The sequence below is a fragment of the Mammaliicoccus sp. J-M41 genome, assembly GCF_022385935.1.
Lineage (GTDB): Bacteria > Bacillota > Bacilli > Staphylococcales > Staphylococcaceae > Mammaliicoccus > Mammaliicoccus sciuri_A.
On the sequence record NZ_JAJNIR010000011.1, the window covers coordinates 1 to 57,671 of the forward strand.

A 57,671-nucleotide genomic window follows, 5' to 3' on the forward strand; every position below is an offset into this window, starting at 1 on the left:
AATATTATTCTAGCATGTAGAGATGCATTTTTTAATACAACGGTGAAACCATACTGTACCATACGCATAGCGTATGGTTTTAATTACACAATCAAAAAAGACTCGAGGCATTAACCTCGAGTCTTTACTATTTATGATGCTTTATCTGAACTGTTTGATGAACTACTGCTTGATGAGCTAGATGATCCGCCTTGCAAGTCTTCTATTTTTTTAGCGTCTTTTGCTTCATCTGGAATCTTAATTTCATCAATTTTGTTTAACTTATTATAAGTGACGTTTGTCTTCATATCAGCAGTTTCGTCATCTTTAGTTAATTTAGCATTTAATTTGTATGAATCAATATGATTATCTTTATTTACTTTCAATACGGCATTACCTTTTACTTTATCAACTTGTGATTCAAATTGTTCTAGTTGATCTTTGTTACCTGAGGCGTTAGCTAACTTAGTGAAATCTTCTTTGTTTTTGATGTCATATGTAAGTTCATATCCATCGTCAACTTTTTTAGATTTCGCATCTTTAAAAGCACTTAAAGTTTTTGCGTATTTTTCATAATTTAATTGGTCTAGAGAACTATCGATATTCATATTTTCTACTTGAGAAGATAAGTCTACCCATTGATCATCTACTTTAGCAATCATTTTATCGCCTTGTACATAAATTGACATTTTCTGACCAGCTTGGTCCATATCTAATTTAGCTGTTTCTTTTTCATCAACATCCATGCCAACTTCTACAGTTTGACTATCTTCGCCTTCAGCAGAAACTTCGATTTTGTTATCAGTATGATAACTTTTAACATCTTTCGCACTACTTTGTAAGTCTTTTACGACTTGGCTAGAACTTTTAGTATCATCTTTCTTTTCTGATTTTGTATCAGAATCTGAACTATCTGAGCCATTCCCGCATGCTGCTAAAACAAGTGTTGATGATAAAAATAAACTTCCAAGTATTCTATATTTCATATTACTTCCTCCTTTGTTTTAACTATACTAACACTATGCAATTCATAATAGCAAAAAATTATATAATTACATAAGTTATGAATGTAAATTATTTGAGTTTTTTCTTAGGTGAAAGTATTAAAATAACAATAGTTGCTACAATTACTTTAAATATAAATTTCATTTAATATCACTCCGAAAGTGTTTGAGGTTGTGGACCTTTTTGCTTTCTCTTTGTTGGGTCTAATTTCTTTTCAATATATCCTAAAAATAAATCACTTAATACTGCTAATAAAGCGGTAGGGATTGCACCGGCTAAGATTAATGATGTACCATCAGTAGCGTTTGTACCTCTAATAATGATATCACCAAGTGTAGATGATCCAATAAATGATCCGATTGCAGTAACACCAATTGCAATAACGAACGCGATTCTTATACCACCAATCATTACAGATAAAGAAAGGGGAAGTTCAACCATCGTTAAGATTTGACGTGATGTCATACCCATACCTTTACCAGCATCTTTAATACTAGAATTTACGTTATTAATTCCGGTATACGTATTTTTGATAATCGGTAATAAAGCGTATAAGAATACTGTCATAACAACAGTGTTTGAACCAAGTCCCATCACAAGCATTAATATAGCAAGTAGGGCAAGTGCTGGAACCGTTTGAATAATATTAGCTAGTGAAATGACAAAGCCAGATAATTTAGAATATCTAGCAATGAAAATGCCTACTGGTATACCTATTATAACCGCAAATAACACACCATAAACAGAAATAAGTAAATGAGTTAGAAAAAGTTGAAATATATATCCACCATTTGTTGCATAATAATCGACTAATTGTGACCATACATTATTATCAACCACTATTACTCACCATCCTTTTCATCGTCAAAATAATTGTGCTTTTTAAGGAATTCTTCAGCTACTACAGCAGGTTCTTTAAGGTTGTTATCTGCTTCGTAGTTTAATTTTTGCATTTGTTCTGTTGAGATTTTTCCTCTTAATTTATTCATTGCACGATCAACATAAGGTTTTTCTTTAATTAAAGATTTTGTAACTAATGGACTTGCATCGTATGGTGGGAAGAAGTTCAAGTCATCTTCAAGCACAACTAAATCATAGCTCGCAATTCTTCCGTCTGTTGTATAACCTAAAACAACGTCCATTTTACCTGTGTTTAACGCATCATATACAAGGCCGATTTGCATTGGACGAGTACGTTTAAAATCGAAACCATATTTTTCTTTAAATGCTGGGTATCCATCGCCAGGACGTTTCATCCAAGATGAATCAACGCCAGCTTCTAATTTATTTGCTACTTTTTTCATATCTGAAACTTTTTTAAGGTTGTATTTCTTCGCTGTCTCTTTCGTAACCATCATGGCATAAGTGTTTTCAAAACCATATGAACCATACCATTTTTGGTCATAATCTTTATCGAATGCATCTCTCACTACTTTTAAAGCTTTTTTAGGATCGGTGATAGGGTCTTTACCTAATGCACCTGTTAAATCAGTTCCCGTATATCTAGCACTTGAAATGTTAACATCTCCACTATTTTGAGCATTAAATGTAACAGTTGATGATCCTAAATTATTGATAAGCTGTATGTTGTTTTCTTTTACGTTATCTTTTTTAGCTTCATGTTCTATCATTAATTTATCTATGTGTCCCATAATTTGTGATTCACTTGTATTTTGCATACCTATTTTTATTGAGTTTTCATCACCTGAAGCGCCAAGAAAAGGTAATGAACATCCAGATAAAATGACAGATAAAGCCATGATAGGCAATAACAGTTTAAAATATCTATTCATGTTTATATTTCCTCCTTATCTTGAAACTTTTAACCCTTTAGGTGTAACCCATAGTTCAACTTTAGAAAGTACAAAGTCCATAATAAGCGCGATTAATGTAACACTTATGGCACCGCCAATAATTAAATCAGGTTGGTATAAGTTCAAACCATTAAAGATAAAGTCACCTAAACCACCAGCACCAATGAAACTTGCTAATGTTGCCCAACTGATTGCATAAACACTTGATAAACGTACGCCACTCATAATAACTGATATAGCAAGTGGTAATTCAATCATGAACATCTCTTGGAATTTTGTCATTCCCATACTAAGTCCTGCTGCTTTAACATTTTTATCAACATTATTGATGCCGATATATGTGTTGTTTAAAATTGGTAATAAGATATAAATAAATAATGCTAAAATGGCAGGTAATTTACCAACACCTAAGAAAGGAATCATAAGTGCTAATACTGCTAATGACGGAACGGTTTGTAGAACACTTGCAATAGATAATACGAGTTTGGCTAACTTTTTAGTTCGTGTTAATAAAATGCCAAGAGGTATCGCTACGATCATTGCTAAAAGTAAAGCTAATAATGAAATATAGAAGTGTTCCAGTGTTTTCTGAAGTAGTTCGTTTCCGTTAACTTGTAAGAATTCGATCACTATTTTTCACTCCTTATTTTATATCACTTTTTTCAGTTACTTCTTCTATTTCTTCTGTTTGTCCCCATATAGAATCGTAAACAATATCTACTAAGCTTGCTCTTGTTATAACACCTTTTATGTAATATTGTTCATCAACCACAGGAATTAATCTCACATTTCGTTTTAAAATTGTACGAACAGAGTCTTGAAGCATCGTACCTGTCTTAACTGTATAAATATCTCGATGCATAATATCGATAATGTCTGATTTTTTTCGATATCCTTCGTTTAAATCTTCAATATCAATATATCCAACAAGTTTACCTTTTACATTTGTAATAAATAGCGTATCTACGCGTCGCTCTCTCATAATTGAAACAGCTTCGTCTATTGTTTTCTCAGAAGTGATGGCAATTGGGTCTTTCATTGCATCATCAACAACACGTATGTTAGGTCTATCTTGTATAAGTCTGTTTTGACCGATAAACTCACGTACGAAATCATTAGCTGGATTTTTTAAAATATTATTTGGTGTATCAAATTGAATGATTTCACCTTGAGACATAATACAAATTCTATCTGCTAATTTAATCGCTTCATCCATATCATGCGTTACAAATATAATGGTTTTACCCAGTTTTTGTTGCAGCGTCTTAACAAGGTCTTGCAATGTATCTCTCGTAATAGGATCTAACGCACCAAATGGTTCATCCATTAAAATGATATCTTGGTCTGCAGCAAGTGCTCTTACAACACCAATACGTTGTTGTTGTCCACCAGATAATTGAGATGGATATAAATCTAAATATGATTCTGGTAAGTCTACTAATTTAATAAGTTCTTTAGCTTTTTTCTCTTTTTCTTCTTTAGTCCATTTAAGTAATTTAGGTACTAATACGATATTTTCACGTATTGTCATATGTGGCATTAAACCAATTTGTTGAATGACATAACCTATATTTCTTCTTAAATTAACTGGATTCATCTTGCTTAAATCTTTACCGTCAAGCGTAATTGTCCCGCTAGTTGGCTCAATCATGCGGTTAATCATTCTTAAAGCAGTTGTCTTCCCGCTACCACTCGTACCGATAAAAGCTATGAATTCACCAGATTCAATTTCCATATTGATGCTATTAACGGCTTTTTTACCGCCACGATAAACTTTAGTTAAGTCTTGGATTGATAACATAACACTTCTCCTTTTTTTGAAATTTATAATAATGACGTTTATTATTATAACACAATAGTTGCATAATTATGAAAATCGCCCAAATCGTGTAATTTATGTTTATTGTTATTTAAAAAAAGGAATAAATACAAAAAGTGTGAATGAGACTAATGTTATATATAAAGACATATTATGTTTTCCACATGTATAATAGATTTATAAAATTGAATGATTTTTGCATAATATGCATTGAGAGATTTGGAGGGGTACAATTTGAAAGTAGCTATAATAGGAATGGGAACGGCTGGTGTTAGTACGTTAAATCAATTAGCAAAGCATAAAAAATTCAAAAAAATAACCGTAGATATATTTGATAGTGTCGAAGATATGGGTATGGGCAAGCCATTTCAAAATGATAGTGATCGTTTACTCATTAACTTACCAGCTAATCAAATGTCTTTAAGTCCAGATGATACGAAAGATTTTAAAAAATGGTATAAGAAAAATGATGATTTTGACTATGGTAAAGCGAAATATTTACCACGATTAGTATTCGGTCATTATATGAAATCTATTTTAAATGACTTGTTAAATAAACACGATAATATATTCGTACATAAGCATAAAGTTGATAGTTGCTATGTCGAAGAAATTAAAGATGAAAGAGGTCAATATAAAATAGATGTCTGTTATATAGAAGATGATGAAGCGGTATGTCAAAAGTATGACTATGTATTTTTGACAATAGGAACTTTACCTTATAAAGATCCATACAATTTATCTGGATTAAAAGGCTATATTGAATCACCATATCCAACAATTAAAGCATTGCGTGATGTAAAAGAAAATGACGATATTGCGATAATTGGAACGGGACTTAGTTCAATAGATGTCATTAGATTTGTGATGGAAAATCATAAACAACTGCCTATAACTGTAGCATCAAGACATGCTCAATTTCCGACAGTTAGAGGTATTAAACATGAAATTAATTTGAAGTATATTACGAAAGATGCAATAGAAAAATTAAAAAAGACGCATAAAGGTATCGCACCATTAAAAGAAATAGAAAACCTCTTTGCAAAAGAATGTGAATATCAAAATATTAACTTGAAGAAAATGCTTTATCGATTTAAAAAAGATAATGTAGCAAATATGAAATATGATTTAAGACATGAAGATGAAGTAGGGCATTTCCAATCATTTGTTGAAGAAGTAAAACATCATATGATTCCTGTTTGGAATGCCATGACACTCGATGATAAGACGACATTTTTAGAAAAGTATGGACATCACTTTAAACGTAATGCGAATCCAATGCCTCAATCATCTGCTAAACAATTAATCGAATGGATTGAAAATGGAGATATTGTCGTTAAAGAAGGTTTAGAAAATGTACGAAAATATTACGGTAAATTTAGAATTAAATATGAAGGTGAACAAGAAGAATCAAGTTATCATTATGTCATAAATGCAACTGGTCCTAAAAAACATTTGTCAGAACTGACAGAAGAAGAGCATTTTATTAAAGGATTAGAGAACAAACAAATTATAGCTGCACATCCATTTGGAGGTATTCTAGTCATGCCATATTCAAATGAAGTTATTAGTCCTAAATTCGGTACAATGCCTAATTTAAAAGTGATTGGACAATTAACAAGTGGTGTTAATTTTGATGTAAATGGCGTTTCACTATTAGTCGATCAATCCGTAAGAGCAGTCAATGACTTATATGTTGAATTAGAAGAAAGAAAAAAAGTTAAAAAGGCAAAATCTAAAAAGAAATAGAATAAAGGAAGTTGAAATGTAAGCTTGAGACAGTGTTTGATGTCTCAAGCTTATTTTTATGTACGGGTGATGGGGCTTTAGAAGCAGTTTTGGCTGAAAGTGCAAATAAGAATACCAGTATTAACACTTCTGAGTAGTTTTGTAATTAAGGCCGTCCATAGTAACAAATCGGACGAGTTTTGTAAATAAGGGGTCTATAGTTACACTTCAGCCGACTTTTGTAACTAAGGCCCCCGTTATAAACAAGTTTGACCAGAAGTGTTTAAAACAACCCCGTTATGAACAAGTTTGGTCAGAAATGTTCACAAAGCCCGCCGTTATCAGCTTTTTAAAACCATCAGACAAACACCTGCTAAATAAATTTAACTTCTTCATTTGTAATTCTTAGTGAAATGGTATAGAATGATGTCATCAGTGATTACTGATATATAATTTAATAATATATTCTTTCGGGGCAGGGTGAAATTCCCAACCGGCGGTATAATAGCCCGCGACCCATAAGTGATTTTTCATTTATGGCTGATTCAGTAACATTCTGAAGCCGACAGTATAGTCTGGATGGGAGAAAGAATAGACGACAGCGTATGCTATACGCTTATTTCGTTATACTTAAAATGTTAAAGTCTTTTTTCATAAAAGGCTTATTTCGTGATGCATTTTTACTCCCAACCACCGAAAAGTGATTTTCGGTGGTTTTTATTTTTAGGAGGTAAAGAAATGAATCAATATTTAGATTTTGCAATTGATTTAGCTGAACGTGTACAAGGGCAGACGGGTACGAATCCTTCTGTTGGTGCAGTAATTGTTAAAGATCATAAAATCATAGGTTTTGGAGCGCATTTAAAAAAGGGTGAAGCACATGCTGAAATACAAGCTTTAAAAATGGCAGGTGAAGATGCTCAAGGTGCAACAATATATGTTTCTTTAGAACCTTGTTCACACTATGGATTAACACCACCTTGTGCGCAAGCGATTATCGACAATGGTATTCAATCAGTTGTATATGCAGTTAAAGATGGTTCTCTTAAAAATAGTGGTCATGAAATGTTGTACGAAGCTGGAATAGATGTAAAACATGAGCCTTCAAAAAGAGCAGAAGACTTATATGAGGCATTTTTTCATCAACAACAAACGAAATTACCTTTTATTACTTTGAAAATTTCTACGAGTCTAGATGGTAAAGTTGCGACAGATTACAAAGAAAGTAAATGGATTACATCTAAAGAAGTTAAACAAGATGTATTAAAATTGCGCTCACAACATGATGCAATTATGACAGGTGGGATGACAGTACGAGAAGATAATCCATTATTAACTTCTCGTAATCCTGAGTTAAGTAATCCAACTAGAATTGTATTAACAGAGCAATCAAGCTTTGAAGGTGATTATGAAATATTCAAAGATGAAGATAATCCTGTAGTTGTTGTAACGAGTTCGGAATCATTTCACACGTATGAGAATCAACATATTAAAGTTAAGAACAGTGATTTATCAAATTTAAAAACGATTATGAAAGATTTATATGAAGAAGGATATGCTCAAGTGATGGTTGAAGCAGGTCCTAAACTTGTAAGTCAGTTTATAGAACAAGACTTAGTAGACCAATTAATTATTTATCAAGCCCCGAAGATGATTGGTGGTCAAGGAAAATATCAATATTATCAAACGCATGATGTCGTTCCTTTATCCAATAGTAAATTATTTGAAATTATATCAACAGAAATCATTGGTGGAGATCTTAAAATAACATTAAGAAAGAAGTGACAAGATGTTCACAGGACTCATTGAAACAGTTGGTGTAATCAAGAATACAAGCACAAACCAAGGCGTTAAAACATTAACAATTGAAGCCACTGAAATAATGGATGATTTATCACTAGGTGATTCCGTTGCTGTTAATGGTGTTTGTCTGACCGTTACTGAGAAAGCAAGTTCTACTTTTAAAGTGGAAGTGATTACTGGAACAATCTCAGTAACTTATTTAGAACATTTGAAAATGAATGACAAAGTCAATCTTGAAAGAGCGATGTTAGCGAATGGGAGATTTGGCGGTCATTTTGTAAGTGGACATGTAGATGGTCAAGGCATTATTAAACATATTTCAAAAAGACAAGATGAATGGATTATTGAAATATCTACAGAAGCGCATTTATTAAATCAAATGATTGATAAAGGATCTATCACAGTTGATGGTGTTAGTTTGACAATTTTTAAATTATATCCTCAAAAATTTGAAATTCATTTAATCCCTGAAACGAGAGATCGTACAATCTTTGTTAATAAAAAACAAGGCGACAGCGTACATATTGAAACGGATTTGTTATTTAAATATGTGCAGAAAGCAACAGGACAAAATCATTCAAATTTATCCGAAGAGAAATTACTTAATCTAGGATTTTAGGAGGCTATAACATGTTTGATAACGTAGAAGATGCCATACAAGAACTTAAAAGTGGTAAACCGATTATTGTAGTAGATGATGAAGATAGAGAAAATGAAGGTGACCTCGTCGCTATATCTGAGTATTTAACAGCTGAAACGATTAATTTTATGGCTTCACATGCGAGAGGTTTAATCTGTGCACCGATTAGTAGTGAAATTGCCCAACAATTTGGCTTGAAATTGATGACTGAAACAGGTGATAAATATAAAACTGCATTTACTGTAAGTATTGATCATGCATCGAGTACGACAGGGATTAGTGCTTTTGAAAGAGCAGATACGATTAAAGCATTAATTAATGAAACGTCACCGTCAGCATTTGTTCAACCAGGTCACGTATTTCCGTTAATAGCTAAAGACAATGGTGTTCTTGAAAGAATAGGTCATACAGAAGCTTGTGTTGATTTAGCGAAACTTTCTGGAGCGAAACCAGCTGGTGCTATTTGTGAAATTATGAATGATGATGGCACGATGGCTCGTAGAGATGATTTATATCAATTTAAACGTAAACATGGTTTGTTAATGATAACGATTGATGAACTTGTAAAGTATAGAAAACGACATGATCAAATTATTCATCTTGAATCTAAAGTTAAATTACCAACTTCATACGGTGAATTCGATATGTACGGCTTTACATCTCAATTAGACGATAAAGAATATATTGTCATTAGTTCAGGAGAAATCAAAAATGGTATGAATGTACGTATTCATTCTGAATGTGTGACAGGTGATATTTTCCATAGTGCTAGATGCGATTGTGGAGAACAGCTTGAATATTCAATGAAATACATTCAAGAACATGGTGGCATGATTTTATACTTACCTCAAGAAGGTAGAGGAATAGGTCTGATCAATAAACTTAAAGCGTATGAACTTATTGAACAAGGTTATGACACGATTACAGCTAATGAAGCTTTAGGCTTTGAAGCGGATTTAAGAGATTATACTGAAGCGAGTCAGATTTTGAAATACTTTAATATAGAAGAAATACAACTCATCAGTAATAATCCAGATAAATTTAATCAATTACAAGATTTAGGTATACATGTTTCTAATAGAGTTCCAGTTGTCATTGAACCGAACGAAACAAACGCATCATATATCAATACTAAAAAGCATGAAATGGGTCATTTAATATAAAATAGAATGGAGTTTTTAAAATGAAATTTGAAGGTAAAATGGATGGATCACAATTAAAAGTAGCATTCGTCGTGAGTAGATTTAACGATTTTATAACAGATCGCTTATTAGATGGAGCTAAAGATACTTTAATCAGACATAACGTGGATGAAGAAAATGTTCATGTCGCATATGTACCTGGAGCGTATGAAATTCCTTTAGTAGCTAAAAAGTTAGCGAAGTCAGGTAAATACGATGCAGTCGTAACATTAGGCTGTGTCATTAGAGGGGCGACTACACATTATGATTATGTATGTAATGAAGTTGCGAAAGGTATTTCTAAAGTAAATGATGAAACGGAAGTACCTGTAATATTTGGAATCGTAACGACAGAAACAATTGAACAAGCGATTGAAAGAGCAGGAACAAAAGCAGGTAATAAAGGTGGAGATGCTGCCTTAGCTGCAATTGAAATGGCAAACTTACTTAAAAATATCGAAACACAAATATAAAACCAATGAAGCCAGGACAAGCGTCCTGGCTTCTTATGTGTTATTTTTTCTTACCCTTAGCAATGCCGCCAATACCCAATAGGGTTAAGCCAGCTAATACACTAGCTCCGATAGCGATTTTTCCTTTATTCTTTTCACTAAAGATATCTAATAACATTAAATTAATATTTTGAGGTCTTTCAGCTAATCTTCTCATAAAGTAACCGAACCAGTCTTCCCCAAATGGTACGTACATACAGAAGTTATAGCCTTCGTTAGCAATTTGATATGCATAGTCAGTTCTAAAACCATATAACATTTGGAATTCAAATGAATCTCTTGAAATGTTATGATCTTTAACAAATTGTTTAACGTGATTAATAACATTATGATCGTGTGTTGCAATAGAAGTGAATGCTTTAGCAGTTAATAATCTTTTTTCAATCAATGCTATATAATTTTTATCAATTTCTTCTTTAGTTTGAAAAGCAATATGTGGTGCTTCTTTATATGCACCTTTTACTAATCGTAAACGTACATCATTGTATTTATCCATAATATTCATAGCATCAAATAAGTATGCTTGAATAACTGTTCCTACATTTTTAAATTCACCTTTAAGTTTATCTACTATTTCTGTAGTTCCTACTAAATCTTCATATTTTTCAGCATCGATGTTTACAAATGTATTTCCGTATTCATGAGCTTTTAACAAAATTTCTCTCGTATTTTGATAAGCAAACTCTCTATCTATATTAAGACCTAATTGTGTAAGTTTAATAGATACATGCGCATCAATATTAGCATTGTAGTTTCTACGCATAATTTCAACAATATTTTGTTGAGCTTCTAAAGCTTCTTGACGTGATGTTACGAATTCCCCTAAATTATCTAACGTACATGAAATTCCCTTCATATTTAATCTTTCAACTGTATCGATTGTTGAATCAATATCAACGCCCGCTACCACCTTGTTTGCACCTAGTGCAGGACCCATTTTCTTAGCTGATTCATTCATGAATTTGTTGTTAGATAATGCAATAAAAAAATCTTTTACGACAGGCATAGCAAGTCCTCCTTAAATATATATGTTCATTTAATTTATTTTATCATGGAAATACAAATTTAGTTAAGCGTTTACATTTTTAATATAATGCAAAATTATACTAATTATGAATTCTGACACGAAAAAGAACGCCCCCGTAAGGCATTCCATAATATTGACAATATTTTGACCGAAATTAGAAATTGTATACACGTATATTAATGTAGTTTAATTAGATTTGTATAATGCCATTGAACAATTAAATCTTAAGCGTATTTAGGACTTTCTCCATATTTGTTTGGTGCTTTATGTCCGTCACCACACGCCATAATTAGTATTGCTAGATTCAAAAAGAAACAGATAATCATTAAAACAGCATATAGCACAATCACAATTGTACTAGTAACGGAAGTATTAAATAAACTATATAAAATATTTAAAATAAAAGTGAATGCATAAGTAATAGTAGGAAATATCATTGTCATATTTAAATCATGGAATCTTCTATTTGTTATTGAAATAGCAGCAACAAATGTTGCGATATTAAATATGCTAGAAACAATAACTGTAATCAGTTCAGGGATGGGTAGTACTGTAATTAATAGATTACCTAGCATAGTGATAATGATTGTAGCAAGTATTGGATACTAAAATTCTTTACGTCTAGATCGACCGTGAATATTAAAAGCATTTAACCAAAATAGTTTGTAGTAATGCACCATAATAAATCCCTCCAATAATACTTTTCTAAGATGTAGTTAATACTATTATATACATAAATGGATAAAAAAGGAATTTATATTGTAATAAAGAAACTGATTGGGAAGATCAGTTTCTTTGTTAATTCATTATTATTTAATTTTTTTAATATTGCTTATTATGGTTTAGGGGGTTGATGATGAAGTGACTTGCTCATAGTTTGGTGAAATGGGTTCTGCTGCTATGCTAATTGCATGTGGTAGAAATGTGAATATAAATAAAGAAATAATTATTTTTTTAAAGAAATGCATTTTATCATGCTCCTTTAAAGGCGTCTTATGTTACATCTTTAAAGTAACACGACAATATGAATTGATTGCTAATTCAATGTAAAGATTTAATGGCTATTAATGTTAATTTTATGTTAAGGAAAGCGATGAATCTTTAAAGTATCTTAATAATTATAGCTCGTTTACCGTGATATAATGAATGTATTAGAAATGACTATAAAGGAGAAATCGGGATGTTTAGGGATATGGCATTTTATATGTTTGGGAAACCTTTAGATAGTTTCGTACAATTGTTTATTTTTGAACCGATTGTGATTGGTATAATAGCAATTTTAGTGGCGATGATTACTAAAAAGTCATGGACAGTTTTTATAACAATTATAGCTTTAAATATTATTGATAATTTCTTACTCGTTAACTACCACTTTAGTGGGGCAGGTATAGGCACAATATTAGTTCAGAATGTTGTCTTCTTCTTTGAGAAGTTCTTCTCAATGTTTTATGAGATAATTATCGCTTATATCGTTGTAAAATTACCGTTTATGCATAGCAAATTTAAAATAGCGTAATGAAAAAGGATTGGGACATCGTGTCTCAATCCTTTTTGTTATTTATTGATCTGCTTTATAAATCTCAGCTTTTTCAATATATGATGCATTGATTCTTTTTAATTCATTATAATCATCTTCTGTTAGTTCTCTAATGACTTTTGCAGGACGACCAAACGCTAACGTATGTGGCGGGATTTTCTTACCTGGTGGAACGAGTGACCCAGCACCGATAAATGCATATTCTCCAATTTCTGCACCATCAAGAATTGTTGAATCCATTCCGATTAACGCGTGCTTGCGAATAATATTAGAATGTAATGTCACTTTATGACCAACTGTTACAAAATCTTCTATTATAAGTGGTTGGTTAGGGCTTTGGTGTAAACAACATAAATCTTGGATATTAACACCTTCACCAATAATTGTAGGGGCAACATCTCCTCTAATAACTGAGTTAAACCATACTGAACTTTTAGGACCTATCGTAATATCACCGATTAAAGTTGCATTGTCAGCAATATAACAGCTTTGATCGATTTGTGGTTTTTGACCTTTAAAAGATTTAATCATTCAAGATTCTCCATTCTTTTGAAAAATTTTGTTATACTAAGTTTAACAAAAAAGTAGCTATTTAGGTAAAAGGAGTAATATATTATGTGGAAATGGGAAACTGAGAAAGAAGCTAAAGGAATTGTAGTAATTGTACATAATATGCTAGAACATACAGGAAGATACGCATACGTAATCACTAAGCTACGAAGAGAAGGTTACCACGTTATTATGGGTGACTTAAAAGGGCAAGGACAAACTTCCCGTGTACATAGAGGACATGTTGATAAATTTGAAGAATACCATGAGCAAGTACTTGAATGGATATCTATTGCAGAAGAATATCACTTACCAGTATTTACATTAGGTGTTGGTCTAGGTGGACTTATTCTTCTTAATTTATTAGAAAAAGTAGATTTAAAAGTAGAAGGCGTACTATTGATTTCACCGTTAGTTGCTTTTCAACAAAATATTTCAACAAGACGTAATTTCTTAGCTTCAAGTTTCGGTACAGTTGCGAAAGATGCTAAATTTGATACAGGTATTAAAGTAGAAAGTTTAACAAGAAATAAAGAAGTAATAGATGATACGAATAAAGATGCTTTAATGCTAAATAAAGTGAGTTACCACTGGTATAAGACCATTTTAGAAACGATGAAAGCAACAATGGAAAATATTCACCACATATCTCCAATTCCTACATTACTGATGCTAGGTACAGAAGATAAAATAGTAGATACAGAATCAATCCGACAAATCGGTAAAACAATCAATACAAACGAATTATATTTCAAAGCTTGGCATGGACTTAATCATGAAGTACATAATGAACCAGAACGCGAAAATGTTATGAAATATATCATTTCATTTATGAATAATCGCATTCACTATGTAGGATTATTAATAGATGATGAAACAGAATAATTTGTAAAATATCATACAAATAAGCTTAAACGTTACTATATCGGGTATATAAAACATATAGAGAACGTTGGAGGCGAGTTTATGACAGAGAACGTAAATAACGTAAGTGACTTAATTCTATTAGATGATATTCAAAAAAATATAAATATTATTTTTTATAAAATCGAAGAAAAGTTTGATATAGAAAAAGAAGAGTTTCTTACATTAATCATGTTATGGAATAATGGATCAATGAGTTTGAAAGAGTTGGATGGTTATATAGATATTAAGCCATACAAACGAACAAGATTATACAATAACCTTGTGAAAAAAGGGTGGATTAAGAAAGTACGCCCAGAGAATGATGAAAGAACAGTAATTGTTGAAGTGAATAAAGACTTCGAAGACAAGAAAGATGCAATAATCGATTTCGCTTGTGAAGAAATCAAGAATAGAAAAGAACATTTTGAAAAACAATTTGAGTCAATCGTTAATACATGTAATATATAAAAACGCAAACCTGATGAGCAGGTTTGCGTTTTGTCATTTTTGAAGAATTTTGGGGAGGTATATAGGTTTTGGCTGCAGGGATTAAGAAAAAAGATTGTTAAAAAATGAGTGAGCAGTTTAAGGGTGGAAAAAATGTGAGTTAAAGGGGTAATAAACCCACGAGATTTGGGAAGATGTGAGTTAAAGAAGGAATAAACACACGAGATTTGGCTTAATGTGTGAATAAAGCCAAGAGATGAGCGAAGTCTGATGTGAACCCAAATATTTGACCTAAACAAATCAAAATATTGGGGTGCATTCTAATGAGGAAAAAATATGAATTTAAATTCAAACTAAAACTTGTAAAAGAATATTTAGAAGGACATCAAAGTTATAGAACAATTGCTTTAAAATATGGTGTTTCAAGTTGGTCTGTACTTCGGATTTGGGTCAATCAATATAAAGAGTTCGGAGAAGAAGGCTTAGAAGTAAAAAGTAGAAATACTGTTTATACTAGCGAATTTAAATTATCTGTTTTAAAATTTAGACAAGAAAATATGTTGTCTTATCAAGATACTGCGAATCACTTTAGGATTATTAATCCTATTATCATTGCCAATTGGCAACGTCAGTTTGATGAAAAATGTCGTCTTGATATAGATAATAAACAAAAGGGACGATCTCACACTATGACTAAAAAACGAGCTAAATCAGATAATAAAAATTTACCTTTAAATGAAAATGAACGTGAAGAACTTGAAAGACTTAGAAATGAAGTCGAGACGTTAAAGGCAGGTATAGCTTATCAAAAAAAGTTACAGGCCTTGACCGACATTTACGGAAGCAAAAATCAGAAATAGTAAAGGTCATTAAGGCATTACATGAAATATATAATATACGATTAAGTATCTTATTTAAAGTCGCTCAAATAGCTAAATCTGTATACTATTATTGGATAAATCAATTTAGTAAAGCTAATAAAGATGAAACATTGATTCAAGTAATAAAAGAAATATGTGAAGAATCAAACCATACCTATGGTTATCGTCGTGTTACACAAGCACTAAGAAATAGAGGTCTTATCGTAAATCATAAAAAAGTACTAAGAATCATGAAAGAATATAATCTAACTTGTACAAAGTTCACACATAGAGGCCGTAAGTATCGTTCCTTTAAAGGTAAAGTTGGTAAAGTAGCTCAAAATATATTAAATCGTAGATTTATAACAAGTCTCCCATTTCAAAAAGTCGTAACAGATATTACAGAGTTCAAATTAATGAATGGTCAGAAATTATATTTATCACCTTTTATGGACTTATATAGTTCAGAGATTATAAGCTTTAAAATCTCAAGTCGTCCTACATTAGATATAGTCATCAATCCATTAAAAGAAATGATAGAGCGTCGTCCAAACCTAGACCACCGTTTAACGATTCATTCAGATCAAGGCTGGCATTATCAACATTCACAATACACTAGATTATTAAAAGACCATAAAATATTTCAAAGTATGTCTAGAAAAGGTAATTGTCTAGATAATTCAGTTATGGAAAACTTTTTTGAGTTACTTATACAAGAAATGTATTATGGCCAAGAATTTAAGGATTTTCAGGACCTTGAACAAGCTATTCATCGATATATCAATTTTTATAATAACGAAAGAATTAAATCAAAATTAAAAGGCTTATCTCCCAAAAATTTCAGGAGACAAACCTTTGAAATAATATACTAATTAAGGTTTAGATTTTTGGGTTCAGTACAGAGATAGTCCAAGTCGTGGCTTAAGTACTGAATAAAGCCAAAAGATGAGCGAAGTCATGGCTTAAGTACTGAATAAAGCCAAGAGATGAACTAAATCTTGGCTTAAGTCTTGAATAAAGCCAAGAGATGACCCCAGCCTTACATCAACCACCAATATATCCATAAAATTCAAAGTGCACATATAACGAAAAACGCAAACCTAACTCAAGGTTTGCGTTTACTCATATTACTCATTTTTATCTTTTTTCTATTGCTAGTATATATGGTGGATTATTTTTTTGGTTTATAAATTGATAGTGAAGTACGTGTGCTGATTGTTGATCTATTGAACTTACGTAATTGATGACTTCGTTAGATTCAATCTGTCCTTCTGGGTGTCCTGGATACACGACTAATACGATGATGCCATTTTTACTTGTCATTTCGAATAGACTTTCAATTGCTTTAATTGTTGTCGGTGCATTCGTTGTAATATGTTTATCGCCTTTTGGTAAATAGCCTAAATTAAATATTGATGCGTCTATTTGCTCATGACGTTCTTTTATTATAGATGCTGCATTTTTATGACTTGTTTGATAATAACGGATATTACTAAATGCTTCTGTTTTGATTTTAGTATTTTTAATGGCTTCTTCTTGTATATCGAACGCATATACTTCTCCATTTGGAACTTGATTAGCAAGGAAAAGTGTATCGTTGCCGTTTCCACATGTTGCATCAACTACGATACTCTTGTCCGTTATATGTGTTGCTATTAAATCTCTTGCGAATGGTAAAATTCCTTGAACAATCATTTTTGAACTTTTTCTGCTTTCTTGAATTTAGAGCCTTGCATTGTGCCACGTTCTTTAAGTTCATTGTCTATAGCGTTAAGGACTTCCCACTTATTTACACTCCACATAGGGCCAACCATTAAATCGATAGGGCCATCACCTGTAATACGATGAATGATCATTTCTTCTGGTAAAATTTCTAATTGGTCACATACGAGTTGCGTATAATTGTCTTGAGTCATGAATTCAAGCATACCTTTTTCGTATTGTTTAACCATTGGTGTACCTTTAAGTAGGTGTAATAAATGAATTTTAATGCCTTGAACATCCATTTGTGCGACTTCTTTCGCTGTTTCCATCATCATATCGTAATCTTCACCAGGTAAACCGTTAATGATATGTGTACATATATTGATATTATGCTTTCTTAATTTAGCGATACCTTCGTAATAGCATTTCATATCATGAGCACGGTTAATTAAATCAGATGTTTCTTGGTGTACAGTTTGTAAACCAAGTTCTACCCATAAATATGTTCTTTCATTTAATTCTGCTAAGTATTCTACAACATCATCTGGTAGGCAGTCTGGTCTTGTCGCAATTGATAGTCCAACTACATTTTCTTCTGATAAAGCAGCTTCGTATTTTTCTCTTAATACTTCAACTGGTGCATGCGTATTTGTAAAAGCTTGAAAATAAGCGATATATTTTCCTTCAGACCATTTCTCATGCATCTTGTCTTTAATTTCTTTAAATTGTACATGGATTGGTTCTGCACGATTACCTGCAAAGTCACCGCTCCCGGCTGCCGAACAAAATGTACAACCCCCATGAGCTACTGTACCGTCACGGTTTGGGCAATCAAATCCACCATCTAATGCTATTTTAAAAATCTTCTCACCAAATTTATTTCTTAAGTGATAATTCCATGTATGATATCTTTTGTTATCAAATGCATAACGGAATTGTTCTGTCATTATATTTCACATCCTGTTCTACAAACTTATCTAAAGCATTTTAACATATAATATTGAACTTTTGCAGAAAAAGGTTTAGACTATTAAAATTGACAAAATTTGAGAGGAGGTCGAAATCCTTGAGAATGCCGAAAATTGTTAAAATGCTCATCATAGGAATGGCGATTAATATTACAGGATCGAGTTTCTTATGGCCACTTAATACAATATATATGAATGAAGAATTAGGTAAGAGTTTAAGTACAGCTGGTATCGTTTTAATGATTAATGCATTCGGGAGTGTAATCGGGAATTTATTAGGCGGAAGTTTATTCGACAAAATTGGTGGGTTTCGTTCTATTATTTTTGCCTCTATTTTAAATATTTTAAGTTTAATCGGGTTAAACTTTTTAAATGATTGGCCATGGTATCCATTTTGGCTTGTGATACTTGGTTTCGGTGGAGGCGTGATTGTGCCAGCTATTTATGCAATGGCTGCTGCGAGTTGGCCAAACGGTGGACGTACAACATTTAATGCGATTTATCTTGCACAGAACTTAGGTGTTTCTATTGGGGCTGCAGCAGGTGGATTTGTAGCGGACTTTAGCTTTAATTATATTTTTATGGCGAACTTACTACTATATGTCGTGTTTATCATAATAGCATTAAAATATTACAACATAGATTTAGATATTCATTTGAAAAATGATGAAGGCATCACGAGTGCTATGCAAGTTAAAGATAAAAGTAAATTCACTGCACTTATACTTCTATGTGTTATGTTTAGTTTATGTTGGATCGGTTATGTTCAGTGGCAAACAACAATTGCAACTTATACACAGTCAGTTGGAATTTCCTTAAAACAATATAGTTTCCTTTGGACAATAAATGGTGTATTGATATTAGCAGGACAACCTTTAATTGCGCCATTTATCAATAGATTTAAAGAGAAATTGAAATTACAAATGTTTATAGGGCTGACGATTTTTATTTTAAGTTATGTGATTACAAGCTTTGCTGAGCAATTTACAATGTTTGTTGTAGGGATGGTTATTTTAACATTTGGAGAAATGTTTGTATGGCCAGCAGTACCTGCAATCGCAAATAAATTAGCACCTAAAGGCAGAATGGGCGCATATCAAGGTATTGTAAACGCATCTTCAACAGTAGGGAAAGCATTCGGTCCAGTTGTAGGTGGCGTAATAGTTGATATGTTTGATATGAAAATGATGTTTTACAGTATGATATTACTTATTTTAATAGGTTATTACTTCTTATACATTTATGATAGAGGTATTCCAAAGCAAGATACATGATATTAATAAATAAGACTTGCAAAATATATTGAAATTGCATAATATTAGGATGTATATAAGTAAAGTAGCTTTAATGCGAATCTTAAGAGAGTCAGTGGTGCTGTGAACTGATGATATCCATTAAGTGAACTTATGAACGAATTATTATTTATTAAAAGCAATCTTAAACCATATAAATGAAGAGCACTTAATTGTGAATTCTGGGTGGTACCGCGGCATATTTATTCAAGTCGTCCCAACTGTTATGATGGTTGGGATGGCTTTTTTTTATTTTATAGGAGGAACGAACAAATGAATTATAATCATCAACAAATTGAAAAGAAATGGCAAGATTTTTGGGCAGCTAACAAAACATTTAAAGCTAACGATAATCTTGGACAAAAGAAATTCTACGCTTTAGATATGTTTCCATATCCATCTGGCGCTGGTTTACACGTAGGACATCCTGAAGGTTATACAGCTACAGATATCGTCTCAAGATATAAAAGAATGCAAGGTTACAATGTACTTCACCCAATGGGTTGGGATGCATTTGGTTTACCAGCTGAGCAATATGCTATCGATACAGGGAATGACCCTAAAGAATTTACAGCTAAAAATATTGCGACTTTTAAAAGACAAATTCAAGAGCTAGGTTTCTCATATGACTGGGATAGAGAAGTGAATACAACTGACCCAGATTACTATAAATGGACGCAATGGATTTTCATTCAATTATATAATAAAGGATTGGCATATGTTGATGAAGTAGCAGTAAACTGGTGCCCAGCATTAGGTACAGTATTATCTAATGAAGAAATTGTTGATGGTGTTTCAGAACGTGGAGGACATCCAGTTGTTCGTAAACCAATGAGACAATGGGTATTAAAAATTACTGAATATGCAGATCGTTTATTAGAAGATTTAGATGAATTAGATTGGCCTGAATCTATTAAAGATATGCAAAGAAACTGGATTGGTAGATCTGAAGGTGCTGAATTAAAATTCAATATTGATAATACAGATTTATCATTTGAAGTATTTACAACTCGTCCAGATACAATTTATGGTGCAACTTTTGCTGTACTTTCTCCAGAACATCCTTTAGTAGATTTAATTACGACTGAAGATGAAAAAGAAGCAGTTGAAGCATATAAATTAGCAGCATCACGTAAATCTGACTTAGAAAGAACAGATTTAGCAAAAGATAAAAGTGGTGTATTCACTGGTGCATTTACAACAAACCCATTCACTGGTAAAAAAATGCCGATTTGGGTTGCTGATTATGTGTTAATTAGTTATGGAACAGGTGCAGTAATGGCAGTTCCAGCACATGATGAAAGAGATGCTGAGTTTGCAGAGAAATTCAATTTAGATATCATCACAGTATATGATGAAGATGGTAAAATGATTGATTCAGATGTATTAAATGGCTTAACAAAAGAAGAAGCGGTACCTAAAGCGATTGAATTACTTGAAGAAAAAGGTATTGGTCATAAAAAAGTAAGCTATAAATTAAGAGATTGGTTATTTAGTAGACAACGTTATTGGGGTGAACCAATTCCAGTTATTCATTGGGAAGATGGTACAATGACAACAGTTCCTGAAGAAGAACTTCCATTAATCCTACCTGAAACAGATCAAGTTAAACCATCAGGTACAGGAGAATCACCTTTAGCTAATATCGATGAATTCATTAATGTTGTAGATCCTAAGACAGGTATGAAAGGTCGTCGTGAAACGAATACGATGCCACAATGGGCAGGAAGCTGTTGGTATTACTTAAGATATATCGATCCACATAACAATGAACAATTAGCTGATCCTGAAAAACTTAAACACTGGTTACCAGTAGATTTATATATCGGTGGTGTAGAACATGCCGTGCTTCATCTATTATATTCAAGATTCTGGCATAAAGTGTTATACGATATCGGTGTAGTACCAACTAAAGAGCCTTTCCAAAAATTATTTAACCAAGGTATGATTCTTGGTGAAGGTAATGAAAAAATGAGTAAATCAAAAGGTAATGTTGTTAACCCTGATGATATTGTACGTTCTCATGGTGCAGACACATTACGTCTATATGAAATGTTCATGGGTCCTTTAGATGCAGCAATTGCATGGAGTGAAAATGGATTAGACGGTTCACGTCGTTTCTTAGATAGAGTATGGCGTTTATTTGTTACAGAAGAAGGGAACATTACGGATAAGGTCGTTGAAAATGAAACTCCAGACCTAGACAAAGTGTATAACCAAACAGTTAAGAAAGTAACTGAAGACTTCGATACACTAAACTTCAATACTGCAATCAGTCAAATGATGGTATTCATTAATGATTGTTATAAACAAGATCAAATCAATAAAGCATATGCTGAAGGTTTTGTTAAAATGTTATCACCAATTGCGCCACATATTTCTGAAGAATTATGGCAAAAACTTGGTCATAACGATACTTTATCTTATGAAGTATGGCCAACATTTGATGAGTCATTACTAGTAGATAACGAAATAGAAATTGTTATCCAAGTTAACGGTAAACTAAAAGACAAAATTAAAATTTCTAAAGATTTATCGAAAGATGAAATGGAAGCAGTAGCGATGGATAATGAAAAAATCAAAGAAGCGATTGAAGGTAAAACAGTCCGTAAAGTGATTGCAGTTCCACAAAAGTTAGTTAATATCGTAGCAAATTAATCAATTAGGAGTGTTCTAGTGATGAAAGAAATTACAGTAACAGAATTAGCAGAAAAAATTACATCTAATAGCCCAATTAATATAGTTGATGTGAGAGAAGATCATGAAGTAGCTCTAGGTGTAATCCCTGGTGCTAAACATATTCCAATGGGAGAAATTCCAAATGAATTAGATCATTTCTCTAAAGACCAAACATATTATATTGTATGTGCAGGTGGCGTTAGAAGTGCTCGAGTAGTTGATTATTTAAATGACCACGACATTGATGCAGTAAACATAGAAGGCGGCATGAATGAGTGGGGCGACGATGGTTTAGAAAACAAAAGAGTTTAATGAAGAAATAAATAAGGCTGAGACATTTTTTAAATGTCTCAGCCTTAAAATATGTGTGAGTATAATATTGTTTAGAGTTAATAACAGTTATAAGAAGTTCTGTAAATAAGGGTGCCATAAATCACACCTGCCACTATATGCATACTATAGAATTTTAATCATTAAATTGTGCGGCGTTATAGCCTGCTACATATCCAGTGACAAGTGCGCTTGTTATATTATAGCCACCTGTATAACCGTGGATATCTAATACTTCTCCTGAGAAGTAAAGTCCTGCACATATTTTGGATGCCATAGTATTGGGTTCGATTTCTTTTATATTAACACCGCCACCTGTTACGAAAGCTTTATCGAGTGGAAGTGTACCATTTACTGTGAATGTAAATGATTTAAGGTTTTCTACGAATGTTCGAATGGCTTGTTGGGACAGATGATGGTATGTCACGTCTAAATCAATACTTGACTGTTGTAAGATAAAATGTAAATATCTTTCTTGGACAAGTCCTTTTAGTGCATTTTTAATTGCTTTATTTGGTTCGTCTTTTAATTTTTTTACAATTTGTTGTTCTAAGTCATGTGCTTTAATTTCTGGAAAGGCATCTATAGACATTTGTATGTCGGTTTTCTTTTGAGTTTTTTGTTCTTTGTAAACAAATTGACTACATCTTAATGCTGCTGGTCCTGAAACGCCAAAATGTGTAAACAACATATCCATTTGATGTGTAATTCTAGGTTTACCATTTTTCTTGAGTACAGATAGTCCAACATCTTGTAAACTTAATCCTTGTAGTGTTTTGTTTTTAATGAATGGTTCACTAGATTTAATTGGTACTTCTGTTGGGAATAGTTCTGTTATGGAATGACCTAAATGCTCAGCAAATTTATACCCGTCTCCTGTCGATCCAGTATGTGGCACACTGCAACCGCCTGATGCGATGATGACAGTCTTTGCAGGGATAAATGTACCATCTTGTAGTGTGACGCCTGTTATTTGTTGATTTTCACTTTCAATAGATGATACTGTAGTTTCTTGGCGTATTTCTACACCATTTTGTTTAATGGAATCAACTAGTGCATCAACAACATCTTGAGCGCGATTTGAAACAGGAAACATTCGTCCGTGATCTTCTTCTTTTAAGTGTACAGATTTAGATTCAAAAAATTGTATAATAGATTCATTGTCGAATGTTGAAAATGGACTATATAAGAATTTTCCATTACCAGGAATGTTTTTTATAATTTCTTCATAAGGTAAGCGGTTGGTAACATTACATCTACCGCCACCAGAAATGCGGAGCTTTCGTCCTAAGCCTTTTTTCTTTTCAAGTAACAAGACGTTTTTACCATTTGAACTTGCACTATATGCGGCCATTAAACCACTAGGTCCAGCACCGATAATTATTGTATGATACATAAGTTACCTCCATAAGTCGATGTAATAATATTTTAACGAATAATGTGTCTTTAAAAAAGTAGTAGAATAGAAATAAACCTGTTATTATTAAATTTAAAAGTAAATTAGATAGGGATGAAATTATGTCAGAAAGTAAAGCGCTAGTAAGGGGAACCTTCCTACTTACTGCAAGTATTTTAATAACAAAAGTAATTGGTATTCTTTATTTAATACCTTTTTACGCTATTATAGGCGATGAAAAAAATCTTGCCCCATTTACATATGCTTATCAACCATACACAATCATGATAACAATAGCAACTGCGGGCGTTCCTTTAGCAGCTGCGAAATATGTATCTAAATATAACGCATTAGGTGCTTATAAAGTAAGTAGAAAATTGTACCGGTCAAGCTTTTTAGTTATGACGGTATCAGGATTTATCGGATTTTTATTACTTTATTTCTTATCACCAACTATTGCTCAATTAACTTTAGCAAATAAAGGTGGTATAGAAGGCGGTTGGGGTATAGAAGATATTACAACTGTTATTAGAACAATAAGTTTTGTAGTATTATTTATTCCATTACTCGCAACATGGAGAGGGATCTTCCAAGGATTTAATTCAATGGGTCCTACAGCTGTATCTGAAGTAACTGAACAAGTAGCACGTATCGCATTTATACTTGGTGGAAGTTATATCGTATTAAATGTCATGGATGGTTCTGTATTAATGGCCAACCAAGTTGCAACATTTGCAGCTGGTATCGGTGCAATTATCGCATTATTGACTTTACTTTATTTTTGGATGAAGAGAAGACATTTAATAAAAGCAGAAGTTCAACAAGATACAAGCGATATTGATGTGTCGTATATCAAAATATATAAAGAAATTATTAAATACAGTATTCCATTTGTAATCGTAAGTTTATGTTTTCCGATTATAAACTTAATCGACCAGTTTACACATAATACTGGGTTAGCAATGGCGGGGGTAGGCAGTGAATTACAAGATATTTATTTCACAATGCTGAGTATGACAACTAATAAAATTGTTATGATTCCGACATCTCTTGCAGCAGGATTCGCAGTGAGTTTAGTACCATTTATTACGAATACTTACAATTCAGGTAGAATTGATGCAATGCATCACCAAATTAGAAAATCATTAGGTGTATTGTTATATTTAACAGTTCCAGCATCACTTGGCATTATGGTATTAGCACAACCATTATATAACGTGTTCTATAGTTATAATCCAATGGGTACAGAAATATTATTCTGGTATGCGCCAGTTAGTATTTTAATCGCATTATTATCTGTAACAGCTTCAATGTTGCAAGGTATTGATAAACAAGCCTTAACAGTATGGATCGTTATCGCGTCATTAGTCATTAAAGCAGTTATAAACTTACCACTTATTATGGTATTCCATACGTTAGGTGCTGTTATTGGTACGGCAATCGCATTATTAGTAGCTGTTATCTTAAATTGTGTAGTTCTATATAAATATGCAGACTTTAAATTTAATATCACAATTTACCATACATTAAGAATTACTTTCTATACTATAATCATGGTATTATTCGTTGAGTTAAGTTACTTTATTGTGTCATTAATCATTGATCCAACATCTAAATTAGGTGCGCTTATCACACTTATTGTAGGAGGATGTGTTGGTGTAATCGTATATGGATATTTAACAATGCGTTCACGTTTAGCAGATGAATTTTTAGGTGATTTAACTGCTAAAATTAGACGCAAAATTAAGTGGGTGTAAATGATGAGATTAGATAAATTTTTAGCAAATTCAGGTATCGGAACAAGAAAAGAAGTTAAAAAGTTTCTAAAGAAAAATCTCGTTACCGTTAATGATGAAATCGTTAAGAAACCTGAAATGCATATTAATCCAGAAGAAGATGTCATAACATTTGATGATATCCCGATAGAATATGAACCAGTTGTCTATTTAATGATGAATAAGCCATCAGGATTCGTTTCAGCAACAGAAGATGATGAACATGAAACAGTCATTGATATTGTTCCAGAATATATGCATTTAGATTTATTCCCGGTAGGGCGTTTAGACAAAGATACAGAAGGTTTATTACTTTTAACAAACGATGGTAAATTCTCGCATCAACTTATGAGTCCGAAACAAAAAGTCGCTAAAAAGTATTATGTTGAAGTATCTGGACACATTTCAGATGATGCAATAGATATTTTTAAAGCAGGCATTGATTTAGGGGACTTTACGTCTTCACCAAGTGAATTAGAAATTGTAGAAAATGGAGAAGAGTCGATAGCTTACGTTACGATTTATGAAGGTAAATTCCACCAAGTTAAGCGAATGTTTCATGCGATAGGTTGTGAAGTGACTTATTTAAAACGTGTTCAAATTGCTGATTTAGAACTTGATGAACGTTTAGAACTTGGTGAGTATAGACATTTGTTAGAAGAAGATTTTAAATTTTTAAATTTATCTGTTTAAAATGTTTAGAAAGATTTCCGCGGGGTAATATAATAACTATTAACTAAATAGAGGTGGATACAAATGGCTAAAAAAGCAGGATTATTTAGAACGTTAGTAGTATTAGGAGGAACTGCAGCAGCAGTTGTCTTATCTAAAAAAGAAAATAGAGATAAATTAAAAAATGAATACGGGAAATATAAAGAAGATCCAGAGAATTACAAAGAAAATGCTAAACAAAAAGCAAACGAACTAAAAGGTAAAGCACAAGACGAGTACTCAAAATATAAAGAAGATCCAACTTCTTATAAAGAGTCAGCTAAAGAAAAAGCGAAAAATGAATTCCAAAAAGCAAAAGAAGATCCAAAAGGTTATGCATCAAATGCTAAATCTCGTCTGAAAAAAGAAGATCAAGATCCAACTGAACAAAGAGAAGCTAAATTTGATGACGAAGGCGGAACTGCTAACAACAATTTAAGAGTTGTTACAGAAGAAGACTTGAAGAAATAATTTTCTTCTTATGTTCAATATTGGCTAAAACTAGGGCAACTTATTTGTCCTAGTTTTTTTGTTAACAACTTTTGTCATGTCGGGAAATAATAAGATTCAAAAAAATAATTTTATATACGACTTTAGTCGTACGTAAAAGGAAATAACTTTCTGTATAAAAATTAAAAATTTATCGGTAATTCTATTTCATATTTACAAAAATATCATGTATTATATAGATAACTATTCAAGTTAAGAAAGAGATGATTTTCGATGTGGAGAGATAAAGTTAAAGAATATGAAGAAGATATTATAAATGATTTAAAGGGGCTATTAAGCATCGAAAGTGTAAGAGATGATGCAGCAAGTACATACGATGCGCCAGTTGGACCAGGTCCAAAAGAAGCGTTAAATTATATGTACAAGTTAGGTGAAAGAGATGGATTTTCTCATGTTGATATAGACAATATTGCAGGTAGAATTGAAGCGGGTAAAGGTGATGATCTATTAGGTATACTTTGCCATGTTGACGTTGTGCCAGCAGGTGCTGGATGGGATTCTAATCCGTTTGAACCTGTAGAAACAGAAGATGCAATTATTGCGAGAGGTACACTTGATGACAAAGGACCAACAATTGCAGCATACTATGCCGTTAAGATACTTGAAGATATGAATGTCGAATGGAAAAAAAGAATACATATTATTGTAGGTACTGACGAAGAATCTGATTGGAAATGTACAGATCGTTATTTTGAAACTGAAGAAATGCCTTCAGTAGGTTTTGCACCAGATGCAGAATTCCCACTAATCCACGGAGAAAAAGGGATTGTAACATTCAACATCGTTCAATCTGGTTATGTGGAAGATAATGATGAGCCTGAAGTAGAATTAAAAGCATTCTTCTCAGGTGAAAGATTCAATATGGTACCTGATACTGCACAAGCTAAATTACTTATCAAAGAACAAATGACAAATGTTGTTCAGAAATTTGAATCATTTTTAAATGAACATGAGATTGAAGGCGAAACAACAATTGATGAAGGATTCTTAAACATCGTTGTTCACGGTAAATCAGCTCATGGTATGGATCCTACATTAGGTGTGAATGCTGGCTTATACCTTATTCAATTCTTAAATGAATTAAATTTAGATAAATACGCGAGCTCATATGTGAAATTTGCAAATGAATACTTAGTTGATTCTCCAAAAGGTGAAAAAATGGGTATGAAATTTGCTACTGAAGAAATGGGTGAAGTGACGACTAATACAGGTATTATGAGTTATACAGATGTAGATGGTGGTCAATTTGGTATTAATTTAAGATATCCAGAAGGCTTTAATTTCGACCAATCAATGTCTCGTTTTTCAGAAGAATTGAAAGAAAAAGGCTTCGACATTGAAATGGATAAACACCAAGTTCCGCATTATGTAGATAAAAACGATCCATTTATTGAAAAACTATTATCAGCATATCGCAATCAAACAGGTGATCAGTCCGAGCCGTATACAATCGGTGGCGGTACATATGCTAGAAACTTAGATAAAGGTGTGGCATTCGGTGCCATGTTTAAAGATTCTGAAGATTTAATGCACCAAAAAAATGAATATATCACGAAAAAACAATTATTTAATGCAACTGCAATTTATTTAGAAGCTATATACAATGTCTGTGTAAAGGGTGATGATGAATGAGTTATATTTATATAAATGATGAGTTTGTTGATGAATCTGAAGGTAAGGTTAGCTATTCTGATAGAGGTTATAACTTTGGTGATGGCATATACGAATACATACGTATATATGATGGCAAAGTATTCACATCTAAAGAGCACTATGAACGATTATTTAGAAGTGCGAAAGAAATTGGACTTAATTTAGACGCGTATTCTGTTGAAGGTTTAACAGAAGTAACAAAAGAATTAGCAGCGAAGAATAATGTTGTAAATGGTGGCGTGTATATTCAAGTGACACGTGGTGTTGCACCTCGAAACCATCCGTTTCCTGATGCGAGTACAAAGCCTGTATTCTCAGCATTCTCTAAAAGCTATGACAGACCATATGACGAATTAGAAAATGGTGTTAAAGCTATTACAGTTGAAGATATCAGATGGTTGAGATGTGATATTAAGAGCTTAAACTTATTAGGTAATGTGTTAGCAAAAGAGAAAGCTACACAAAACGATGCTGCTGAAGCAATCATGCATAGAGGCGAAACAGTTACTGAAGGTAGTTCAAGTAACGTTTATGCAATTAAAGATGGCAAAATTTATACACATCCTGCAAATAATTTAATCCTTAATGGGATTACGAGACGTGTTATAAAAGAATTAGCCGAAGATTTAAATATTCCATTTATTGAAGAATCATTTACATTAGATTTCTTAAATGATGCAGATGAAGTGATTATTTCAAGTACATCTATTGAAGTGATGCCAGTTGTACAAGTAAATGATCAAAAAATAGGTGGCGGAAAAGTCGGACAAATTACGAAGCAATTACAAAATGCATTTAATAATTATATAGAGTCAAAATCATAAAAATTTTTTAGTGTAATTTTAATATCTTAAGTAATTCAAGTGGATACTGAATTTATAAGACTTATTGTATATGAATAGGTTCAAAATACTCGAAAGTTTTCATTTATGAGGTTGAAATCTTAACCGAAAGATAATAAAATTTAAATCAAGCGCACTAAAATTACAAAAATTAAACAAAAATTTTTAAGATTAAAATATGACTCTTGAAAAAGAATATTCTTGAGTCTTTTTCTTTTTCTTTTATTGAAAGTGAGGTGGATAGGTTGGAACATTTTTATCAATTAGGATGGACATTAGACTCAGCAGGTGGTGCATCTGGTGAAGCATATATGGCAGAACAAGATGGCCGCAAGCTCTTCCTAAAACGTAATTCAAGTCCTTTCTTAACAGCATTATCTGCTGAAGGTATCGTGCCAAAATTAGTTTGGACAAAAAGAATCGAAACAGGAGAAGTTGTAACTGCACAACATTGGAAAAATGGTAGAGAGTTAGTCCAAGATGAAATGAATTCTAACCGTGTTGCCAAACTTCTTAAAAAAATACATTCTTCTAAACAATTATTAAATATGCTTAAACGTATGGAAATGAAACCTATGCATCCAGAGATTTTATTTAATAAAATTAACAGCTCATTGTCACGACATGTATTGTCTAACCGTACAGTGAGAAAGGCATTGTTATATCTAGAAGATAACATGCCAACATTAGACAGTAGATTCTATACAGTCATACACGGAGATGTGAATCACAATAATTGGCTTTTATCTGATCAAGATGAACTTTTCTTAGTAGATTGGGAAGGTGCAATGATTGCAGATCCAGCTATTGATATCGGAATGATTTTATATACTTATGTTGATGAGAAAGATTGGTCAGATTGGCTAAGTATGTATGGTATTAACGATACGCATGATTTAAAGAAACGTATGAAGTGGTATACATTGATTCAAGCTATCGCAATGGTAGAGTGGTATGAAGAGAAAAAACGTTATAAAGATATGAATGATTGGTTACACTTCTTAAATGAAGTAATGACAAGAAATGTATTTATATAAGGAGTAACTTTGAATGAGAATGAGAAATAAACCTTGGGCTGACGATTTCTTAAAAGATCATCCCAATATAGTAGATGTAGATCTTAATCATCAATATAAGATGGCTGAATGGTTTGATAAAGATCAACCCATTCATATTGAAGTCGGAACTGGTATGGGTAGATTTATTACTGAGACGGCTAAACAAAATCCTAATATCAATTACGTAGCAATTGAAAAAGATAAAAATGTTATGGTCCGTGTTCTTGAAAAAGTTAAAGAAATGGAATTAAACAATATTAAATTGATTAATCAAGATGCTAAATTATTAACAGAGTATTTTGTTGAAAATGAAGTTTCTAGAATTTATTTGAATTTTTCAGATCCATGGCCAAAGACAAGACATGCTAAAAGAAGATTAACTTTCTCTAGCTTTTTAGAAATTTATCAGCACATTTTGAAAAAAGATGGACAAATACATTTCAAAACAGATAATCAAGGATTATTTGAGTATAGTTTAGAAAGTATGTCTCAATATGGTATGTCATTTGATTATATTAATTTGAATTTACATGAAGATGAGCCTGAAGATAACATCCGTACTGAATACGAAGATAAATTCTCTAGTAGAGGTTTTAGAATCTATCGTATGGAAGCAAGCTTTAAATAAGGAAGTTGGAATCATTATGATTCTAACTTCTTTTTTTATGCCATTTTTAACTAAAGTGTTGTAGCAATCATGAAAGATGTTCATTACTCTAATTAGTGATAAAATAATAATAAATGATTGGAGGGGAATTTCTTGTTAAATATAGGTGATTTTAAATTATATCCATTACAAGGTGGTATTACTCAAATGGATGGTGGTGCAATGTTTGGTGTCGTTCCAAAAGCATTGTGGACTAAAAAATATCCGCCTAATGAACTTAATCAAATACCTCTCGTAACACATCCAATATTCGTTCAAACAGATGAACACAATATTATAATTGATGCTGGGATAGGTAATGGTAAATTAACAGACAAACAAAAAAGAAACTATGGTACAACTTATGAAAGTGATATTAGTAACTCATTAAAGCAATTTAATTTGACCATAGATGATATTGATATTGTATTGATGTCTCATATGCATTTTGATCATGCTTGTGGACTCACAACTGCAGATGGTCAATCAGTATTTAAAAATGCAACAATTTATACATCACAAATTGAATGGAATGAATTGAGAGCCCCAAATATACGAAGTAGTGCTACATATTGGGAACAAAATTATAAAGGTATTGAACATCAAGTTGTAACATTTGTAGATTCGATGGAAATCGTTCCAGGCATTAAAATGATACATACTGGTGGTCATAGCGCTGGTCATAGTGTCATTGAAATTGAAAGTAATGGCATGAAAGGTGTGCATATGGCCGATATCTTGCCTACATTAGCTCACTTAAATCCTTTATGGGTTACAGCCTATGATGATTATCCAATGGATTCTATTAATGCTAAGGAAAGACTTTTACAGAGATATATTAAAGAAGATTATTGGTTCGTGTTCTATCATGATGCCAATTATTTTGCGCTCAAACTTGATGAACAAACGAAGGGAATTAAAGAAGAAATAAGAAGGGATGATTTAATTGAAATATAATTTTGATGAAGTGATTGATAGAAGGGGAACAGCAACAGTAGCATATGATGGACAACGTAAAGTTTATGATTATGAGAACTTAGAACCATTTTGGATAGCCGATATGGATATTAAGACACCTGATTTTATTATTAACCATTTGAAAAACAAATTAGATCAAGCACATTTCGGTTATTTAGTATGGAAGCAAGAAGCATATTTAAATGCGATTAAAAATTGGTACAAAACAAGATTTTCTGTGAATATCCAAACGAATGATATATATTATGTGCCAAGTATTTTATTTACGGTAACTGAAGTTATACGTGAATTTACAAAAGAAGGTGAAGGTGTGTTAATTCATACACCTTCATATAATGCCTTTTTAAATTTAATTGAAGGTAATAAAAGAGTGGCAGTTGAATCACCATTAGTAGCGACAGATAACGGTTATGAGTTGGATAAAGAACAATTTGAAGAAATGGCAGCACGTGATGATGTTAAAGTGTTAGTCCTGTGTAGTCCTCATAATCCAACAGGTAAAGTTTGGACGAAAGAAGAATGTGCATTTATGAAAGATGTTTGTGAAAGACATGATGTCTTTATTGTTTCTGATGAAATTCATATGGATTTTGTGAGAAGTGAAAATGGATTCTATTCAATGACAAATGAAATGACGTTAGATTCTCCAATTCTTGTTGTTACTGGATTAGGTAAAACATTTAACTTAGCGAGTTTAGCAAGTAGTTATATGATTACAAAACATCGCTATTTCACATTACAATTCAATCGTAAATTGGCAACATATTATGGATTGTCAGCTGCAAATACATTGGCTGTTGAAGCAGTTAAAGTAGCCTATAATGAAGCAGGTGAATGGGTAGATCAATTAAATGAGCATATTGAGAAGAATATGACCATCTTAGATGAATTTATTAAAAATGAAATGTCTGATCAGTTATCATTCATTAAGCCTGAATCGACATATTTAGCTTGGATAGACTTTTCTAAAAGTGGTTACGTAGAAAGTGATGTTCAAAAAGCATTGCAATCTGTAGGTAAACTTGCAACAGGCATCGGACATTCATACGAGCTCGGAGAAAGTCACCATTTCAGAATGAATTTAGCTTGTAGTGAAGAAAAATTAAGAAGCGGTTTAGAATCTATTAAAAAATCATTCGACGCACTAGATCACGGTGAAGTTGAATAATATTTCAGTCATAAAATAGAGTCTGAGATTTAAATTAATCACTCAGACTCATCTTTTAAGCTTATTAAATTTCAAATATATCAATGACTTGGCCATTAAAGGCATCGGCTATAAATTCATAGTGTACTTGTTTACCATCATTGTTAACGGTAATACCACCATGCACAACTTTAGTTTCAATGCCGAATTTTTGGTAGGTCTTTGGGATATGTAATATATAAGAGGCTTCAACATTATTAAATTGTGCTTTGACTTGTTTAAGTATTTCTTCACAACTATATGGTTTATATTGCTTAGCATATACGATAGAAGCAACAATACCTAAACCAGTAAAAACGGACAATAATATAATGAAAAAGCGGAACTTATTATTCTGCATGACCATGCCTCCTTCTATTTAATTTAAGTTTAACACAAAGACTGAATGATAGATAAATATTTCAATAAGGAGATTTATAATGACACAAATTAGACAAGAAACACTTAATAGAATGAAAGAATTAACAGAATTACACGCTGTACCTGGTTTTGAAAATGAAGTACGTGAATATTTAAAAGAAAAAATGGCACCATTTGTTGATGAAATTATTGGTGATAATATGGGCAGTATTTATGGTGTGAAAAAATCTAAAAAAGAAAATGCACCTAAAGTATTAGTAGCAGCTCATATGGATGAGATTGGCTTTATGGTTACTGAAATGACAAAAGAGGGTATGTTAAAGTTCACACCACTTGGCGGTGTGTCATCAGACGTATGGCTATCACAAACACTACAGTTAAAAACGCGTGACGGTAAATACTATAACGGCGTAGTTGGCAGTATCCCTAAACATTTTAGAACTGGTAAAGAGTCAGGTGTTTCTATTGAAGATATGCTTTTAGATGTTGGTGCAGAAAGTATTGAGCAATTAAAAGAAATGGGCATTAAAATTGGTGATACAATTGTTCCAAGTACGAATTTTGAACAACTAACAGAGAATAGAATACTCGCTAAAGCATGGGACAATAGATATGGTTGTTTAGTTGGATTAGAATTATTAGAAGCAGTTAAAGATGAAGAGCTTGATGTTGATTTATATGTAGGCGCAAATGTTCAAGAAGAAGTTGGTTTAAGAGGTGCTTCAGCAAGTGTGAATTTAATTAAACCAGATTTAGCATTAGTTGTAGATTGTTCGCCTGCAAATGATATGAAAGGACACGTTGGCTTATCAGGTGCATTAGGAAAAGGTGTATTAATTAGAATTTTAGATCGTACGATGATTTTATCTGAAAGAATGAGAGATTATTTAATTGAAATGGTTGAAGAAAAAGAAATTAATCATCAATACTTCCAATCACCAGGTGGTACAGATGGTGGAGAAATCCATAAAGCTCTAACAGGTATTCCAACTGCGGTAATAGGTGTTTGTGCTAGATATATCCATACAAGTAAAGCTATTTATGACGCAAGAGATTATGAAAGTGCAAAATTATTACTCAATGAAATCGTGTTAAATTTAAGTTCAGAAAAGATTGAATATTTGAAATTTAAATAGTTCAGATTTTAGTAATTGACAGTAGTTGTAATTCGGTCTAAAATATGTTTATTCCGATTTGGATACTAAGAATAGAGGGATGTATATATGAAAAAGGGTATATTTTTAATTATTGCATTAATTGTTGTGTTAGCTGCATGTGGAAACAGCAACGACAAGAAAGAAAGCAGTAAGAAAGATGATAAAACAATTGTAGTTGGTACAGAAGGTACTTATTCTCCATTTAGCTTCCATGATAAAAATGATAAGTTAACTGGATATGATGTAGAAGTAACAAAAGCAGTTGCTAAAGAAATGGGATACAAAGTTAAATTTAAAGAAACACAATGGGATTCAATGTTTGCTGGGTTAGATTCAGGACGTTTTGATATGATTGCTAACCAAGTTGGTATCAACGATGAAAGAAAAGCAAAATATAAATTCTCAGATCCATACACTTATTCAAATGGTGTATTAGTAGTAAATGAGAATAATAAAGACATTAAATCATTCGACGACGTTAAAGGTAAAAAATTAGCACAAACTTTAACATCTAACTATGGTCAACTTGCAAAATCTAAAGGTGCAGATATTACTAAAGTAGACGGCTTCAACCAAGCGATGGATTTATTACAGTCAAATCGTGTTGAAGGTACTTTCAATGATAATGTTTCATATTTAGATTATAAAAAGCAAAAACCTAATGCTAAAATAAAAGCAATTCAAGGTGATGCTGAACAAAGTCAATCTGCATTTACATTTAGTAAAAAAGAAGATGACAAAGTGATTAAAGATTTTAATAAAGGTCTAAAAACTTTAAAAGATAATGGCGAATTAGAAAAAATAAGTAAGAAATGGTTTGGCGCTAATGTTTCAGAGCCTAAATGATGAGCAACTTCATGCATTAAATGCTGCCAAACAAGCATTTCTACCGATGTTAGAGGGTCTAGTTAAATATTCTATTCCTATTACTTTAGTTACTTTTGTGCTTGGTTTAATCTTGGCATTAGCTACTGCATTAATGCGCATATCAAGTAGTAAAGTTCTAAAAGGGATTGCACGTTTTTATGTTTCAATCATTCGTGGTACACCTATGATTGTTCAATTATTCATTATCTTTTACGGAATCCCTGAGATTGGTAGATTGGCAACAGGAAATGCAGACAATCAATTAACTTTGTCACCTGTCATAGCTGCGATAATTGGTCTTTCTCTTAATGTAGGTGCATATGCATCTGAAATTTTAAGAGGTGGAATTATGTCTATTCCTAAAGGTCAAACTGAAGCGGCTTACTCGATTGGTATGAATTATAAACAAACTGTACAAAGAATCATATTACCTCAAGCAATCAGAGTTTCAGTACCTGCATTAGGCAATACATTCTTAAGTTTAATTAAAGATACGTCTTTACTTGGCTTTATTTTAGTAGCAGAAATGTTTAGAAAAGCACAAGAAGTCGCTTCTACAACATATGAATTCTTAACGATTTATTTACTAGTAGCGATATTATATTGGATTGTATGTTTTATCATATCAATCATTCAATCTTACTATGAATCTTATATCGAAAGAGGGTATCGTTCATGATTGAACTTCAAAATATTAAAAAATCATTTAATGATAAAGAAGTCATCAAAGGGATTAATCTTTCAGTAGATAAAGGTGAAGTGATTACTTTAATTGGAAGATCAGGTTCTGGTAAGACAACTTTATTGAGAATGATGAATGCATTGGAAATTCCGACTGAAGGTACTGTAGTTGTTAATGGTGAAACGTACACAGCAGATAATAAGAAGTCACAAATTAAAGTGCGTAAACAATCAGGTATGGTGTTTCAAAATTACAACTTATTTCCACATAAAACAGCAATTGAAAATGTTATGGAAGGTTTAGTTACTGTTAAAAAAGTAAATAAACAAAAAGCATATGACGAAGCACTTCAACTTTTAGAAAAAGTAGGATTAGAAAGTGTTAAAGACCAAAGACCTCATGCTTTATCTGGTGGTCAACAACAACGTGTGGCAATTGCGAGAGCATTGGCAATGAACCCTAAAGTCATGTTGTTTGACGAACCGACATCAGCATTAGACCCAGAGTTAGTGAATGATGTATTAAAAGTTATTAAAGATTTAGCCAATGAAGGTATGACGATGGTCATCGTTACACATGAAATGAGATTTGCTAGAGAAGTTTCTGATAGAATGATATTCATTCATGATGGTTTAATCGGTGAAGAAGGTAAACCGGAAGAAATGTTTACTCAACCGAAGACAGACGCATTGAAGAAATTTCTAAATGTTATAGAAGTATAAAGTTTCAAAATACACATGTTATTATTTAAATTTAAATAATGACATGTGTATTTTTTATTGTATAATCCTTTTAAAGGGAGTGAACAAATGGAACGCGTAAAATCTTTTTTTAATCGAACAATTATAGATGGATTAAGTTATATGGCTTTAGGTTTGTTTAGTACATTAATTGTTGGACTGATTATTGAAACTTTAGGCCAATCATTAAATACATATTTTGATACTTCAATGATGATAGAAATAGGTAAGTTAGCTCAAACTTTAACTGGAGCTGGGGTAGGGGTAGCAGTGAGTTACGGTTTAGGCGCATCACCACTTATTATATTTACAACTGCTGTAACAGGAATGTATGGATATGAACAAGGGGGCGCTGTAGGTAGTTATTTATCTTCAGTATTTGCAAGTGAACTTGGAAGATTATATTCAGGCAAAACTAAAATAGATATTATTTTATCACCGATTTTAACGTTATTTATAGGTGCAGCAATTGCAAAGTTTATAGCACCATTTATCGATGCATTTATGAAAGCATTAGGAAACTGGATACAATTAAGTACGGATCAACAACCTTTATTAATGGGGATATTCGTAAGCCTTATAGTTGGTCTTACACTTAGTAGTCCGATTTCAAGTGCAGCTTTAGCGTTAATGCTTGGCTTAAGTGGAACAGCGGCAGCAGCAGCTACGATAGGTGGTTGTTGTCATATGGTCGGCTTTGCAGTAACAAGCTATAAGGATAATGGTATTTCGGGTGTTATTGCTCATGGTATTGGTACAAGTAAACTTCAAATTCCAAATTATTTAAAGCAACCCTTTATATTAATACCGCCAGTCGTAGCAAGTATTGTCGTAGCACCAATCATGACAGTCTTTTGGCCAATGGAGAATAATGCTGCTGGTGCTGGAATGGGTTCAAGTGGACTTGTGGGGCAAATTATGACGATTAAAACAATGGGTAGTACGACTGAAGTATACTTACAAATTGTATTCTTCCATTTCTTACTACCAGCTGTAATCAGTTTGTTTGTTTATCATTTGTTGAAGAAGTATCATATAATTAAAGATGGTCAACAAACATTAATGATAGGAAGTGCAAAGAAATGAAACAATTAACGTCAATCGAAGAATACAAATCATTGATTAACGAACCAACAATATTTATGTTCACAGCATCTTGGTGTCCGGATTGTCATTTTATAGATCCTGATTTACCTGGACTTGAAGAGAAATATCATCAATATCAATTCGTATCAGTTGATCGTGATGAATTTATTGATTTATGCCAAGAAGTTGATGTTATGGGCATTCCAAGTTTTATCGCTTATAACAACGGTCAAGAACTTGATAGATATGTTGGTAAAGAGAGAAAAACAATTCCACAAATTAGTGCATTTATTGATGGATTAAATAATTAAATTTATATAAAAAAAGCAGGTCGAAAAAAGTTTCTTTTATTTTCGAATTACCTGCTTTTTTATTTTATTTAACTTCATTTAAATATGTTTATCACTGTTACATAACTGCGATTTGTTGTAAACTATATAGAGGTATAAAAATAGGAGTGTTAAGTATGAATGTCTTTCAAATGAGAGATTTATTAAAAGACCGATTGAAAACTTTAGATGCAAATTTTAAGTTTGATAGGGAAAATGAAAGTTTAAGAATTGAACGAACGGATAATCAAAAAGGGCTTTCAGTTAAATTAGCTCCGATTATTGCTAAATATAAAAATAACGGTAATAAAACAATAGACGAAATTGTTTATTACGTCACTGAAACAATAAATGCAATGCAAGATGAATCCAATAAAGAAATTAATAAAATTGAGATCTTGCCTGTCATAAGGTCTACTAGTTTTCATAAAGAAACGAAAGAAGGTACACCTTTTGTCATTGATGAACATACAGCTGAAACAAATATATATTATGCGCTTGATTTAGGAAATACTTATAGACTAATAGATGAGTCTATGCTCAGTGAACTTAATTTAACGAAAGAACAAATTAAAGAGCAAGCGTTATTCAATATTAAAAAGAGAAAAACAACTTACAAGTCTGATGAAGTTCAAGGCAATACATTCTACTTCATAAACACGAATGATGGATATGATGCTTCACGTATTCTCAATCAAACATTCTTAAAAGATGTTTATCAAAATATTGAAGGGGAAATGTTATTAGCTACACCTCATCAAGATGTATTGGTGATTTGTGATATTAAAAATGAAATTGGATATGATATTGTAGCGCAAATGACGATGCAATTCTTCCAAAATGGCTTAGTGCCAATAACATCATTATCATTCTCTTATACACCTGATAAACCTTTAGAACCAATATTTATTTTAGGTAAAAATCACTCTCGTAAGAGAAATCAAGAAGTTATTGAGCGTTTAGAAAAAAATAGAGAAATTTTTAAAAAAATGAAAAATAATCAAAAAAGATTGTAAGGAGTAGGAGAAATGAATTTATTTTATAATAAAAATGGTGTTGGCGACGTATTAATGGTTACTTTAGAACCTTTAACTGAAGGATTAGAATATAATTTTCAAAATGATTTAACAATTATCAAAAGCGAAGATAAAATTGTTGGTTTTAATATATTCAATGCTTCTAAATATGTTCAAATAGAAGGCAATGGCAATATTAAAGTTGAAGAGAAACACATTAATAGTATTCAAGACTTACTAGAGAAAAATAATATTAATTATAAATTAGACGTTGATTTATCTCCTAAGTTTGTAGTAGGATACGTATCTGAAAAATCAAAACATCCTGATGCAGATAAACTATCAGTATGTAAAGTTGATGTTGGTAATGAGACATTACAAATTGTATGTGGCGCTCCAAATATTGATCAAGGACAAAAAGTTGTTGTTGCTAAAGTAGGAGCGGTAATGCCTAGTGGAATGATTATTAAAGATGCAGAATTACGTGGTGTTCCTTCTAGCGGTATGATTTGTTCAATGAAAGAACTTGATTTAGAAGGTGCTCCAAAAGAAAAAGGTATAATGGTACTAGATGATAGTTATACTGTAGGAACACCATTCTTTGAAGACGAAAGGTAGTGAACCTATGAGTTGGTTTGATGATATATTCGGGCAATCGAAAAATGAACAAAAAAATGAAAAGCAAAAAAGCGATCAAGTGTCTTTTGATCATCATCCAGATGACGATTCAACTAATGAAGAAATTTATAGAAGACCTAAAGGCAAATTTAGATTTCCAATACAAATGGAATATGAAGAGCAATCAAATCAAGAGCACCATCAACATGATCATGACACAAGTCAACGAGAAGAGAAATATCATGATAGTAGATTTTATGATGAAAGCTCAGCTTCTTTTCCAACGAATAGAAGAAGACGTAGAAGAAATCGTAATGCAGATTCATATGAACCTGTTAAGAAGTCAAGAAGTTATGACCAGGATGTAACACTTCATTACAGTGCGAAAAGTAAACAATCCTCTCGCTATGACAACAGTAAACGTCATAATGATGACTATCAATTTGAAGAGAGATTGAATGCTTTACATCAACCAAAATTTAAAGCTTCTGAAGTGCCTTCAGCAATATTCGGTATGAGAAAACAAAAAGAAGTTCCCAATAGTGGTTTGAAAGATCATTCAACTAAACCATCAGAAAATGATGCTGAAAAAGAAAATAAACGTAACCAAAGTAGTGAAATCGTTCGAGATGTCCCTACTTATTCAAAGACGGACAATACGATTAACATTGAAAATATTTATGCTTCACAAATTGTTTCTGAAATTAGAAAAGAACGCGAGAAGAAGCTTCAAAAGAAAAAACAATTTGAAAAAGCTTTAAGAGAAAAAAGAGAACAAGAACTTAACAGTCTTGATTCAGAAGAGAAAAAGTCACAAATTAAAAATCAAGACTATTATTTAAAACAACAAGCGTCATTTATTAAAAATGATCCAAAAGATTATCAAGACGTGGAAGATGAACAAGAAGACTTACACGATGAATTACAAAATGACATACATCAAGATGAAACAAGCGACTTACAAGAAGAGAAGGCTAATTCTAATGCGTTACAACCAGATGTCAATGATTTAACTACATATGAATTTAAAGAGATAGACTTGGATTTTGATGATACAGAAGATGACATTCAGCAAGACAATTTTGATGAAATTGTTGAAGAAGTAGATGCTGAACAAGAAGAAGTCAACTCAAATCACGATTCAAATGAAGCGGAAACTTCAGAATTTGAAGAAGTAGAATCAGACAATGAAGTAGAAGAAATTCATAATGCTGAAGATAGTACTGAAGCTGAAGCAATACAGCATTTTGAAGAAGATAAAGATGATTCTAATGAAGCTGTTATCGAACCTTCAGAAATAATCGATACGCATGATTCTCTCGAAGAAGACAATGATGCCTCAATTACACAATCAGAACAATTTGTCGAAGATGATATTTATTTTGAAGAAGTAGAAGATTCTGATTCTGAAGTTGAAGAAATAGATACAATCGATAATGCTGAAGATGTACTAACATTTGACGAAACTGAAGAAGATCAAGAAGAAAGCTTATTCGAGTCTGATCATGTTGATGTGGAAAGTGATACTGAAACAGAAGAAGCGGATAATGTTATTTCTGAAGAAGAAGAAACAAATAACGATCCTATAGAAGTAGAGGACACGGTTCAACAACCTGAAGAACCTAAAGAGACAACTTCTCACGAACCAATCTTGAAGCCTAAGCCTGTTAGAAAGTCTTCACCATTTAACGTGATGATGACGCCATCAGATAAGCGTAAACATCAAGCATTTAAGAATTCATCAAATATCAACAAGACACAAACATCAAACATACAAGAAACAAGAAGTGAAACTCAAAATGAACAACATGAGTCTAACCAAGCTGTTAAACGTAAAGGACCATCTTATGTACTTCCACCAGTATCTATATTAGATGATGTTGTAGAGGAAGAAGATAATAGTGAATGGTTAGAGGAAAAGAAAAAAGAACTAGATGAAGCTTTTTATCATTTTAATGTGCCTGCACATGTAGTAAATATGATACAAGGGCCAACTGTAACGAGATTTGAATTATCTGTTGAAAAAGGTGTTAAAGTATCTAGAATTACTGCTTTACAAGATGACATTAAAATGGCTTTAGCAGCTAAAGATATCCGTATTGAAGCACCTATTCCGGGTACAAGTTTAGTAGGTATAGAAGTGCCTAATCAAAGTCCTAAAAAGATTCCGTTAGGCCAAATGATTACGTCTAAACCTTTCCAACAAGCAGAAAGTAAACTGACTGTAGCAATGGGCTTTAAAATAAATAATGAGCCGCTACTAATGGATATTGCAAAGACTCCTCATGCGCTCATTGCCGGTGCAACAGGTTCTGGTAAGTCAGTATGTATTAATGCTATTTTAACAAGTTTACTTTATAAAAATCATCCAGATGAGCTGAAACTATTACTGATTGATCCTAAAATGGTAGAGCTTGCACCGTATAATAATTTACCGCATTTAGTTGCGCCAGTTATTACTGATGTTAAAGCGGCAACGGCTAGTTTAAAGTGGGCTGTTGAAGAGATGGAACGTAGATATAAACGTTTTGCAGAATTACATGTTAGAAATATTACTGCATTTAATAAGAAAGCAAATTACGAGCAAAGAATGGCAAAAATCATTATAGTTATAGATGAGTTAGCTGATTTAATGATGATGTCACCTCAAGAAGTTGAACAATCTATTGCTAGAATTGCACAAAAAGCTAGAGCATGTGGTATACATATGATTCTTGCTACACAACGACCATCCGTCAATGTGATTACAGGTTTAATTAAAGCAAACGTACCAACAAGAATATCATTCATGGTATCGTCTTCTATTGACTCTAGAACAATTCTTGATGTTGGTGGAGCAGAGAAATTACTAGGTAATGGTGATATGTTATATCTTGGTAACGGTAAGAATAAACCGATAAGAGTTCAAGGTGCATTTGTATCAGATGATGAAATTGATGAAACAGTAGAAAATGTAAGTAGTCAAATGAAACCAAATTATCTATTCAAAGAAGAAACATTGTTGAAAAAGGTAAATGAACAACCTGCTGATGCACTGTTTGATGAAGTTTGTGAATTTATGTTAAACGAAGGTCATATTTCAACTTCACTTATACAAAGACATTTCCAAATTGGATATAATAGAGCAGCTAGAATGATTGATAACCTTGAAGAGAGAGGTTATATATCTGGACCTAACGGCTCTAAACCAAGAGATGTACTCATTACTAAAGATATGATAGAAGAAAGAGAAACTAACATTTAAGAAATAGAAGGAGTGACATGAAATGACATTATTTCATTTTGTCGGCATAAAAGGTGCAGGTATGAGTTCACTTGCACAAATCATGCACGACATGGGACATAAAGTACAAGGTTCTGATATAGAGAATACAGTATTTACTGAAATAGCATTAAAAAATAAAGGCATTAAAATACTACCATTTGATGTTGAAAATATTAAAGAAGGCATGACTGTTATAGCAGGTAATGCCTTTCCAGATACACACCCTGAAATAGCTAAAGCATACGAAATGGGACTTGAAGTGAAAAGATATCATATTTTCCTAGGCGAATTTATGTCTCAATATACGTCAGTGGCTGTTACAGGTGCACACGGTAAAACATCGACAACTGGATTATTATCACATGTGATGAATGGTGATCAAAAGACGTCATTCTTAATAGGTGATGGAACAGGTATGGGATTACCTGATAGCTCATACTTTGCTTTTGAAGCTTGTGAATATAGAAGACACTTCTTAAGTTATTATCCAGATTATGCGATTATGACAAATATTGATTTTGATCATCCGGACTATTTTAAAGATTTACAAGACGTAACAAATGCATTCCAAGAAATGGCTAGTAATGTTAAAAAAGCAATCGTTGCTTGGGGACATGATGCTGAGCTTAGAAAAATTAAAGCTGATGTTCCAATTTACTTTTACGGGTTTGAGCATGACAACGATGTCTATGCTGACAATGTTCAAACGTCTTCTAAAGGTACAACATTTGATGTTTACTTCAAATCTAAAAACGAACTCATAGGTACATTTACAACACCTATGTATGGTGATCACCATGTTCTAAATGCATTAGCAGTTATTGCAATTTGTCATTTAGAAAAACTTGATATTGAAAATATTAAAGAAGCATTATTGACATTTGGTGGTGTAAAAAGAAGATTTAGTGAAAGTTTTTACGACAATCAAATCTTAATCGATGACTATGCACACCATCCGAGAGAAATTAATGCTACAATTGAATCAGCTAGAAAAAAATATCCTGAAAACGAAGTGGTTGCAGTATTTCAACCTCACACATTTTCAAGAACAGAAACTTTCTTAAACGAATTTGCTGAAAGTTTAAACCTTGCTGATAAAGTATACTTATGTGACATCTTTGGTTCTATTCGAGAACAACAAGGTGAGCTGACAATACATGATTTAAAAGCATTAATTCCTAATGCGGATTTAATAAGCGAAGAATCAGTTTCTCAGCTACAAAAGCATGATAATGGTGTTATACTATTTATGGGTGCTGGGGATATTCAAAAAGTTCAAAAAGCCTATGTTTCTTCACTGTCACATTAAATATAATATGTTTATACTTTAATAGTGAGGGTATTAAATATTAGTAAATCGAATAAAGATTAGTTTTATAATTATTAGGAGGCGTTCAGTATGGATTGGATTTTACCAATAGCAGGCATAATTGCTGCGGTTGCATTTTTAATTATTTGTGTTGTTTTAGCACTATTTTTAATGCAATTATTAAAAACAGTTAAAGGAATTAATGAAACTTTAGATGGCATTCAAGGCCAAATACAAGGTATCACACGTGAATCTACTGATTTACTTCATAAAGCAAATCGTTTAACTGAAGATATTCAAGATAAATCATTACGCTTAAACTCAGTAGTAGATGCAGTTAAAGGTGTTGGAGATTCTGTACAAACACTTAATAATTCAGTTGATAGAGTTACAAATTCTATTACTCACAATATCTCACAAAATGAAGATAAGATTTCTCAAGTTATTCAATGGTCAAATGTTGCAATGGAAGTTGCAGATAAATGGCAATTAAGAAGAGATCGTAGAAGTAACGTATCATACAAAAATAATGTAAATGCTTCTAAAGATTTTGAAGCGCAAGTGCCGAAAGACTACAATGAAACAACAACATCAGGTGACAACCTAGATGAAGATAAAATTGGTGCAGGCTTGAAAAAATAACGTGCATGGAAGCAAATAACTATCTTTTCAGGCTGAGGCATTTAAACATGTCACAGCCTGATTTCTTTAATAAAATTAGGGGGAAAATATAATGGAAAACAAATACAATAGAGATTTATATACACATGGATTAGAAACATATGAAGCTGAATATGAAAAAAATACAAACGGTAGAGATTTTGTATTTGGAGTAGTATTAGGTACAGTAGTAGGCGGAATTGTTGGTTTATTACTAGCTCCTAAATCAGGGAAAGAATTACAAGATGATTTAAGTGAGAAATCAAACAAAATTATCGATGACGTTAAAACTAAAACTGATGACTTAAAAGTTCAAGCTCAATCTAAAGCTGAAGAAATCAAAACACAAGCTGAAGAAAAGAAAGAAGAAGTTAAAACTAAAGTTGAAGATAAAAAAGCACAAGCTAGTGAAAAAGCAGAAGAAGTGAAAGCTAAAGCTGCTGATAAGAAAGAAGAAGCTAGTCAAAAAGCGGAAGAAGTAAAAGCTAAAGCTGCTGACAAAAAAGAAGAAGTTAAAACAAAAGCTTCAGAAAAGAAAACAGAAACTAAGAAAAAAGCAGAAGAAGTAAAATCTAAACAAGCTGAAAAGAAAGCTAACAAAGGCGTTGTAACAGCTGACGATGTAGGCGACGAAGAATTAAAAGCACAAAAAGGTGCGATTAAATCTGAAGTAGAAAATGAAGACTTAAAAGGTCCTAAAACAGTTGTAGAGAAAAAAACTTTCGATAAAAAATAATAAATAAGTGATGTATAACGCATATTATTTGTACTACCGAAAAGTCATAACATAACTTTTCGGTAGTTTTTTATATTGTAATGAACACCATTATAAATTAAAATATACTTTATTAGTCTGATTAGTAATAAATTTTAATATTTTTGAGATGTTGGGGTTGAATCAGAGCATTTTAATTGTTATACTAACATCTAATTACTTATATATTTTATCGCTTTAAAGTATGTGAGTTAAATTGTTTACATGAGGTGAAAAGGATGTCAAATGAATTAGAGAATTTAAGAAAAAGAATTGAAGGTATTAATGATGAAATTTTAGCTTTATTACAAGAACGTGGTACTTTAGCTAAAAAAATTGGTGAAGAAAAACGTAAACAAGGTACTCAAGTATATGATCCACAACGTGAAAAAGAAATGTTAAATCATTTAATTGATAATAACCAAGGACCATATAACGACAATACTATTAAGCAATTATTTAAAGAGATCTTTAAAGCTTCTACTGACTTACAAAAATCTGAAAATGAAAAACATTTATATGTTTCTCGTAAATTAAAACCAGAAGATACTATTGTACAATTCGACAATGGTGCAATCATTGGTAATAATAAAAAATCATTCGTATTCGGTCCATGTTCTGTAGAATCACAAGAACAAGTTGATGCAGTTGCGAAAGATTTAGCTGATAGAGGCGAAAAATTCATTAGAGGTGGCGCATTTAAACCACGTACTTCTCCTTATGACTTCCAAGGTTTAGGTGAAGAAGGATTAAAAATTCTTAAAAATACTAAAGATAAATACGGTTTAAATATCGTAAGTGAAATTGTAAATCCTGCACACTTTGAAATGGCTGATGAATACTTAGATGTATTCCAAATTGGTGCAAGAAACATGCAAAACTTTGAGTTATTAAAAGAAGCAGGTAAAACAAATAAACCTATCTTATTAAAACGTGGTCTTTCTGCAACTATCGAAGAATTCATCTACGCTGCAGAATACATTCACTCACAAGGTAACAATAACATTATCTTATGTGAACGTGGTATTAGAACATATGAAAAAGCTACAAGAAACACATTAGATATTTCAGCAGTTCCAATTTTAAAACAAGGTACACATCTTCCAGTTATGGTAGACGTTACGCATAGTACTGGACGTAAAGATATTATGTTACCATGTGCTAAAGCTGCATTAGCAGTTGGAGCTGACGGTGTAATGGCAGAAGTACATCCTGATCCATCAGTAGCATTAAGTGATGCTGGTCAACAAATGGACTTAAACGAATTTGATGCATTCTACAAAGAAATCGTTGAAGCTGCTAAATTATACGAAAAATAATATTCATATACATTAACTGGCGAAAAGTTATCATAACTTTTCGCCAGTTTTTTATGTTGTAAATTAACATATGTTCGTTTGTTTTCTGAAAAACTATTTACAATTTACACAAAAACCAAAAATATTAGAGCAATTGTATCGACAACACCTCTATAATCTTTTATAATTGGTAATTGTGAGTTCGCTTTCATATACTTTGAAAACATTATGAAAACGTGCTAGAATAAAGTAGAAAACGTTTTCAAGATAGGAGGATATTATGACTGTAACAATATATGATGTTGCAAGAGAAGCAAAAGTATCAATGGCAACAGTTTCACGTGTCGTGAATGGTAACCAAAATGTTAAACCTTCAACACGTGATAAAGTAAATGAAGTCATTAAAAGATTAAATTATAGACCTAATGCTGTAGCTAGAGGTTTAGCAAGTAAGAAAACAACAACTGTTGGGGTAATTATTCCTGACATTTCTAATGTTTATTATTCTGAATTAGCTCGTGGATTAGAAGATATTGCCACTATGTATAAATATCATACAATCATTTCAAATTCTGATAATGATAGTGAAAAAGAACAAGAGATATTTAATAATTTATTAAGTAAACAAGTTGACGGTATCATTTTCTTAGGTGGTACTTTAACAGATGAAACAGTAGACCTTATTGATAAATCATCAGTACCAGTAGTCGTATCAGGTACGAATGACAAAGATTCTAAACTTGCTTCAGTTAACATTAACTATACAGAAGCTAGTAAAGAAATTGCTGAATCATTGATCAAGAAAGGTGCTAAGAAATTTGCATTTGTAGGTGGAGGATATTCAGAAAAAGCACAGGATGATGCTTTTAAAGGATTAGAACTTGCACTTCAAGAAGCTGGCCTTGAAATCGAAGACAATGCTAAATTTGTTGGTAATGAAACATATAAAGATGGTAGCCGTGCTTATGAGGCTGTTTCTCAAGATAAGCCGGATGTTATTTTATGTATTAGTGATGAACAAGCAATTGGTATTGTACACGCAGCACAAGATGCAGGCGTTAATGTACCAAATGATTTACAAGTTGTAAGTTTCAATAATACAAGATTAGTTCATATGGTTAGACCTCAATTATCAAGTGTGACACAACCATTATATGATATTGGTGCAGTTGGTATGAGATTATTAACTAAATATATGAATGACGAACAAATTGATGAACCGAATGTGATTTTACCTTATAGAGTTGAATATAGAGGTACAACTAAATAATAGTAAAAAGAAGACTGAAACATATCAATTGTGTCAGTCTTCTTTTTTAATATTTAATTAAACCAGTCTAATATTCTTAATTTAGTATTATTATTTTTTTCAGTTATTTCTGTTCTTCTTGGTATTTCAGTATAGTCTTCTTTTTCATCTACCCAAGTTGAAGGTAGTGGTAATGGTGCGTGTGGTTGGTATTTTTGTAACCATGAATCTGGTAGTGAGCCTTCAGGTGTTTGTAGGTCATTTAATGCAAACCATACATGTGACCACGCTCTAGGTACAACGCGCCATATATTATATCCACCGCCACCAATCATAATGATTTTGCCATCACAATATTTGTCTGCTAAACCTTTAACGATATAAGGTATTTTATACAATGTATCAAGTGTACAGCTCAAATGTGTGAGTGGATCTAAGTAATGTATATCAACACCATTTACACTCAGTATGACATCTGGTTTATATGCTTTACAAACGGCTTCTACTGTATCTTTAAAGACGTCTATGTATGAATCGTCTTCTGTATAAGCATCTAATGGCACATTGACAGTCGTTCCAAATCCTTTACCATCACCGCGTTCTGTTAAGGCGCCAGTGCCTGGAAATAAGTATCGACCTGTTTCATGTATAGAATAGTTCATGACATCTTCATTTGTATAAAATGACCATTGTACGCCATCGCCATGATGAGCGTCTGTATCGATATATAAGATGCGTTGATTATACTTTGATTGCATGTATTGGATGGCAACTGCACTGTCATTATATATACAAAATCCGCTCGCTTTTCCTTTGAAGCCATGATGTAAGCCACCACCAAGATGGCATGCTCTTGTTGCTTCTCCAGTCATAACGGCATCTACTGCACTTAAAGTCCCACCAACAACACGTGCACTATTTTCATGCATATTTACAAATTGTGGCGTGTCTTCAGAATTTAATCCGTATTTATCATATTCTTCTAATGGTAATTCACCATTGCCAGCTTTTTTAATAGCTTCTATATAATTTGGTTCATGTACGAGTTGAAGTTCTTCATCAGTCGCTACCCGAGGTGGAATAATATGTGCTTCTGTTAATACACCTAAATCAAAGAGTAAATCAGTTGTTAATTTAAGTCTCATTTGATTGAAAGGGTGACTATCTGAAAAACGATATTTCAATAAATCTTCAGAATATACATATTTAGCATTAGTCATTTTTTATACCAAACGGATAGATGACATGGTAATCTTGTTCTTCTAATAATTTGTATATCTTCTCTGGATTCATTGATTTCACTCGTAACATCAGGTATCTCTTGCTAATATCTTGTTGATCTGCATATGCTAGAACGTTTAAAATATCAATATTTTGTTCTTTAAATATTCTTGTAATATCATGCAGTGCGCCAACTTTATCATCAATATGTACTTCAATAATAGAACCGGGCATAGTCACACCAGTAAGTTCTAAAAATGTATTGAGCATGTCTTTTTGGGTTACGATACCAATTACTTTATTATCTCGAATAACTGGAATTGACCCGATAGACATTTCATAAAAATCTAGTGCAATATCTTCTACAAAATCAAGTGGATGACAACGTATCACATTACGTCTCATTATTTTTGAAACAGACAATGACAAACTTTTGTTAGGCTCGTCATCAGATAATATGCTTGGCAGAGCCATTTTTATATCCCTATCAGAAATAATACCGAGTAAATGATCTTCTTCATCAACAATCGGTAAATGTCTAATTTCTTTTTGTGTCATTAATACTAAAGCATCTTCAATAGATTTATCACTTTGTATTGTCGTACAAGGTGATGTCATAATTTTTTCAACTAACATAAATTTAAACCCCCTCTAAAAGAAAAATCTATTCATAAATCTGAGCTTATCAAATGCTTCCATTTGTTCTTGTTGAATATTTTGTCCAATCCTTGCCATTAAGCTATTTGCTGGATGACTAATAATTTCAGGGTCGTCTGTTGCAAACACTTCTAATCCACCTTCAGCCATCATTTTATTCATGATTTTCTGATATTGATAAACATCTAAACCACTGTTTTTAAGGTCCCAATGCCAATAATATTCAGTTGTAATGACGATGAAATCTTCCATTTCAGGTGCTTTCATAGCAAGTTGAAGCATTTTTTTACCTAGACCATATTTACGATAATCTAATGACAATTCAATAGCACCTAATTCTAGAATATACGGTAAATTACCATCAGACCATCTCTCTAATGGGTCAGGGTATAAGTATGTCGTATAACCAATAATATGTTGATCAATACGTGCAATAATTATTCTTCCTTCAGGTAATTCTGCAATTTCAATAATGGCTTCAAATTGTTCTTTAGATACTCTAAAACTATTGAGTCCTTCATCAAAAGTCATATTTCGTAATTCATCTGGATGTACAGGTCCTTCAACGATAATGTCTGTGTCTTTATCATAGGGGACAGTTTCAGATATAAAAGTCTTCTTGAATTCCAATGTTGTACCTCCTTTCATTAAGTATGATATTCTATATTTGTAATATGTATTTTGAATAATCAAATTTTTTTGAAAAGTATCATCTATTTATATTATAATGTAAATAGGCTTTATTGAAAACGATTACATTCATAAAAGGGGAGATTTAAATGAAAGTCGAAGTATACGAAGCATTAAATGATTCTTATAACCTTGCTGATTATGATGAAACAGTAAAAAATCATAATTGGAAAGATATCGAAAAGAATTTCAGTTGGAGTGAAACTGGAAAAATAAATATGGCTTACGAATGTATAGATCGTCATGTAGATAATGGTAAAGGGGACAAAATTGCACTTCATTATAAAGATAGCAATAGACAAGATAGTTATACATTTAAAGAATTACAAATCGCGAGTAATAAAGCTGCAAATGTCTTGAAAAATGAAGCGAATGTACAAAAAGGTGATAGAGTATTTATATTTATGCCGAGAACACCTGAATTATATTTCTCTTTATTAGGTACTTTGAAGATTGGGGCTATTGTAGGTCCATTATTCGAAGCCTTTATGGAAAAAGCAGTTAAAGACAGATTAGAAAATAGTGAAGCTAAAGTTATCATTACAACGAACGATTTAGTTGGTAGAATTCCGAAAGATGAATTACCAAACCTTGAACATATTGTCGTTGTAGATGACGAAGTAAGTGATGAATATATTGATTTCAATCAATCATTTGAGCAAGCAAGTGAAGAATTTGATATTGAATGGTTAGATAGAGAAGATGGTTTGATCTTACATTATACATCAGGTTCTACAGGACAACCTAAAGGTGTATTACATGTTCAAGAGGCTATGATTGTACATTATATATCTGGTAAATATGTATTAGACTTTAAAGAAGATGACGTTTATTGGTGTACAGCTGACCCAGGTTGGGTAACTGGCACATCATACGGTATCTTTAGTCCATGGTTAAATGGTGTTACAAACTGTATCGTCGGTGGAAGATTCTCACCAGAAGGCTGGTATGACTTTATTCAAACATATGGCGTAACGATTTGGTATACTGCGCCAACTGCACTACGTATGTTAATGGGTGCTGGCGATGATGTTGTTAGTAAATATGATCTTTCATCATTAAGACATGTGCTTTCAGTAGGTGAACCGTTAAACCCTGAAGTTATTAAATGGGCACATAACGTATTTAATCATAGAGTACATGATACATGGTGGATGACTGAAACAGGTGGACATATGATTGTAAACTATCCATCTATGGATATACGTGCTGGTTCAATGGGTAAACCTTTACCAGGTATTGAAGCAGCAATTGTAGATGATCAAGGTAATGAATTACCACCGAATAGAATGGGTAACTTAGCCCTTAAAAAAGGTTGGCCATCAATGATGAGAACAATTTGGAATAATCAGCCTAAATATGATTCTTACTTTATCAATGATGAATGGTATGTTTCAGGAGATTCTGCATATAAAGATGAAGATGGTTATTACTGGTTCCAAGGTAGAGTTGATGATGTCATCATGACTGCTGGTGAACGTGTAGGTCCATTTGAAGTTGAATCTAAACTCGTTGAACATCCAGCTGTTGCTGAAGCGGGTGTTATCGGTAAACCTGACCCAGTAAGAGGTGAAATTATTAAAGCTTTTATTGCTTTAAGAGATGGCTATGAAGAATCAGACGAACTTAAAGAAGAAATTAGAAAGTTTGTTAAAGAAGGATTAGCTGGACATGCAGCACCTCGTGAAATTGAATTTAAAGATAAATTACCGAAGACACGTTCAGGTAAAATTATGAGACGTGTACTTAAAGCTTGGGAATTAGATTTACCAGCAGGTGACTTATCTACGCTTGAAGATTAAATTAAATAAAGTTCACGTCATATAATTGGCGTGATCTTTTTTACGGGAAATTTGAATAAAAGTAGCTTACATATCGACTTTTATGAGTGAATTGTATATCCTAATAGTGTTAGGATATGTCATTTAATATTTAATTTGTAATATAAATTTAAGGAGTGAACGATGTTGAGTCATTTATCAGATTTAGAAATTGCAAAACAAAGTACTTTAAGACCAATTAGTGAAATAGCTGAGAAGGTGGGGATTTCTCATGAAGCTTTGGAACCTTATGGTCACTATAAAGGAAAAGTTGATATTACAAAGCTAAATGATCTAGAGGAAAAAGGTAAAGTTGTACTTGTAACAGCTTTAAGTCCAACTCCAGCTGGTGAAGGTAAATCAACGGTAACGGTTGGATTAGCAGATGCCTTTAATCAACTTAATCAAAATGTAATGGTCGCATTAAGAGAGCCATCACTTGGACCTGTATTTGGTATGAAAGGCGGCGCAACAGGTGGTGGTTATGCACAAGTTTTACCAATGGAAGAAATCAATTTACATTTTAATGGTGACTTACACGCGATAACGACTGCAAACAATGCGTTGTCAGCATTTATCGATAATCACATCTATCAAGGTAACGAACTTAATATTGATTCTAGACGTGTTGAATGGAAACGTGTACTTGATATGAATGATAGAGAGTTACGTCAAGTTGTAGTTGGTTTAGGTGGTCCAACAAGAGGTGTACCAAGAGAAGATGGTTTTGATATCACAGTTGCATCTGAAATAATGGCTATATTCTGTTTATCAAACGGCATTAAAGATCTAAAAGAAAATCTAGCTAATATTACTATTGGCTATAATGTCGATAAACAACCCGTAACGGTTCGTGATTTAAAAGTAGAAGGTGCTTTAACGCTTATTTTAAAAGACGCGCTAAAACCTAATATCGTACAAACGATAGAAGGCACGCCTGCATTAGTACATGGTGGACCTTTTGCGAATATTGCGCATGGATGTAATTCAATTATTGCAACGAATACTGCTAGAAAGTTAGCGGATATAGTTGTAACAGAAAGTGGATTTGGTTCAGATTTAGGTGCCGAGAAGTTTTTAAATATCAAAACACGTAAAGCTGGATTTGATCCAAGTGCAGTTGTTATAGTCGCAACTATTCGTGCGTTAAAAATGCATGGCGGTGTAGCAAAAACAGATCTAAAAGAAGAGAATGTTCAAGCTGTTCAACAAGGTATCGTAAACTTAGAAAGACACGTCAATAACATTAAACAGTTTGGCGTTGAGCCTGTTGTAGCAATTAATGCGTTTATTCACGATACAGATGATGAAGTACAAGTTGTCTTAGATTGGTGTAAAGAAAATAACGTAAAAGTAGCTTTAACAAAAGTTTGGGAAAAAGGTGGAGCAGGTGGCGTCGAACTTGCTAAAGAAGTATTAAAAGTATTAGAAACACCACAATCATTTAAACATCTTTATGACTTGGACTTATCTATAGAAGAAAAAATAGAAACTATTGTTCAGAAAGTATACGGCGGAAGATCTGTTAAATTCAGTGACAAAGCCTTAAAACAATTGAAGACAATTAAAGAAAACGGGTGGGATAAATACCCAGTATGTATGGCAAAAACACAATATTCATTTACAGACGATCCAAAAGAACTTGGTGCACCAGTAGACTTTGATATAACAATTAGAGAATTATCACCAAGAACTGGCGCAGGATTTATCGTAGCATTAACAGGGGACATCATGACAATGCCAGGTTTACCAAAGAAACCAGCAGCATTAAATATGGATGTTAACGAAGACGGTTCTGCAGTAGGATTATTCTAAATAGAATATAATTCAACAAAAAATAACACCTCATTTTCACTGAAAATGAGGTGTTATTTATTTTGAACTAGAAAGTTTATCTAATTATTGCCACTTGGTGGTGCGGTGCTTGTACCACTGGATGGCTTGCTATTGCTGTTTGAACTACTATTATTACTGCTTGATTTATATGACCAAGCTTCTTTAGAATTTTTAGATACACGTTCTTTTGGTTTAACTTTTGATGATGTGTTTGTATCAATTGCTTGTCCTAGTCGTTTTAATACATAGTCAGAATTAATATCTTTATTCGAAGTATCGACTTTGTCAGATATTAATGTAGAAGATTTAGATTCACCACTGCTACAGCTTCCTGTAGAATTTGTGTATTGGCAAATTGTGTCTTCTTTAACTGTGCTAGGTCTAGAGAATTCACTATCGTATCCTAATTTTTCTCTATCTGTAGAAGATAATGCATTAACCATATCTCTCCACATAAATAATTGATAATGACTGTCTTCATCAAATGTTATTGGTTGGTCATAACCCATCCAAATACCTAGTGTAACTTTTGGTGTATAGCCTACAAACAAGCTATCTTTAGCATCTTGTGATGTACCCGTTTTACCAGCCCAGTTACCGTCAAATGAATTCTTAATTTGGTAACCTGAACCGTCATCAAGAACACCTTCTAAAATACTTGTTGTTAAATATGTTGTTGATTCACTAAAGATACGTTTAGGATCTTTTTTGTGTTGATAAATCACTTCACCATCTCGTGATTTAATAGATTCAATCATATAACTTTCATTATATTCACCTTTATTAGCTAAAGTACTGTAACCATTCACATCTTGTTCTAATGTGAAGTCTGCTGTACCAAGTGTTAAGGCTAAACCATCTTGGATATCTTTAGGTACGGTCATACCCATTTTATTTAAGTTTTCCCATGGTTTGTAATCTTGAACATTACTATACAATCTTAAAGTACTTAAGTTTAAAGAGTTTCTTAATGCATAATCTGCTGTTACCGGACCAAATTCTCTTCTATCGTAGTTATCAGGAGAATAACCTTGGAAGTCGAATTTTTTATCCAGTAGGGCAGTGTTTGGTGTGATTAATCCATTTTCAAATGCTGGTGCATATGTGAGTAATGGTTTCATTGTTGAACCTGGTGAACGTTTAGCACTTGTTGCGTGATTGATTTGTGATTTTTCGTAATCTCTACCACCAACGAACGCTAGAATTTTACCAGATTGATTTTCTTTTAATAATGCACCGACTTCATGTTGGAACTCTTTAGAAGCTTTTTTACCTTCACTGTTTGTATAACTTGCTTCTCTATCCCAAGAGTAGCTACCAGAATTATCTTTAACTTCTTGAAGTTTATCGTACATATCTTTTTCAATCGTTGTATCTACACGGTAACCTTCAGTTCGCATAGCTTGATTAGCTTTTTCAGTATATTTCGTCATAAGAACTGGCGTTTGATCAAGTTCTTTCTTAGAAATATTATCTTCTTTAGCTAAATGATATTTAAGGATATCAACAGTACGTTTTTCAACTTCTTCCGTTAAGAATGGATATTTCTGATTAGGTTCTTCAACTTTATCAACAAATGATTTCTTGATGTCGAATTTTAATGCTTCATCGTATTCTTTTTTCGTAATTTTTTCTTCTTGGTACATTCTTTTCAGAACATAGTGTTGACGATTGATGCCGTATTTCAAGGATTCATCATCTTTCAAATCACCATTCGGTAAGAAAGGTGTGTATGTGTAAGGATTCTGTGGTAATCCAGCAAGATACGCAGATTGTGCGATGTTTAAATTCTTAGCTGATTTACCAAATACACCTTGAGCAGCGGCTTCAATACCCGCTATATTAGAACCATTTGAATTTCTTCCGAATGAAACGACGTTTAAGTAACTATCAATAATTTCTTCTTTTGATAAGTTCTTTTCAACATTCATTGAAAGTAGCATTTCTTTAGCTTTACGTTCAAATGATGTTTCATTAGTTAAAAGTTGGTTCTTAACAAGTTGTTGCGTTAATGTACTCCCGCCAGAAGAATTAGCACTACCAAGTACTTCTTGTACTGATGCTCTTATAAAAGCTTTAGGTACAATACCATTATGGTTATAGAAGTCTTCATCTTCTGTTGATATAAGTGCATTTTTAACATTCTTACTTATGTCTTTCCCTTTAATAACATCCCTTTGGACATCACTTTTTAATCGACCAAGTGACTCTCCAGAACCAAAATAAACAGATGTGCTTTCTGTCATTGAATAAAGTTGTTGCTTCATTTCTTTTTTAGACATTACTTTTTCATCTTTGACAAGTCCTGCGAAGTATCCGCCACCAATACCCAATCCTAAAGCTAATAATAAACAACTAATAAATACAATAATGAAAAATAAATTGCTTATTACATTGTATGTAGTATGGAATATGAGTTTTGGGGACCATTTTGTTTCTTTAAAAGTATCTTTATATTTCTTACTTGAACGATTAAATTGTTCTTTAAGTTTGTTTTTAGA

The 57,671-nt window shown here is 32.4% G+C and carries 54 protein-coding genes and 1 riboswitch (1 of these 55 running past the window's edge); of the genes, 38 read left to right on the forward strand and 16 right to left on the reverse strand.

Annotated features, from left to right (window positions below):
• Window positions 1-131: 131 nt before the first annotated feature.
• The 5 genes from LQ686_RS05990 to LQ686_RS06010 all read right to left on the reverse strand — a co-directional run bounded on the left by LQ686_RS05990 (window position 132) and on the right by LQ686_RS06010 (window position 4,599).
• Window positions 132-965: a DUF6612 family protein gene (locus LQ686_RS05990; protein ID WP_107565969.1), complete on the reverse strand. Its 834-nt coding sequence runs from the start codon at window positions 963-965 to the stop codon at window positions 132-134.
• Window positions 966-1,134: 169 nt separating this feature from the next.
• Window positions 1,135-1,824: an ABC transporter permease gene (locus LQ686_RS05995; protein ID WP_107565968.1), complete on the reverse strand. Its 690-nt coding sequence runs from the start codon at window positions 1,822-1,824 to the stop codon at window positions 1,135-1,137.
• Window positions 1,825-1,826: 2 nt separating this feature from the next.
• The gene (locus LQ686_RS06000) at window positions 1,827-2,777 is read right to left on the reverse strand and encodes an osmoprotectant ABC transporter substrate-binding protein (RefSeq protein WP_037588621.1); all 951 of its coding nucleotides are present in this window, start codon (window positions 2,775-2,777) and stop codon (window positions 1,827-1,829) included.
• A 15-nt stretch (window positions 2,778-2,792) separates the two neighbouring features.
• Complete coding sequence (locus tag LQ686_RS06005; RefSeq protein WP_107565967.1) at window positions 2,793-3,428, reverse strand: ABC transporter permease; 636 nt, start codon at window positions 3,426-3,428, stop codon at window positions 2,793-2,795.
• 13 nt (window positions 3,429-3,441) lie between these two features.
• Complete coding sequence (locus LQ686_RS06010; RefSeq protein ID WP_107565966.1) at window positions 3,442-4,599, reverse strand: betaine/proline/choline family ABC transporter ATP-binding protein; 1,158 nt, start codon at window positions 4,597-4,599, stop codon at window positions 3,442-3,444.
• A gap of 252 nt (window positions 4,600-4,851) precedes the next feature.
• On the opposite strand from LQ686_RS06010, the gene LQ686_RS06015 reads away from it, so the two are divergent.
• The 5 genes from LQ686_RS06015 to ribH all read left to right on the forward strand — a co-directional run bounded on the left by LQ686_RS06015 (window position 4,852) and on the right by ribH (window position 10,442).
• A complete protein-coding gene (locus LQ686_RS06015) occupies window positions 4,852-6,366 on the forward strand; it encodes an FAD/NAD(P)-binding protein (protein WP_103361433.1) in 1,515 nt (504 codons plus the stop codon).
• Window positions 6,367-6,807: 441 nt separating this feature from the next.
• Window positions 6,808-6,940, forward strand: a riboswitch (FMN riboswitch).
• Window positions 6,941-7,083: 143 nt separating this feature from the next.
• Window positions 7,084-8,130 (forward strand): bifunctional diaminohydroxyphosphoribosylaminopyrimidine deaminase/5-amino-6-(5-phosphoribosylamino)uracil reductase RibD, encoded by a 1,047-nt coding sequence (ribD, locus tag LQ686_RS06020; protein WP_107565965.1) that lies wholly within the window; start codon window positions 7,084-7,086, stop codon window positions 8,128-8,130.
• A 4-nt stretch (window positions 8,131-8,134) separates the two neighbouring features.
• Complete coding sequence (locus LQ686_RS06025; protein ID WP_037588611.1) at window positions 8,135-8,767, forward strand: riboflavin synthase; 633 nt, start codon at window positions 8,135-8,137, stop codon at window positions 8,765-8,767.
• Window positions 8,768-8,778: 11 nt separating this feature from the next.
• Window positions 8,779-9,951 (forward strand): 3,4-dihydroxy-2-butanone-4-phosphate synthase, encoded by a 1,173-nt coding sequence (gene ribB / locus LQ686_RS06030; protein WP_107565964.1) that lies wholly within the window; start codon window positions 8,779-8,781, stop codon window positions 9,949-9,951.
• A gap of 20 nt (window positions 9,952-9,971) precedes the next feature.
• A complete protein-coding gene (gene ribH, locus LQ686_RS06035) occupies window positions 9,972-10,442 on the forward strand; it encodes a 6,7-dimethyl-8-ribityllumazine synthase (protein WP_107565963.1) in 471 nt (156 codons plus the stop codon).
• A gap of 40 nt (window positions 10,443-10,482) precedes the next feature.
• On the opposite strand, the gene LQ686_RS06040 is transcribed toward ribH, so the two are convergent.
• Both LQ686_RS06040 and LQ686_RS06045 read right to left on the reverse strand, forming a co-directional pair.
• Window positions 10,483-11,487, reverse strand: a complete 1,005-nt coding sequence (locus LQ686_RS06040; protein ID WP_107565962.1) for a proline dehydrogenase family protein — start codon at window positions 11,485-11,487, stop codon at window positions 10,483-10,485.
• A gap of 245 nt (window positions 11,488-11,732) precedes the next feature.
• Entirely contained in the window at window positions 11,733-12,083 is a 351-nt protein-coding gene (locus tag LQ686_RS06045; RefSeq protein ID WP_107565961.1) for a DUF805 domain-containing protein, read from the reverse strand.
• 605 nt (window positions 12,084-12,688) lie between these two features.
• On the opposite strand from LQ686_RS06045, the gene LQ686_RS06050 reads away from it, so the two are divergent.
• Window positions 12,689-13,024, forward strand: coding sequence for a hypothetical protein (locus LQ686_RS06050; RefSeq protein ID WP_025905246.1), 336 nt, complete (start codon window positions 12,689-12,691; stop codon window positions 13,022-13,024).
• A 42-nt stretch (window positions 13,025-13,066) separates the two neighbouring features.
• Here LQ686_RS06050 and LQ686_RS06055 read toward each other — a convergent pair whose 3' ends face one another.
• Window positions 13,067-13,576 (reverse strand): gamma carbonic anhydrase, encoded by a 510-nt coding sequence (locus LQ686_RS06055; protein WP_239733210.1) that lies wholly within the window; start codon window positions 13,574-13,576, stop codon window positions 13,067-13,069.
• Window positions 13,577-13,660: 84 nt separating this feature from the next.
• On the opposite strand from LQ686_RS06055, the gene LQ686_RS06060 reads away from it, so the two are divergent.
• From LQ686_RS06060 to LQ686_RS06075, 4 genes are all read left to right on the forward strand, one after another.
• Entirely contained in the window at window positions 13,661-14,479 is an 819-nt protein-coding gene (locus LQ686_RS06060) for an alpha/beta fold hydrolase (protein WP_025905248.1), read from the forward strand.
• Window positions 14,480-14,560: 81 nt separating this feature from the next.
• On the forward strand, window positions 14,561-14,968 hold the full coding sequence (locus tag LQ686_RS06065; protein WP_107591017.1) for a transcriptional regulator, SarA/Rot family: 408 nt from the start codon (window positions 14,561-14,563) through the stop codon (window positions 14,966-14,968).
• Between the two features lie 302 nt (window positions 14,969-15,270).
• Window positions 15,271-15,807 carry a helix-turn-helix domain-containing protein gene (locus tag LQ686_RS06070; RefSeq protein WP_107618185.1) on the forward strand — a complete coding sequence of 179 codons (537 nt, stop codon included), beginning with the start codon at window positions 15,271-15,273 and terminating at the stop codon, window positions 15,805-15,807.
• Window positions 15,804-16,679: an IS3 family transposase gene (locus LQ686_RS06075; protein WP_345772675.1), complete on the forward strand. Its 876-nt coding sequence runs from the start codon at window positions 15,804-15,806 to the stop codon at window positions 16,677-16,679. Before LQ686_RS06070 ends, LQ686_RS06075 begins: the two co-directional genes overlap by 4 nt.
• A gap of 265 nt (window positions 16,680-16,944) precedes the next feature.
• Here LQ686_RS06075 and mnmM read toward each other — a convergent pair whose 3' ends face one another.
• The gene (gene mnmM, locus LQ686_RS06080; RefSeq protein ID WP_107565161.1) at window positions 16,945-17,502 is read right to left on the reverse strand and encodes a tRNA 5-(aminomethyl)-2-thiouridylate-methyltransferase MnmM; all 558 of its coding nucleotides are present in this window, start codon (window positions 17,500-17,502) and stop codon (window positions 16,945-16,947) included.
• Window positions 17,499-18,458: a tRNA modification radical SAM protein MnmL/YtqA gene (gene mnmL, locus LQ686_RS06085; protein ID WP_107565162.1), complete on the reverse strand. Its 960-nt coding sequence runs from the start codon at window positions 18,456-18,458 to the stop codon at window positions 17,499-17,501. Before mnmL ends, mnmM begins: the two co-directional genes overlap by 4 nt.
• Window positions 18,459-18,577: 119 nt before the next feature.
• Between mnmL and LQ686_RS06090 the strand changes: the two genes are divergently transcribed.
• From LQ686_RS06090 to LQ686_RS06100, 3 genes are all read left to right on the forward strand, one after another.
• Window positions 18,578-19,753 (forward strand): MDR family MFS transporter, encoded by a 1,176-nt coding sequence (locus tag LQ686_RS06090; RefSeq protein ID WP_025905261.1) that lies wholly within the window; start codon window positions 18,578-18,580, stop codon window positions 19,751-19,753.
• A 291-nt stretch (window positions 19,754-20,044) separates the two neighbouring features.
• Window positions 20,045-22,429 carry a leucine--tRNA ligase gene (gene leuS, locus LQ686_RS06095; RefSeq protein WP_107565164.1) on the forward strand — a complete coding sequence of 795 codons (2,385 nt, stop codon included), beginning with the start codon at window positions 20,045-20,047 and terminating at the stop codon, window positions 22,427-22,429.
• 21 nt (window positions 22,430-22,450) lie between these two features.
• Window positions 22,451-22,762 (forward strand): rhodanese-like domain-containing protein, encoded by a 312-nt coding sequence (locus LQ686_RS06100; RefSeq protein WP_107565165.1) that lies wholly within the window; start codon window positions 22,451-22,453, stop codon window positions 22,760-22,762.
• Between the two features lie 154 nt (window positions 22,763-22,916).
• On the opposite strand, the gene LQ686_RS06105 is transcribed toward LQ686_RS06100, so the two are convergent.
• Entirely contained in the window at window positions 22,917-24,176 is a 1,260-nt protein-coding gene (locus LQ686_RS06105) for a BaiN/RdsA family NAD(P)/FAD-dependent oxidoreductase (RefSeq protein ID WP_107565166.1), read from the reverse strand.
• Between the two features lie 122 nt (window positions 24,177-24,298).
• Between LQ686_RS06105 and LQ686_RS06110 the strand changes: the two genes are divergently transcribed.
• The 9 genes from LQ686_RS06110 to LQ686_RS06150 all read left to right on the forward strand — a co-directional run bounded on the left by LQ686_RS06110 (window position 24,299) and on the right by LQ686_RS06150 (window position 33,517).
• Window positions 24,299-25,933 carry a putative polysaccharide biosynthesis protein gene (locus LQ686_RS06110; protein WP_107565167.1) on the forward strand — a complete coding sequence of 545 codons (1,635 nt, stop codon included), beginning with the start codon at window positions 24,299-24,301 and terminating at the stop codon, window positions 25,931-25,933.
• A gap of 3 nt (window positions 25,934-25,936) precedes the next feature.
• Complete coding sequence (locus LQ686_RS06115; protein WP_025905266.1) at window positions 25,937-26,644, forward strand: pseudouridine synthase; 708 nt, start codon at window positions 25,937-25,939, stop codon at window positions 26,642-26,644.
• A gap of 63 nt (window positions 26,645-26,707) precedes the next feature.
• Window positions 26,708-27,133 (forward strand): YtxH domain-containing protein, encoded by a 426-nt coding sequence (locus LQ686_RS06120; protein WP_025905267.1) that lies wholly within the window; start codon window positions 26,708-26,710, stop codon window positions 27,131-27,133.
• 252 nt (window positions 27,134-27,385) lie between these two features.
• Window positions 27,386-28,804 (forward strand): dipeptidase PepV, encoded by a 1,419-nt coding sequence (pepV, locus tag LQ686_RS06125; protein WP_025905268.1) that lies wholly within the window; start codon window positions 27,386-27,388, stop codon window positions 28,802-28,804.
• Window positions 28,801-29,649, forward strand: coding sequence for a D-amino-acid transaminase (dat, locus tag LQ686_RS06130; RefSeq protein WP_025905269.1), 849 nt, complete (start codon window positions 28,801-28,803; stop codon window positions 29,647-29,649). The genes pepV and dat overlap by 4 nt, the downstream gene beginning before the upstream one ends.
• Before the next feature lie 263 nt (window positions 29,650-29,912).
• Entirely contained in the window at window positions 29,913-30,704 is a 792-nt protein-coding gene (locus LQ686_RS06135; protein WP_025905270.1) for a phosphotransferase family protein, read from the forward strand.
• A 13-nt stretch (window positions 30,705-30,717) separates the two neighbouring features.
• Window positions 30,718-31,353, forward strand: a complete 636-nt coding sequence (gene trmB / locus LQ686_RS06140; protein ID WP_025905271.1) for a tRNA (guanosine(46)-N7)-methyltransferase TrmB — start codon at window positions 30,718-30,720, stop codon at window positions 31,351-31,353.
• 132 nt (window positions 31,354-31,485) lie between these two features.
• Entirely contained in the window at window positions 31,486-32,328 is an 843-nt protein-coding gene (locus LQ686_RS06145) for a YtnP family quorum-quenching lactonase (protein WP_025905272.1), read from the forward strand.
• Window positions 32,318-33,517: a MalY/PatB family protein gene (locus LQ686_RS06150; RefSeq protein WP_107565168.1), complete on the forward strand. Its 1,200-nt coding sequence runs from the start codon at window positions 32,318-32,320 to the stop codon at window positions 33,515-33,517. Before LQ686_RS06145 ends, LQ686_RS06150 begins: the two co-directional genes overlap by 11 nt.
• A gap of 64 nt (window positions 33,518-33,581) precedes the next feature.
• Here LQ686_RS06150 and LQ686_RS06155 read toward each other — a convergent pair whose 3' ends face one another.
• Window positions 33,582-33,896, reverse strand: coding sequence for a hypothetical protein (locus tag LQ686_RS06155; protein ID WP_051539247.1), 315 nt, complete (start codon window positions 33,894-33,896; stop codon window positions 33,582-33,584).
• Between the two features lie 79 nt (window positions 33,897-33,975).
• On the opposite strand from LQ686_RS06155, the gene LQ686_RS06160 reads away from it, so the two are divergent.
• The 14 genes from LQ686_RS06160 to ccpA all read left to right on the forward strand — a co-directional run bounded on the left by LQ686_RS06160 (window position 33,976) and on the right by ccpA (window position 48,967).
• Window positions 33,976-35,052 carry a M42 family metallopeptidase gene (locus tag LQ686_RS06160; RefSeq protein ID WP_107565169.1) on the forward strand — a complete coding sequence of 359 codons (1,077 nt, stop codon included), beginning with the start codon at window positions 33,976-33,978 and terminating at the stop codon, window positions 35,050-35,052.
• A gap of 87 nt (window positions 35,053-35,139) precedes the next feature.
• A complete protein-coding gene (locus tag LQ686_RS06165) occupies window positions 35,140-35,919 on the forward strand; it encodes an amino acid ABC transporter substrate-binding protein (protein ID WP_025905276.1) in 780 nt (259 codons plus the stop codon).
• On the forward strand, window positions 35,900-36,619 hold the full coding sequence (locus LQ686_RS06170) for an amino acid ABC transporter permease (RefSeq protein WP_103361692.1): 720 nt from the start codon (window positions 35,900-35,902) through the stop codon (window positions 36,617-36,619). Before LQ686_RS06165 ends, LQ686_RS06170 begins: the two co-directional genes overlap by 20 nt.
• Window positions 36,616-37,344 carry an amino acid ABC transporter ATP-binding protein gene (locus LQ686_RS06175; RefSeq protein WP_025905278.1) on the forward strand — a complete coding sequence of 243 codons (729 nt, stop codon included), beginning with the start codon at window positions 36,616-36,618 and terminating at the stop codon, window positions 37,342-37,344. The genes LQ686_RS06170 and LQ686_RS06175 overlap by 4 nt, the downstream gene beginning before the upstream one ends.
• A gap of 87 nt (window positions 37,345-37,431) precedes the next feature.
• Window positions 37,432-38,448, forward strand: coding sequence for a PTS sugar transporter subunit IIC (locus tag LQ686_RS06180; protein ID WP_025905279.1), 1,017 nt, complete (start codon window positions 37,432-37,434; stop codon window positions 38,446-38,448).
• Complete coding sequence (locus LQ686_RS06185; RefSeq protein ID WP_025905280.1) at window positions 38,445-38,759, forward strand: thioredoxin family protein; 315 nt, start codon at window positions 38,445-38,447, stop codon at window positions 38,757-38,759. Before LQ686_RS06180 ends, LQ686_RS06185 begins: the two co-directional genes overlap by 4 nt.
• A gap of 155 nt (window positions 38,760-38,914) precedes the next feature.
• The gene (locus LQ686_RS06190) at window positions 38,915-39,793 is read left to right on the forward strand and encodes a DUF1444 domain-containing protein (RefSeq protein ID WP_025905281.1); all 879 of its coding nucleotides are present in this window, start codon (window positions 38,915-38,917) and stop codon (window positions 39,791-39,793) included.
• A 12-nt stretch (window positions 39,794-39,805) separates the two neighbouring features.
• Window positions 39,806-40,411 carry a YtpR family tRNA-binding protein gene (ytpR, locus tag LQ686_RS06195; protein WP_025905282.1) on the forward strand — a complete coding sequence of 202 codons (606 nt, stop codon included), beginning with the start codon at window positions 39,806-39,808 and terminating at the stop codon, window positions 40,409-40,411.
• Window positions 40,395-43,655, forward strand: coding sequence for a DNA translocase FtsK (locus LQ686_RS06200; protein WP_311403103.1), 3,261 nt, complete (start codon window positions 40,395-40,397; stop codon window positions 43,653-43,655). The genes ytpR and LQ686_RS06200 overlap by 17 nt, the downstream gene beginning before the upstream one ends.
• 22 nt (window positions 43,656-43,677) lie before the next feature.
• Window positions 43,678-44,985 carry a UDP-N-acetylmuramate--L-alanine ligase gene (gene murC, locus LQ686_RS06205; RefSeq protein WP_025905284.1) on the forward strand — a complete coding sequence of 436 codons (1,308 nt, stop codon included), beginning with the start codon at window positions 43,678-43,680 and terminating at the stop codon, window positions 44,983-44,985.
• A 90-nt stretch (window positions 44,986-45,075) separates the two neighbouring features.
• The gene (locus LQ686_RS06210) at window positions 45,076-45,627 is read left to right on the forward strand and encodes a DUF948 domain-containing protein (RefSeq protein WP_025905285.1); all 552 of its coding nucleotides are present in this window, start codon (window positions 45,076-45,078) and stop codon (window positions 45,625-45,627) included.
• A gap of 91 nt (window positions 45,628-45,718) precedes the next feature.
• Complete coding sequence (locus tag LQ686_RS06215) at window positions 45,719-46,381, forward strand: YtxH domain-containing protein (RefSeq protein ID WP_025905286.1); 663 nt, start codon at window positions 45,719-45,721, stop codon at window positions 46,379-46,381.
• A gap of 257 nt (window positions 46,382-46,638) precedes the next feature.
• Window positions 46,639-47,718 (forward strand): bifunctional 3-deoxy-7-phosphoheptulonate synthase/chorismate mutase, encoded by a 1,080-nt coding sequence (locus LQ686_RS06220; RefSeq protein WP_103361691.1) that lies wholly within the window; start codon window positions 46,639-46,641, stop codon window positions 47,716-47,718.
• Window positions 47,719-47,977: 259 nt separating this feature from the next.
• Window positions 47,978-48,967, forward strand: coding sequence for a catabolite control protein A (ccpA, locus tag LQ686_RS06225; RefSeq protein ID WP_025905288.1), 990 nt, complete (start codon window positions 47,978-47,980; stop codon window positions 48,965-48,967).
• Window positions 48,968-49,020: 53 nt separating this feature from the next.
• On the opposite strand, the gene LQ686_RS06230 is transcribed toward ccpA, so the two are convergent.
• The 3 genes from LQ686_RS06230 to LQ686_RS06240 are packed head-to-tail and all read right to left on the reverse strand — an operon-like array spanning window position 49,021 to window position 51,454.
• The gene (locus LQ686_RS06230; RefSeq protein WP_025905289.1) at window positions 49,021-50,166 is read right to left on the reverse strand and encodes an acetoin utilization protein AcuC; all 1,146 of its coding nucleotides are present in this window, start codon (window positions 50,164-50,166) and stop codon (window positions 49,021-49,023) included.
• Window positions 50,159-50,803 carry a CBS and ACT domain-containing protein gene (locus LQ686_RS06235; protein ID WP_025905290.1) on the reverse strand — a complete coding sequence of 215 codons (645 nt, stop codon included), beginning with the start codon at window positions 50,801-50,803 and terminating at the stop codon, window positions 50,159-50,161. Before LQ686_RS06235 ends, LQ686_RS06230 begins: the two co-directional genes overlap by 8 nt.
• A gap of 15 nt (window positions 50,804-50,818) precedes the next feature.
• On the reverse strand, window positions 50,819-51,454 hold the full coding sequence (locus LQ686_RS06240) for a GNAT family N-acetyltransferase (RefSeq protein WP_025905291.1): 636 nt from the start codon (window positions 51,452-51,454) through the stop codon (window positions 50,819-50,821).
• A 149-nt stretch (window positions 51,455-51,603) separates the two neighbouring features.
• Here LQ686_RS06240 and acsA point away from each other — a divergent pair, with 149 nt between their 5' ends.
• Together acsA and LQ686_RS06250 are read left to right on the forward strand one after the other, a co-directional pair.
• Window positions 51,604-53,316, forward strand: a complete 1,713-nt coding sequence (acsA, locus tag LQ686_RS06245; RefSeq protein WP_025905292.1) for an acetate--CoA ligase — start codon at window positions 51,604-51,606, stop codon at window positions 53,314-53,316.
• Window positions 53,317-53,481: 165 nt separating this feature from the next.
• Window positions 53,482-55,149, forward strand: a complete 1,668-nt coding sequence (locus LQ686_RS06250) for a formate--tetrahydrofolate ligase (protein ID WP_107565177.1) — start codon at window positions 53,482-53,484, stop codon at window positions 55,147-55,149.
• Window positions 55,150-55,229: 80 nt separating this feature from the next.
• Here the strand turns inward: LQ686_RS06250 and LQ686_RS06255 are convergent, their stop codons facing one another.
• Window positions 55,230-57,671, reverse strand: the 3' portion of a protein-coding gene (locus LQ686_RS06255) for a transglycosylase domain-containing protein (RefSeq protein ID WP_107565170.1). Its footprint extends 15 nt past the window's final position; only the last 2,442 of its 2,457 coding nucleotides appear in the window; its start codon lies beyond the right edge, outside the window — the gene reads right to left on this strand; its stop codon occupies window positions 55,230-55,232.

Excerpts from the sequence above, each read along its gene's own strand:
- LQ686_RS05990 (WP_107565969.1), bottom strand. The coding sequence starts at position 965 with ATGAAATATAGAATACTTGGAAGTTTATTTTTATCATCAACACTTGTT.
- LQ686_RS06000 (WP_037588621.1), bottom strand. The coding sequence starts at position 2,777 with ATGAATAGATATTTTAAACTGTTATTGCCTATCATGGCTTTATCTGTC.
- LQ686_RS06010 (WP_107565966.1), bottom strand. The coding sequence starts at position 4,599 with ATGTTATCAATCCAAGACTTAACTAAAGTTTATCGTGGCGGTAAAAAA.
- ribD (WP_107565965.1), top strand. The coding sequence starts at position 7,084 with ATGAATCAATATTTAGATTTTGCAATTGATTTAGCTGAACGTGTACAA.
- LQ686_RS06025 (WP_037588611.1), top strand. The coding sequence starts at position 8,135 with ATGTTCACAGGACTCATTGAAACAGTTGGTGTAATCAAGAATACAAGC.
- ribB (WP_107565964.1), top strand. The coding sequence starts at position 8,779 with ATGTTTGATAACGTAGAAGATGCCATACAAGAACTTAAAAGTGGTAAA.
- ribH (WP_107565963.1), top strand. The coding sequence starts at position 9,972 with ATGAAATTTGAAGGTAAAATGGATGGATCACAATTAAAAGTAGCATTC.
- LQ686_RS06040 (WP_107565962.1), bottom strand. The coding sequence starts at position 11,487 with ATGCCTGTCGTAAAAGATTTTTTTATTGCATTATCTAACAACAAATTC.
- LQ686_RS06045 (WP_107565961.1), bottom strand. The coding sequence starts at position 12,083 with ATGCTAGGTAATCTATTAATTACAGTACTACCCATCCCTGAACTGATT.
- LQ686_RS06050 (WP_025905246.1), top strand. The coding sequence starts at position 12,689 with ATGTTTAGGGATATGGCATTTTATATGTTTGGGAAACCTTTAGATAGT.
- LQ686_RS06055 (WP_239733210.1), bottom strand. The coding sequence starts at position 13,576 with ATGATTAAATCTTTTAAAGGTCAAAAACCACAAATCGATCAAAGCTGT.
- LQ686_RS06060 (WP_025905248.1), top strand. The coding sequence starts at position 13,661 with ATGTGGAAATGGGAAACTGAGAAAGAAGCTAAAGGAATTGTAGTAATT.
- LQ686_RS06065 (WP_107591017.1), top strand. The coding sequence starts at position 14,561 with ATGACAGAGAACGTAAATAACGTAAGTGACTTAATTCTATTAGATGAT.
- LQ686_RS06070 (WP_107618185.1), top strand. The coding sequence starts at position 15,271 with ATGAGGAAAAAATATGAATTTAAATTCAAACTAAAACTTGTAAAAGAA.
- mnmM (WP_107565161.1), bottom strand. The coding sequence starts at position 17,502 with ATGATTGTTCAAGGAATTTTACCATTCGCAAGAGATTTAATAGCAACA.
- mnmL (WP_107565162.1), bottom strand. The coding sequence starts at position 18,458 with ATGACAGAACAATTCCGTTATGCATTTGATAACAAAAGATATCATACA.
- leuS (WP_107565164.1), top strand. The coding sequence starts at position 20,045 with ATGAATTATAATCATCAACAAATTGAAAAGAAATGGCAAGATTTTTGG.
- LQ686_RS06100 (WP_107565165.1), top strand. The coding sequence starts at position 22,451 with ATGAAAGAAATTACAGTAACAGAATTAGCAGAAAAAATTACATCTAAT.
- LQ686_RS06105 (WP_107565166.1), bottom strand. The coding sequence starts at position 24,176 with ATGTATCATACAATAATTATCGGTGCTGGACCTAGTGGTTTAATGGCC.
- LQ686_RS06110 (WP_107565167.1), top strand. The coding sequence starts at position 24,299 with ATGTCAGAAAGTAAAGCGCTAGTAAGGGGAACCTTCCTACTTACTGCA.
- LQ686_RS06115 (WP_025905266.1), top strand. The coding sequence starts at position 25,937 with ATGAGATTAGATAAATTTTTAGCAAATTCAGGTATCGGAACAAGAAAA.
- LQ686_RS06120 (WP_025905267.1), top strand. The coding sequence starts at position 26,708 with ATGGCTAAAAAAGCAGGATTATTTAGAACGTTAGTAGTATTAGGAGGA.
- pepV (WP_025905268.1), top strand. The coding sequence starts at position 27,386 with ATGTGGAGAGATAAAGTTAAAGAATATGAAGAAGATATTATAAATGAT.
- dat (WP_025905269.1), top strand. The coding sequence starts at position 28,801 with ATGAGTTATATTTATATAAATGATGAGTTTGTTGATGAATCTGAAGGT.
- trmB (WP_025905271.1), top strand. The coding sequence starts at position 30,718 with ATGAGAATGAGAAATAAACCTTGGGCTGACGATTTCTTAAAAGATCAT.
- LQ686_RS06155 (WP_051539247.1), bottom strand. The coding sequence starts at position 33,896 with ATGCAGAATAATAAGTTCCGCTTTTTCATTATATTATTGTCCGTTTTT.
- LQ686_RS06160 (WP_107565169.1), top strand. The coding sequence starts at position 33,976 with ATGACACAAATTAGACAAGAAACACTTAATAGAATGAAAGAATTAACA.
- LQ686_RS06165 (WP_025905276.1), top strand. The coding sequence starts at position 35,140 with ATGAAAAAGGGTATATTTTTAATTATTGCATTAATTGTTGTGTTAGCT.
- LQ686_RS06170 (WP_103361692.1), top strand. The coding sequence starts at position 35,900 with ATGTTTCAGAGCCTAAATGATGAGCAACTTCATGCATTAAATGCTGCC.
- LQ686_RS06175 (WP_025905278.1), top strand. The coding sequence starts at position 36,616 with ATGATTGAACTTCAAAATATTAAAAAATCATTTAATGATAAAGAAGTC.
- LQ686_RS06180 (WP_025905279.1), top strand. The coding sequence starts at position 37,432 with ATGGAACGCGTAAAATCTTTTTTTAATCGAACAATTATAGATGGATTA.
- LQ686_RS06185 (WP_025905280.1), top strand. The coding sequence starts at position 38,445 with ATGAAACAATTAACGTCAATCGAAGAATACAAATCATTGATTAACGAA.
- LQ686_RS06190 (WP_025905281.1), top strand. The coding sequence starts at position 38,915 with ATGAATGTCTTTCAAATGAGAGATTTATTAAAAGACCGATTGAAAACT.
- ytpR (WP_025905282.1), top strand. The coding sequence starts at position 39,806 with ATGAATTTATTTTATAATAAAAATGGTGTTGGCGACGTATTAATGGTT.
- murC (WP_025905284.1), top strand. The coding sequence starts at position 43,678 with ATGACATTATTTCATTTTGTCGGCATAAAAGGTGCAGGTATGAGTTCA.
- LQ686_RS06210 (WP_025905285.1), top strand. The coding sequence starts at position 45,076 with ATGGATTGGATTTTACCAATAGCAGGCATAATTGCTGCGGTTGCATTT.
- LQ686_RS06215 (WP_025905286.1), top strand. The coding sequence starts at position 45,719 with ATGGAAAACAAATACAATAGAGATTTATATACACATGGATTAGAAACA.
- LQ686_RS06220 (WP_103361691.1), top strand. The coding sequence starts at position 46,639 with ATGTCAAATGAATTAGAGAATTTAAGAAAAAGAATTGAAGGTATTAAT.
- ccpA (WP_025905288.1), top strand. The coding sequence starts at position 47,978 with ATGACTGTAACAATATATGATGTTGCAAGAGAAGCAAAAGTATCAATG.
- LQ686_RS06230 (WP_025905289.1), bottom strand. The coding sequence starts at position 50,166 with ATGACTAATGCTAAATATGTATATTCTGAAGATTTATTGAAATATCGT.
- LQ686_RS06235 (WP_025905290.1), bottom strand. The coding sequence starts at position 50,803 with ATGTTAGTTGAAAAAATTATGACATCACCTTGTACGACAATACAAAGT.
- acsA (WP_025905292.1), top strand. The coding sequence starts at position 51,604 with ATGAAAGTCGAAGTATACGAAGCATTAAATGATTCTTATAACCTTGCT.